Source organism: Neobacillus sp. MER 74 (assembly GCF_023714155.1).
The window spans coordinates 288357-346027 of record NZ_JAMAUV010000003.1; the positions used below are offsets into that span (position 1 = coordinate 288357).

53 protein-coding genes (2 of these 53 cut by a window edge) are annotated in these 57671 nt (G+C 41.2%); 7 read left to right on the top strand and 46 right to left on the bottom strand.

What is annotated here, in order from left to right:
* The 15 genes from hisD to M3610_RS08220 form a co-directional block, all read right to left on the bottom strand.
* On the bottom strand, positions 1-1098 hold the 5' portion of the coding sequence (gene hisD / locus M3610_RS08150; RefSeq protein ID WP_251458104.1) for a histidinol dehydrogenase. Its footprint begins 183 nt before the window's first position; only the first 1098 of its 1281 coding nucleotides appear in the window; the start codon lies at positions 1096-1098; its stop codon lies off the left edge, out of view.
* Between the two features lies 1 nt (position 1099).
* Complete coding sequence (hisG, locus tag M3610_RS08155) at positions 1100-1738, bottom strand: ATP phosphoribosyltransferase (protein ID WP_251458107.1); 639 nt, start codon at positions 1736-1738, stop codon at positions 1100-1102.
* A complete protein-coding gene (locus M3610_RS08160) occupies positions 1731-2903 on the bottom strand; it encodes an ATP phosphoribosyltransferase regulatory subunit (protein WP_098572311.1) in 1173 nt (390 codons plus the stop codon). The genes hisG and M3610_RS08160 overlap by 8 nt, the downstream gene beginning before the upstream one ends.
* Before the next feature lie 332 nt (positions 2904-3235).
* A complete protein-coding gene (locus M3610_RS08165; protein WP_251458110.1) occupies positions 3236-3769 on the bottom strand; it encodes an acyltransferase in 534 nt (177 codons plus the stop codon).
* 5 nt (positions 3770-3774) lie between these two features.
* On the bottom strand, positions 3775-4419 hold the full coding sequence (gene ppaX / locus M3610_RS08170) for a pyrophosphatase PpaX (RefSeq protein ID WP_251458113.1): 645 nt from the start codon (positions 4417-4419) through the stop codon (positions 3775-3777).
* Positions 4420-4444: 25 nt separating this feature from the next.
* Positions 4445-5263 carry a prolipoprotein diacylglyceryl transferase gene (gene lgt, locus M3610_RS08175; RefSeq protein WP_251458116.1) on the bottom strand — a complete coding sequence of 273 codons (819 nt, stop codon included), beginning with the start codon at positions 5261-5263 and terminating at the stop codon, positions 4445-4447.
* 20 nt (positions 5264-5283) lie between these two features.
* A complete protein-coding gene (gene hprK / locus M3610_RS08180; protein WP_098572306.1) occupies positions 5284-6219 on the bottom strand; it encodes an HPr(Ser) kinase/phosphatase in 936 nt (311 codons plus the stop codon).
* Positions 6220-6398: 179 nt separating this feature from the next.
* Positions 6399-6764, bottom strand: a complete 366-nt coding sequence (locus M3610_RS08185) for a phage holin family protein (protein ID WP_251458119.1) — start codon at positions 6762-6764, stop codon at positions 6399-6401.
* Between the two features lie 20 nt (positions 6765-6784).
* A complete protein-coding gene (locus M3610_RS08190; protein WP_251458121.1) occupies positions 6785-7891 on the bottom strand; it encodes a DUF4097 family beta strand repeat-containing protein in 1107 nt (368 codons plus the stop codon).
* A gap of 343 nt (positions 7892-8234) precedes the next feature.
* Entirely contained in the window at positions 8235-11108 is a 2874-nt protein-coding gene (gene uvrA / locus M3610_RS08195; protein WP_251458124.1) for an excinuclease ABC subunit UvrA, read from the bottom strand.
* Positions 11109-11115: 7 nt separating this feature from the next.
* On the bottom strand, positions 11116-13095 hold the full coding sequence (gene uvrB, locus M3610_RS08200) for an excinuclease ABC subunit UvrB (RefSeq protein ID WP_098572302.1): 1980 nt from the start codon (positions 13093-13095) through the stop codon (positions 11116-11118).
* A gap of 206 nt (positions 13096-13301) precedes the next feature.
* Entirely contained in the window at positions 13302-13541 is a 240-nt protein-coding gene (locus M3610_RS08205) for a DUF2198 family protein (protein WP_098572301.1), read from the bottom strand.
* Between the two features lie 102 nt (positions 13542-13643).
* The gene (gene panF, locus M3610_RS08210) at positions 13644-15095 is read right to left on the bottom strand and encodes a sodium/pantothenate symporter (protein ID WP_251458127.1); all 1452 of its coding nucleotides are present in this window, start codon (positions 15093-15095) and stop codon (positions 13644-13646) included.
* A complete protein-coding gene (locus M3610_RS08215; RefSeq protein WP_251458130.1) occupies positions 15092-15376 on the bottom strand; it encodes a YhdT family protein in 285 nt (94 codons plus the stop codon). Before M3610_RS08215 ends, panF begins: the two co-directional genes overlap by 4 nt.
* A gap of 156 nt (positions 15377-15532) precedes the next feature.
* Positions 15533-16459 (bottom strand): cation diffusion facilitator family transporter, encoded by a 927-nt coding sequence (locus M3610_RS08220; RefSeq protein WP_251458132.1) that lies wholly within the window; start codon positions 16457-16459, stop codon positions 15533-15535.
* A 386-nt stretch (positions 16460-16845) separates the two neighbouring features.
* Between M3610_RS08220 and M3610_RS08225 the strand changes: the two genes are divergently transcribed.
* The 3 genes from M3610_RS08225 (at position 16846) to M3610_RS08235 (ending at position 19107) form a co-directional block, all read left to right on the top strand.
* Positions 16846-17622 carry an amino acid ABC transporter substrate-binding protein gene (locus M3610_RS08225; protein ID WP_251458134.1) on the top strand — a complete coding sequence of 259 codons (777 nt, stop codon included), beginning with the start codon at positions 16846-16848 and terminating at the stop codon, positions 17620-17622.
* A 63-nt stretch (positions 17623-17685) separates the two neighbouring features.
* Positions 17686-18345 (top strand): amino acid ABC transporter permease, encoded by a 660-nt coding sequence (locus M3610_RS08230; RefSeq protein WP_026567764.1) that lies wholly within the window; start codon positions 17686-17688, stop codon positions 18343-18345.
* A 15-nt stretch (positions 18346-18360) separates the two neighbouring features.
* Positions 18361-19107: an amino acid ABC transporter ATP-binding protein gene (locus M3610_RS08235; RefSeq protein WP_285851002.1), complete on the top strand. Its 747-nt coding sequence runs from the start codon at positions 18361-18363 to the stop codon at positions 19105-19107.
* Between the two features lie 40 nt (positions 19108-19147).
* On the opposite strand, the gene cydS is transcribed toward M3610_RS08235, so the two are convergent.
* The 11 genes from cydS to M3610_RS08285 all read right to left on the bottom strand — a co-directional run bounded on the left by cydS (position 19148) and on the right by M3610_RS08285 (position 29034).
* The gene (gene cydS / locus M3610_RS28505) at positions 19148-19249 is read right to left on the bottom strand and encodes a cytochrome bd oxidase small subunit CydS family protein (RefSeq protein ID WP_396953636.1); all 102 of its coding nucleotides are present in this window, start codon (positions 19247-19249) and stop codon (positions 19148-19150) included.
* A 12-nt stretch (positions 19250-19261) separates the two neighbouring features.
* Positions 19262-20290: a cytochrome d ubiquinol oxidase subunit II gene (locus tag M3610_RS08240; RefSeq protein WP_098572294.1), complete on the bottom strand. Its 1029-nt coding sequence runs from the start codon at positions 20288-20290 to the stop codon at positions 19262-19264.
* Positions 20290-21633: a cytochrome ubiquinol oxidase subunit I gene (locus M3610_RS08245; RefSeq protein WP_251458137.1), complete on the bottom strand. Its 1344-nt coding sequence runs from the start codon at positions 21631-21633 to the stop codon at positions 20290-20292. Before M3610_RS08245 ends, M3610_RS08240 begins: the two co-directional genes overlap by 1 nt.
* A 227-nt stretch (positions 21634-21860) precedes the next feature.
* On the bottom strand, positions 21861-22700 hold the full coding sequence (locus M3610_RS08250; protein ID WP_251458140.1) for a cytochrome c oxidase assembly protein: 840 nt from the start codon (positions 22698-22700) through the stop codon (positions 21861-21863).
* 101 nt (positions 22701-22801) lie between these two features.
* On the bottom strand, positions 22802-23404 hold the full coding sequence (locus tag M3610_RS08255; protein WP_251458143.1) for an undecaprenyl-diphosphatase: 603 nt from the start codon (positions 23402-23404) through the stop codon (positions 22802-22804).
* Positions 23405-23441: 37 nt separating this feature from the next.
* On the bottom strand, positions 23442-24611 hold the full coding sequence (locus tag M3610_RS08260) for an MGDG synthase family glycosyltransferase (protein WP_251458146.1): 1170 nt from the start codon (positions 24609-24611) through the stop codon (positions 23442-23444).
* 176 nt (positions 24612-24787) lie between these two features.
* Positions 24788-25405 (bottom strand): DedA family protein, encoded by a 618-nt coding sequence (locus M3610_RS08265; protein WP_251458149.1) that lies wholly within the window; start codon positions 25403-25405, stop codon positions 24788-24790.
* 8 nt (positions 25406-25413) lie between these two features.
* The gene (locus tag M3610_RS08270) at positions 25414-26118 is read right to left on the bottom strand and encodes a polysaccharide deacetylase family protein (protein ID WP_251458152.1); all 705 of its coding nucleotides are present in this window, start codon (positions 26116-26118) and stop codon (positions 25414-25416) included.
* Positions 26115-27500, bottom strand: a complete 1386-nt coding sequence (locus tag M3610_RS08275) for a sensor histidine kinase (RefSeq protein ID WP_098572289.1) — start codon at positions 27498-27500, stop codon at positions 26115-26117. Before M3610_RS08275 ends, M3610_RS08270 begins: the two co-directional genes overlap by 4 nt.
* Positions 27501-27504: 4 nt before the next feature.
* The gene (locus tag M3610_RS08280; protein ID WP_251458155.1) at positions 27505-28203 is read right to left on the bottom strand and encodes a response regulator transcription factor; all 699 of its coding nucleotides are present in this window, start codon (positions 28201-28203) and stop codon (positions 27505-27507) included.
* Positions 28204-28443: 240 nt separating this feature from the next.
* Positions 28444-29034 carry a putative ABC transporter permease gene (locus tag M3610_RS08285; protein WP_251458158.1) on the bottom strand — a complete coding sequence of 197 codons (591 nt, stop codon included), beginning with the start codon at positions 29032-29034 and terminating at the stop codon, positions 28444-28446.
* Between the two features lie 271 nt (positions 29035-29305).
* Between M3610_RS08285 and M3610_RS08290 the strand changes: the two genes are divergently transcribed.
* The 3 genes from M3610_RS08290 to M3610_RS08300 all read left to right on the top strand — a co-directional run bounded on the left by M3610_RS08290 (position 29306) and on the right by M3610_RS08300 (position 31845).
* Positions 29306-29926 carry a TetR/AcrR family transcriptional regulator gene (locus M3610_RS08290; RefSeq protein ID WP_251458161.1) on the top strand — a complete coding sequence of 207 codons (621 nt, stop codon included), beginning with the start codon at positions 29306-29308 and terminating at the stop codon, positions 29924-29926.
* Between the two features lie 141 nt (positions 29927-30067).
* Positions 30068-30793 carry an ABC transporter ATP-binding protein gene (locus M3610_RS08295; RefSeq protein WP_098572285.1) on the top strand — a complete coding sequence of 242 codons (726 nt, stop codon included), beginning with the start codon at positions 30068-30070 and terminating at the stop codon, positions 30791-30793.
* Positions 30790-31845: an ABC transporter permease gene (locus tag M3610_RS08300; RefSeq protein WP_251458164.1), complete on the top strand. Its 1056-nt coding sequence runs from the start codon at positions 30790-30792 to the stop codon at positions 31843-31845. The genes M3610_RS08295 and M3610_RS08300 overlap by 4 nt, the downstream gene beginning before the upstream one ends.
* 49 nt (positions 31846-31894) lie before the next feature.
* Here M3610_RS08300 and M3610_RS08305 read toward each other — a convergent pair whose 3' ends face one another.
* From M3610_RS08305 to M3610_RS08385, 17 genes are all read right to left on the bottom strand, one after another.
* Positions 31895-32488, bottom strand: coding sequence for an NADPH-dependent FMN reductase (locus M3610_RS08305; protein WP_098572283.1), 594 nt, complete (start codon positions 32486-32488; stop codon positions 31895-31897).
* 282 nt (positions 32489-32770) lie between these two features.
* Positions 32771-33961 carry a PDZ domain-containing protein gene (locus M3610_RS08310; RefSeq protein WP_098572282.1) on the bottom strand — a complete coding sequence of 397 codons (1191 nt, stop codon included), beginning with the start codon at positions 33959-33961 and terminating at the stop codon, positions 32771-32773.
* Between the two features lie 230 nt (positions 33962-34191).
* A complete protein-coding gene (locus M3610_RS08315) occupies positions 34192-35649 on the bottom strand; it encodes a S41 family peptidase (protein ID WP_251458167.1) in 1458 nt (485 codons plus the stop codon).
* 155 nt (positions 35650-35804) lie between these two features.
* Positions 35805-37085 carry a murein hydrolase activator EnvC family protein gene (locus M3610_RS08320; protein ID WP_251458203.1) on the bottom strand — a complete coding sequence of 427 codons (1281 nt, stop codon included), beginning with the start codon at positions 37083-37085 and terminating at the stop codon, positions 35805-35807.
* A gap of 167 nt (positions 37086-37252) precedes the next feature.
* Positions 37253-38146 (bottom strand): permease-like cell division protein FtsX, encoded by an 894-nt coding sequence (gene ftsX / locus M3610_RS08325; RefSeq protein ID WP_098572279.1) that lies wholly within the window; start codon positions 38144-38146, stop codon positions 37253-37255.
* The gene (ftsE, locus tag M3610_RS08330) at positions 38136-38822 is read right to left on the bottom strand and encodes a cell division ATP-binding protein FtsE (RefSeq protein WP_251458206.1); all 687 of its coding nucleotides are present in this window, start codon (positions 38820-38822) and stop codon (positions 38136-38138) included. Before ftsE ends, ftsX begins: the two co-directional genes overlap by 11 nt.
* 254 nt (positions 38823-39076) lie before the next feature.
* On the bottom strand, positions 39077-39421 hold the full coding sequence (gene cccB / locus M3610_RS08335; protein WP_218936502.1) for a cytochrome c551: 345 nt from the start codon (positions 39419-39421) through the stop codon (positions 39077-39079).
* 51 nt (positions 39422-39472) lie between these two features.
* The gene (locus M3610_RS08340) at positions 39473-40339 is read right to left on the bottom strand and encodes a YitT family protein (protein WP_251458208.1); all 867 of its coding nucleotides are present in this window, start codon (positions 40337-40339) and stop codon (positions 39473-39475) included.
* A gap of 248 nt (positions 40340-40587) precedes the next feature.
* Positions 40588-41689 (bottom strand): peptide chain release factor 2 gene (gene prfB, locus M3610_RS08345; RefSeq protein ID WP_098572275.1). Its coding sequence is split into 2 segments (ribosomal slippage): positions 40588-41616 and positions 41618-41689, totalling 1101 coding nucleotides; the frame shifts between segments, so codons are not numbered across the junction.
* A gap of 117 nt (positions 41690-41806) precedes the next feature.
* Positions 41807-42040 (bottom strand): hypothetical protein, encoded by a 234-nt coding sequence (locus M3610_RS08350; protein WP_251458210.1) that lies wholly within the window; start codon positions 42038-42040, stop codon positions 41807-41809.
* A gap of 33 nt (positions 42041-42073) precedes the next feature.
* Entirely contained in the window at positions 42074-44026 is a 1953-nt protein-coding gene (locus tag M3610_RS08355) for a cytochrome c3 family protein (protein WP_251458212.1), read from the bottom strand.
* Between the two features lie 232 nt (positions 44027-44258).
* Positions 44259-45461: a cytochrome c3 family protein gene (locus M3610_RS08360; protein WP_251458214.1), complete on the bottom strand. Its 1203-nt coding sequence runs from the start codon at positions 45459-45461 to the stop codon at positions 44259-44261.
* 287 nt (positions 45462-45748) lie between these two features.
* Positions 45749-46915, bottom strand: coding sequence for a cytochrome c3 family protein (locus M3610_RS08365; protein WP_251458216.1), 1167 nt, complete (start codon positions 46913-46915; stop codon positions 45749-45751).
* 106 nt (positions 46916-47021) lie between these two features.
* Complete coding sequence (locus M3610_RS08370; protein ID WP_251458218.1) at positions 47022-47984, bottom strand: 6-bladed beta-propeller; 963 nt, start codon at positions 47982-47984, stop codon at positions 47022-47024.
* 15 nt (positions 47985-47999) lie between these two features.
* Positions 48000-48710, bottom strand: a complete 711-nt coding sequence (locus tag M3610_RS08375; protein ID WP_251458221.1) for a tetratricopeptide repeat protein — start codon at positions 48708-48710, stop codon at positions 48000-48002.
* A 112-nt stretch (positions 48711-48822) separates the two neighbouring features.
* Complete coding sequence (locus M3610_RS08380; RefSeq protein WP_251458224.1) at positions 48823-49977, bottom strand: cytochrome c3 family protein; 1155 nt, start codon at positions 49975-49977, stop codon at positions 48823-48825.
* Between the two features lie 29 nt (positions 49978-50006).
* Entirely contained in the window at positions 50007-51404 is a 1398-nt protein-coding gene (locus tag M3610_RS08385) for a cytochrome c3 family protein (RefSeq protein WP_251458227.1), read from the bottom strand.
* A 524-nt stretch (positions 51405-51928) separates the two neighbouring features.
* Here M3610_RS08385 and secA point away from each other — a divergent pair.
* The gene (gene secA, locus M3610_RS08390; protein ID WP_251458232.1) at positions 51929-54439 is read left to right on the top strand and encodes a preprotein translocase subunit SecA; all 2511 of its coding nucleotides are present in this window, start codon (positions 51929-51931) and stop codon (positions 54437-54439) included.
* A gap of 266 nt (positions 54440-54705) precedes the next feature.
* Here the strand turns inward: secA and hpf are convergent, their stop codons facing one another.
* The 3 genes from hpf to M3610_RS08405 form a co-directional block, all read right to left on the bottom strand.
* Complete coding sequence (gene hpf, locus M3610_RS08395; protein WP_098576383.1) at positions 54706-55254, bottom strand: ribosome hibernation-promoting factor, HPF/YfiA family; 549 nt, start codon at positions 55252-55254, stop codon at positions 54706-54708.
* 264 nt (positions 55255-55518) lie between these two features.
* Positions 55519-56238 carry a ComFC family protein gene (locus M3610_RS08400; RefSeq protein WP_251458235.1) on the bottom strand — a complete coding sequence of 240 codons (720 nt, stop codon included), beginning with the start codon at positions 56236-56238 and terminating at the stop codon, positions 55519-55521.
* Positions 56239-56252: 14 nt separating this feature from the next.
* Positions 56253-57671 carry the 3' portion of an ATP-dependent helicase ComFA gene (locus M3610_RS08405; protein WP_251458238.1) on the bottom strand. Its footprint extends 69 nt past the window's final position, so 1419 of the gene's 1488 nt are visible here — the last part of the coding sequence; its start codon lies off the right edge, out of view; the stop codon is at positions 56253-56255.

Genomic DNA, 57671 nt, shown 5'->3' on the forward strand with positions numbered 1-57671 from the left:
TCCGTTGGTTGGAAGAACATGATTAGGGCCAGCAAAGTAGTCACCAACCGGCTCTGAACTATAGCGGCCGATAAAAATGGCTCCAGCATGTCGGATCTTCCCAAGCAGTTCAATCGCATTTTCTGTGATAATTTCTAAATGTTCAGGCGCTAATTGATTGATGGTTTCGATCGCTTCTTCAATTGTATCCGTTATGTAAATAGCACCATAATCCGCAATTGAACGGGAGGCGATATCTTTCCGTGGCAGCAGCTCGAGCTGCTTTTCCACTTCCATGCTGACCGCTTCGGCCAGGACACTCGAAGGGGTGACCAAGACACTGCAGGCCCGCGGGTCATGTTCTGCCTGTGACAGCAGGTCCGCCGCTACCTCGTCTGCTCTTGCTGTTTCATCTGCCAAAATGGCAATTTCACTTGGACCGGCAATCATATCAATATCAACATCACCGAAAACCTCACGTTTAGCTAACGCCACGTAGATATTTCCGGGACCGGTAATTTTATCAACAGAGTTAATTGATTCGGTTCCATAGGCAAGTGCCGCTATTGCTTGAGCCCCGCCCACTTTATAGATTTCCTCAACGCCCGCTTCCTTGGCCGCAACTAGTACGGCAGCAGGTAATTGGCCTTGGTCGTCTGGCGGCGACACCATCACGATCCGCTTCACACCAGCGACCTTCGCTGGAAGGACGTTCATAAGAACGGAGGAAGGATACGCTGCTGTTCCGCCTGGCACATATACTCCTACGGAATCGAGCGGTGTGATTTTTTGCCCTAGAACGGTTCCATTTTCCTCCGTTGTCATCCATGATGGCCGCAGCTGCTTTTCATGAAACGAGCGAATATTTTCCGCCGCTTCTCGGACAATCGAGAGAAAACGCTCATCTACCTTTGTGTAGGCAGCCTCTATTTCTTTTTCAGTGACAGAAAAAGAAGTTAAGCGCACACGATCGAATTTCTCAGTATATTCCCTTAATGCTTCATCGCCGCGCGTGCGAATCGCTGATATAATTTCTTTGACTACATTTACTTGCTCGGAGGTACCTGACTCGATTGATCGCTTTAACGATACAAGGTCATTTACTTTTACTATTTTCATGTTAATTTTCCTCCAAAGAGACAACTTTACTAAGCCTTGTTACTAGTTCGTCAATCTTTGTATCCTTGATGCGGTAGCTGACGGGATTAACGATCAGTCGGGATGTGACATCCACAATCCTCTCATACTCAACAAGACCATTTTCCCTCATCGTTCGGCCGGTGGAAACAATATCCACAATCCTATCTGATAAACCAATGATCGGAGCAAGTTCGATGGAACCGTTTAATTTGATAATTTCCACTTGTTCTCCCTGTTCACGGAAATAGGCTTCAGCCACATTCGGATATTTTGTGGCAACCCTAGGCGCCACATCATTCATTTTTGTGTTTGGAAGGCCTGCAACCGCTAAATAGCAGGCACTAATCCGTAAGTCGAGGAGTTCATAAACATCACGCTCTTCCTCCAGCATGACATCCTTGCCGGCGATACCGATATCGGCGACCCCATGCTCGACATAGGTAGGAACATCGGTTGGTTTCGCCAAAATAAATCGCAGCCCCTCATTTTCAACCTCGATGATTAATTTCCGCGAATCATCAAATTCAGGTGGAAGCTGATACCCAGCTTTCCGAAGCAGTTCAACCGCTTCTTCAAAAATACGCCCTTTCGGCATTGCAATCGTTAGTATATTATTCATCGGCACGCCCTCCGAGTAAGTAGGTAGTATCCGCAAATTTCTTTGTAAAGGCATCAAGGTTTTTGACGCCATTAATATCTTGGAGCACGGTCCGTTTTCCTTCGTTATGCATCTGTTCAGCTAATTGAAAAGCTTCCTTTCGGCGCTCCTGACTGAAAAAGATGCAGGTTACTGTATTTTCGAAGTCGATGTTGCCCAGGGCCTCTAGCAGTCGGTCAAGATGTACCGCGAACCCGGTGGCACTTGCATTTTTCCCAAATTTCTCAATTAAGCTGTAGCGGCCGCCATTACCGATAGGAAAGCCAACATTCCCCGCATAAACTTCAAATAATATTCCAGAATAATAGCTCATATGGCTGACGATGGTAAAATCAAATTTCACTTGATCCTCGACACCGTAATCGTTCAGACAATCCCATAGTTCTTTTAACTGCAGAAGTGCAAGCTTGCCTTGTTCATTTTCAATTAAATCGAAGGCCTTGCCGATCACTTCGATTCCTCCCCTTAAGTCGAGGAATTGAAGAAGTCTTTGTTTATCAATTGATGATAAGGATAACGAGTTTACATGCTCGCGGTAACCGACATAATTTTTTTCATATAAAAATCTTCGTAACGAATTAGCCCGCTCATCCGTCCCAAGGATTTGTAAAAATAATTCCTGGGCAAAACCAATATGACCAATTGATACTTGGAACTGTGATAACCCTGCTTTTTTTAATGAAGAAATAAGTAAGGCAATCACTTCGCCATCGCACGAAACGGTTTCGTCATTTAGAAATTCCACGCCGATTTGTTCAAATTCAGCGGGGCGTCCGCCTTCACGCTGCTGAGCGCGGAACACGTTCGCGGAGTAGGCTAATCGAAGCGGCATATCGTCCTGCAATAGTTTTGATGCGGCTACGCGGGCGATAGGCGCTGTCATATCAGGTCGTAAAACCAGTGTATGCCCTTGTTTGTCGAGCAATCGGAACAACTGGGCATCTTGAATGGCCGATGCCGATCCAACTGTTTCATAGTATTCCAGTGTAGGTGTTTCAATAAATTGGCAGCCCCAAAGTTTGATGGTATCTTCCATTAAAGTTCGAACACGGTGTTTTTTTTCATACAACTCTGGCAGCGTATCTCTCATGCCTAGGGGCTTTTCAAACATAAACAAGCGACTCATCCTGCTCATCCTTTATTTTAGATTACGTTATTTTAAAATTTTCTAAATGCTTTAGTCTGCTAATGTGATAATGAATTAAAGTAGTTTTAGTTTACCCTTTGAAAAACTATTCGTCAATAAAAAATCTGAAACTTTTGGGAGGGATTCCGCCGACCTAGGATGGAGTTCCGCCAATCTGTGGTAGGATTCCGCCGAACCTCGATATATATCCGCCAACCTAGTATGGAATTCCGCCAAGTTTCTGAATTTTTCCGCGAAACGACATTTTAATAGTTAGTTTACTACAAAAAAAGCCTGGTTGCGAAAACCAGACTTTAAAAAATTTCACTATATTATTTTCTCCGTCCATAAATCGAATCCTCGGCCCAGCGCTCGGCCAACTCTTCCTTTGTATAAATGACCCGCATTGGATTGCCGCCAACAAACGCCCCAGGAGGGACATCTTTATGGACCAGGGTTCCAGCTGAGACAATGGCCCCATCTCCAATCGTAATCCCTGGAAGGATCGTGGAGTTCGCACCAATCATCACTTCACTGCCAATCACCACAGGACCAAGCCGGTATTCTTTAATTAAATATTCATGAGCTAGGATGGTCGTGTTGTATCCAATCACCGTATTTCGGCCGACACTGATTTTTTCAGGAAACATTACATCAAGCATAACCATTAATGCGAAGGATGTTTGTTCGCCCACCTCAAGCCCAAGGAACACCCGATACAGCCAATTTTTCATCCCTAAGAATGGCGTGTAGCGGGCTAATTGAATCACAATAAAATTCTTAACAACTTTCCAAAAAGGCACGGTCTTATAGACGTGCCATAAAGAGTTCGCTCCTTCAACCGGATAGCGGGTCGTATTCCTCATCTTTCTCACTCTCCGAGGATAGGTAATAGGTCAGCCATGTTCTCTAGAATATAATCGGGTTCATATTTGGCAATATACTCTCTGCCTTTAATCGACCAGGCACAGCCAGCGGTTGCGGTACCTGCATTTTTTCCTGCTAAAATATCATGGTAATTATCGCCAACCATCATTGTCTCTTCCGGGGTAGAATCCAGTTGTTCCAATGCCTTAAAAATAGGTTCAGGATCTGGTTTTGTCTTGCTGACATGATCGTAGGCAACAATGACTTCGAAATAGGATTCTAGGTTCATAAGATGAAGTCCCTTCATCGTCACATCATGACGTTTAGTCGTGACGATCCCCAGCTTGTAGCCCTTTTCTTTTAAGGTTTGCACCGTTTCCAAGACCCCAGCAAATTCCCGCACCAAGTTATCATGGTTGCTTATGTTAAAGGCCCGATATTCTAAAATCATCTCTTCCACGCGATCTGGATCGATGGTGCCAAACGCTTCGTGCAGTGTCGGTCCCATAAACGGCAATACATCCTCACGCTTGTACTTGTTTGGATAATATTTTTCCAATGTATGCAGGTAGGATGTAATAATTAATTCATTCGTATCAATTAAAGTCCCATCTAAATCAAAAAGAACGGTCGTAATTTTATTCGTCATTGGTTGCTTCCTTTCTCTCACACGGTTAACTATTTTCTTGATCTAAATATCGCTTATCGGTCAATTGTTTCGTGCGGCGATACATAAGAATGGCCAGCGCTCCCACCACTAATGCAATCGAAATTGTTTGTGCCATCCGGAGGCTGCCAAGCATTAAGCTATCAGTTCGTAAGCCCTCGATGAAAAAACGGCCAACTGAATACCAAATCACATATGTAAGGAATAATTCTCCGCGGCGGAAGTTCACACGGCGCAGGAATAATAATAGGAAAAAGCCAGCAAAGTCCCAGAGTGATTCATACAAGAATGTTGGGTGATAATACGTTCCATTAATATACATTTGATTAATAATAAATTCCGGTAAATTCAAGTTTTCAAGGAATGCTCTAGTTACTTCCCCGCCATGCGCCTCCTGGTTCATGAAATTTCCCCAACGGCCAATCGCTTGTCCAAGAATAATACTCGGTGCGGCAATGTCAGCAATTTTCCAAAAGGAAATCCCGCGTTTTTTGGCAAACACATATGTGGTCAGTACAGAACCAATCAAGGCACCATGGATAGCTATCCCGCCATTCCAAATTTGCGGGATATCCGCCGGATGGTTGACATAATACTTCCATTCAAAAATCACATAATAGATACGTGCAGATATGATGGCAATGGGGATAGCCCATAGCATTAAGTCAGCAAACGTGTCTTTCTCTAACCCTCTGCGATTACCCTCCCTGATGGCAAGGTACAAAGCAAGGGCCAAACCTGAGCCAATAATAATCCCATACCAATGCACTGAAATCGGTCCAAGTGAAAAGGCAATTGGATTTAGCGGTTGAATAGATTCGTTCATCTCTCTATCTCCTCTTCCCCTTAAATCTCGTCGTGATCGCCGTCTTCAATCACATCAGACAGACGCTCAGTAAATTGCTGCGCCGCATTCACACCCATTCTTTTTAGACGGAAATTCATCGCAGCCACTTCGATAATAACAGCAAGGTTTCGCCCTGGACGAACAGGGATTGTCAACTTTGGTATATCCGTGTCAATGATTCTCATTTTCTCTTCATCTAAACCAAGGCGGTCATATTGCTTTTTTGAATCCCATATTTCTAGATTCATAACGAGGGTAATCCGTTTATTACTGCGAACGGCACCAGCTCCGAATAGAGTCATCACATTGATAATCCCTAAACCGCGGATTTCTAGTAAATGCTCGATTAAATCGGGGGAAGATCCGACTAATGTATCCTGGTCTTCCTGGCGAATTTCGACGCAATCATCCGCGACCAGCCTGTGGCCGCGCTTAACCAATTCTAAGGCCGTTTCACTTTTACCGACACCGCTTTTTCCGGTAATTAATACCCCGATTCCGTAAACATCAACCAATACTCCATGGACAGCAGTAGTTGGTGCCAGCTTACTTTCCAGGTAATTTGTCAAGCGGCTGGAAAAACGGGTGGTCTTCATGCCCACACGTAAAACTGGAACAGATTCACGTTCGGACGCTTCAATCAGCTCTTTTGGTACCTCGATATCTCGGGTGACAATAATCGCTGGAGTGATATCGGTGCATAAACGTTCCATTCTTGAAGCACGTTCGGCGTCAGACAGCATTCCAAAAAAGGAAAGCTCAGTTTTACCTAAGAGCTGAATTCGTTCAGCTGGATAAAATTCAAAATATCCGGCTATTTCAATTCCTGGACGTGAAATATCACTCATGGTGATGGGACGGTTAATTCCCTCTTCGCCGCTAACTAATTCAAGTTTAAACTTCTCGACTATATCTTTGGTACGTACTTTTGGCAACGAAACATCCTCCTCAAACGGATTAAGTTTATTCTAAAAATTCCATTTCCACTTATTTTAGCATTTTTTATTAAATTACCATACTTTCATGTCTAAAAAATTAGCATACTGCTGCTTGGGTATTTCTACCATATAAATGGGGTGCCCACTTTTTAAAGCGGGCACCCTGGTATTAACTATTAATCCTTGGATTTCCTTGCTGGCTGGAGAAGTGTTTTTTGAATGATCAAGTTTACAAGTGACATCAGGATAGCAAAGAAGAAGGCCATCCCAAAACTGGAAATCTCAAAGGCTTCGCCCATCAAATAATCTGTCAGCTCCAGCGTAATCGCATTGATCACAAATAGAAACAGCCCCAATGATACAACTGTCACTGGCAGGGTGAGCAGAATCAGGATCGGTCGTACCAAAACATTTAAGATGGATAATAAAATGCTTGCCTGAAGAGCGGCCATAAATCCTGTTAATTGAAAGCTTTCGTGAAAATAACCTGCTAGTGCCATAAACAACACTGCATTAATCAAACACCCAATCAGCCATCTCATTTTTCGGCATCTCCTAGTAATTATTCTTGTGATTTGTGAATGGTGATGGAACCCGTTTTTGTGTCTGCATAGATTTTCATCATTTTATCAGGATGATTAATGGATTTAAAGCGAAGCGACTTTTGAATCATTTCACTCTTCTCTTCCAGTACTTGAACACCAACGAGCTCTACATTAAATCCGCCAATATTCGTCTTCAATTCCCCATTTACCGGCAGATTATCTGGGATGTAAAGGTCGATTCCACCCGTTGTCGCTTTTACTTGAATCAACTCGGTGCGACTGCCGCTGATATTGCAGCTGATATTCCCGTGAAAGGACTGCGTTCCCACCCTTTTAAAGTCACCATCGAGTTTGATTGCCCCGTTAATGGTCTCCGCTTCGAGGTCATCGAACAAACTGCCGATAATTTTAATTTTTCCGTTTGCCGTTTCCACCTCTGCTTTATTACCATGAACTCGGTCAAGGTTTATTTTTCCATTAGCAGTTTTGACCCTTAGGTCAGCAACATTGATATCTTCTCCGCTGACTGCTCCATTAAAAATTCTGATGCGCATACGGTCATACTGAGCTTTTGGTACAAAAATGGTTGAGTCTGCCTTCATCCATTTTTGCTGGGTCATAAAACTTAATTTTTGATTTTCCACTGAAAAAATCGTGTCTCTTAAAAAGTTCTGCCTTGCTTGGTCTGAGTTTTCAACCCGAAATACCTTCGCTTGACATTCAATCCTTACATCCGGTTGGTCCCAAGCCGCTAGTTTAACGGAGCCATTCGCCACGTCAATATCGACCTCTTTCAGATCGGCATCACCGTGGTGAAAAATATGGGAGATCTCTACTGATTGACCAAAGTTTAAATCAAAATCAAAATCTTTGATTTTTTTTAAGGCAGAATCGACAAAATCAAAAATCTTTACCTTGGTCGATTGGAATTTCGCCTGAAAAGGATCTTCCTTCTTGGCTTCCTCGAAATTTACAACGGTGGAAAGCTCATTCACGATGTCCTCCTGCTTCTGCTCCATCGTTTTTTGTGCTTTTTCTAATTCATCCAGCAAGGAGACAGCTTCTTCGACGGTCAATTTTCCTTCTTCAACCATTTTTAATATCCGCACTTTTTCCTCTTTCATATTTCCCCACCTCAGCATCAAAAAATTTGTGTCACTTTATGCTTATTCAGTAATGATTATTATTATCCTTTATCTATTATTTACGAAAAAGGAAGCAGATTAGTTTCGTAATTTTTTAATTAAGAACAAGCAAGATTTTTTTGATCCAGAGTGCCGAGGGGGGGGGGATTTCGCCGATTGGAGCTGGAATTTCGCCAACTTGAAGCGGCATTTCGCCGAACTTTCAATTTATTTCGCCGAAGTCGGAACGGTTTTCGCCGATTGGCACCATAATTTCGCCATGACAAATTTACAGACTTCCTTAACCGAAAAATGACATAAAAAAAAGAGCCTAAGGCTCTTTTTATGCTTTTATAGCACTCTTATCTTCTATTTGCTGTTTCATTCGAAGGCGGTCCCGCTCAAGAATCGGCTTTAAGTATTTTCCCGTGTACGATTCCCGAACTTCCGCCACTTTTTCAGGAGTTCCCGTGGCGACGATTGTTCCGCCCTTATCTCCGCCTTCTGGTCCTAGATCGACAAGGTAATCAGCGGCCTTTATGACATCGAGGTTATGCTCAATCACAAGGACCGTGTCGCCATTTTCAACTAAGCGCTGCAGCACAACGAGCAAACGAGAAATATCATCGACATGAAGACCCGTTGTCGGTTCATCGAGAATATAGAAGGATTTGCCTGACGATCGGCGGTGCAGTTCTGATGCTAATTTGACACGCTGGGCTTCCCCTCCGGATAGAGTTGTTGCCGGCTGACCAAGTTTAACGTAACCAAGGCCGACATCCAAGATGGTTTGCAGTTTACGGCTTATTTTCGGAATGTTCTCGAAAAATTCTACTGCCGCTTCCACGGTCATATCGAGAATGTCCGAAACATTCTTCCCTTTGTACTTTACTTCTAACGTTTCACGGTTATAACGTTTGCCATGGCAAATTTCGCAAGGTACATACACATCTGGCAAGAAGTGCATTTCAATTTTAATGATTCCATCGCCGCGGCAGGCCTCACAGCGGCCGCCCTTCACATTAAAACTGAAGCGTCCCTTTTTATAACCGCGGACCTTCGCCTCGTTTGTGTTCGCAAACACATCACGAACATCATCAAAAACACCCGTATATGTTGCTGGGTTCGAACGCGGTGTTCGGCCAATTGGCGATTGATCGATGTCAATGACTTTCTCTAAATAATCGATGCCTTTAATACTCTTATGTTCACCAGGCTTTGTTTTTGCATGATGAAGCTTTTGGGCCAATGATTTATGTAAGATCTCGTTAATAAGGGTACTCTTCCCAGAACCAGACACGCCTGTAATTGCAATAAACATCCCAAGTGGCAGCTTCACATTGACATTTTTTAAATTGTTTTCCGATGCACCCTTGATTTCAATAAAGCGGCCATCCGGCTTGCGTCGTTCTAAGGGAAGCGGGATAAACTTCTTCCCTGATAAGTATTGACCTGTTAATGAATGAGGATCTGCCATGACTTCGGCTGGTGTTCCAGCAGAAACGATTTCTCCGCCATGAACCCCGGCACCCGGACCGATATCAATCAGGTAATCGGCCGCAATCATCGTGTCTTCATCATGCTCAACCACAATCAAAGTGTTGCCGATATCGCGCATATTTTGCAGCGTTCCAATTAAGCGGTCATTATCCCGTTGATGAAGCCCAATCGACGGTTCATCCAAGATATATAAGACACCGGTTAAACGCGAACCGATTTGTGTGGCTAAGCGAATCCGCTGGGCCTCCCCGCCTGACAGTGTACCAGCAGTCCGGCTCAATGTTAAATAATCGAGACCGACATTAATTAAGAAGCCAAGCCGCTCACTGATTTCATTGAAGATCAGTTTGGCAATTTGCATTTCTTTATCAGAAAGCGTTAATTCTGCAAAAAATTGATTGGCCTCTTCAATGGAAAGGTCGGTAATTTGGGCAATATGGCGGCCATTAATAAGGACGGCCAAGGTTTCTTTTTTCAATCGATAACCCTTACAGGTTGGACATGGTTTTTGACCCATATATTTTTCCATTTGCTCCCGGATATAATCGGAGCTGGTTTCTTTATAACGACGCTCAACATTGCGGATAACACCTTCAAATTCAATATTCCCCTCGCGGACTTGTCCAAAATCATTTTCATAGCGGAAATAGATTTTTTCACGGCCGCCTCCATAGAGAACTTTTTCCAAAAGGTGCTCCGGGATATCCTTCACAGGGATATTCATATCTACACCGAAATGATCACATACTGCCTCAAGCAGCTGCGGGTAGTACTGAGAGCTGGTTGGTTCCCACGGCGCAATCGCATGCTCCTTCAGTGTCAAGTCGCAGTTGGGGATGACAAGTTCCACATCGACTTCGAGCTTAGAACCGAGTCCGTCACATTCAGGGCAGGCACCAAACGGACTATTGAACGAAAACATCCGCGGCTCTAGTTCTCCAATCGAAAAACCACAATGCGGACAGGCATGATTTTCACTGAACAACAGTTCTTCTTGCCCAATCACATCGACGATGACCTTTCCTTCGCCTAGTTTTAGTGCCGTTTCGAGGGAATCAGCAATCCGTGCTGAGACCCCTTCCTTGACAACAATCCGGTCAATAATAACTTCAATCGAATGCTTTTTATTTTTCTCTAACTCAATCTCATCGCCAAGGTCGAGCATTTCCCCGTCAACTCGGACGCGGACAAAGCCTTGTTTTTTAATGTCTTCGAGCACCTTCACATGCGTTCCCTTTCGGCCAGACACCACCGGGGCTAAGATTTGCATTTTGGTCCGTTCGGGGTATTCTAAAATCCGGTCAACCATCTGCTCAATCGTCTGTGAGGAGATTTCAATTCCATGGATTGGACACGTTGGATGCCCGACCCTTGCATATAATAACCGCAAATAATCATAGATTTCTGTCACCGTACCGACCGTCGAACGGGGGTTACGGCTTGTTGTTTTTTGATCGATGGAGATTGCCGGGGAGAGACCCTCAATCGCATCCACATCCGGTTTATCCATCTGGCCTAGAAATTGCCGTGCATAGGCAGAAAGGGATTCGACGTAGCGTCTTTGCCCCTCGGCATAAATCGTATCAAAGGCGAGCGAGGACTTCCCAGACCCGGAAAGTCCTGTTAAGACAACAAGCTTATCTCTCGGAATGGTGACATCAATATTTTTCAAATTGTGGGCTCTAGCGCCTTTCACAATCAGTTTTTCCATTGCCATTTATACGTCATCCTTCCGCTTTCAATTCCAAAATTAAATCACGAAGCTCAGCCGCCCGTTCGAAATTAAGCGCTTTGGCTTCGACCTTCATTTCTTTTTCCATTGTGGCAATTAATTTTTCTCTTTCTTTCTTGTTCATCTTACTAAATGATGCCGCTGGTTTGTAATCTTCCTGCTCCTCAGCTGCATGTGTAGCACGGATGACGTCACGAATATCTTTTTGAATCGTCATTGGGACAATTCCATGCTTTTGGTTGTACTCTTCTTGGATGGCACGGCGGCGCCTTGTTTCTGTGATCGCTAATTCCATGGAATTCGTGATCTTGTCAGCGTACATGATGACATGTCCCTGGGCATTCCGGGCGGCACGGCCAATCGTTTGAATTAACGAACGTTCCGAACGAAGGAAGCCTTCTTTGTCGGCATCAAGGATGGCTATCAGTGATACCTCTGGGATGTCCAACCCTTCCCTCAGTAAGTTTATCCCGATGAGAACATCATATTTACCGAGACGCAGCTCCCGAATAATTTCAATCCGCTCGAGCGTCTTTACCTCCGAATGCAGATATTGTACTTTAATGCCGATTTCCTTCAAGTAATCTGTTAGATCTTCGGACATTTTTTTCGTCAAGGTGGTCACAAGGACACGTTCATTTCTCCGTATCCGTTCGTGAATTTCGCCAATCAAGTCATCAATCTGCCCTTCAATTGGACGAACCTCAATCGTAGGGTCTAATAGTCCTGTCGGGCGGATAATTTGTGAAACCATTTCCGGTGTATGTTCCAACTCGTACGGCCCAGGTGTGGCCGAAACATAGATGATATTGTGAATATGCTTTTCAAACTCATCAAACATTAACGGCCGGTTATCAAGGGCCGATGGCAGACGAAAGCCGTGATCCACAAGCACCTGTTTCCGCGCTTTATCTCCATTAAACATACCTCTCACTTGCGGCAAAGTAACATGCGACTCGTCAATCACCATCAAAAAGTCCTTTGGAAAATAGTCAAGCAAGGTATAAGGAGTGGATCCTGCTTCTCTTAACGTTAAATGGCGTGAATAATTCTCAATCCCTGAGCAAAAGCCCATTTCCCGCATCATTTCCAGGTCATAGCGTGTCCTTTGTTCAAGACGCTGGGCTTCGAGCAATTTATTATCCTCGCGCAGTTCTTCGAGACGTACTTCAAGTTCTTTTTCAATATTTTCAATCGCAATTCTCAGCTTTTCTTCCCTTGTAACGAAGTGGGAGGCAGGGAAAATCGCGACATGTTCCCGTTCACCCATAATCTCGCCTGTGAGCGCATCGACTTCTCGAATTCGATCGATTTCATCACCAAAAAACTCGACACGAAGGCAATGCTCGTCACGAGAAGCAGGGAAAATCTCGACCACATCGCCACGGACACGGAAGGTTCCCCGCTTGAAGTCAATATCATTTCGGTCATATTGGATATCGACTAAACGACGTAACAGCTGATTGCGCTCTATTTCCATTCCTGTTCGAAGCGATAGCACCATTTCTCGATATTCTTCCGGAGAACCCAAACCATAAATACAAGAAACCGAGGCAATTACGATCACATCTTTCCGTTCGAAGAGGGAAGATGTCGCTGAGTGGCGCAATTTATCAATTTCATCATTGATACTGGCATCTTTTTCAATGAATGTATCCGTCTGTGGAACGTAAGCTTCTGGCTGAAAGTAGTCATAGTAACTGACAAAATATTCAACCGCATTGTTTGGAAAAAATTCTTTGAACTCACTGTAGAGCTGTCCAGCGAGGGTCTTGTTATGAGCGATAATAAGCGTTGGTTTATTTACCTCTTTAATCACATTTGAAATTGTAAATGTTTTTCCCGTACCTGTCGCACCAAGCAATGTCTGTTCTTTTTTATTATTCTTGAGCCCGTCAACTAATTGTCTGATCGCCTCCGGCTGATCCCCTTGAGGCGAGTATTTTGACACTAATTCAAATTGATCTTTCACGAATCTTCCCTCCCGTAAAATCAATCACTTTTCAGCATATGTACCTTGTTATGGACCGGGATGGATGCTTTCAAGTGTATCCTCTCAAATTCATATCTACATTTTACCACATTCCCCTAAAAACAAACCAATAATATGCGAACGAATATTCGATTTCATTAAAAAAAGCCTGTCATTTTACTGACAGACTTGGATTGTTTCAATGCTTAGGTCTTCTTCAATGCCCTTTGCCTCATTTTATCAGCCAGCCAAAAACCTGCAGTTAACGAAAAAGCATCCACCACGATAATCATAAACGTGTTGGTATAACCTTTATATACTGAAGTGGCAATGAGAGCCACAGTCAAGATGAGCCCAATCACTCGATTATAAGTGACACGTGTAAAAAGCAAGACGAGCAGCCCTGGAAGAATAAGCGCTGAGAAAATTCGAATAACGGTTTCCAATGAGTACACCTCATTCAATTGATACTATTCATTTATTCTAAAAATTAATTCACAAAATTGCAACAAAAAGAATAGCTGAAACTTCCATACCAACGTTCTTCGCTATTTTTCCATACTCACATGCATTTTCCCTTCTTTTGGCTGAGTAAATAGACTAGTTATTACAAATCCCAAAAGTGAAAGTAGGATCGGGAAGACAACGGTGTGAAAGCCAAATGGATTTGGATAAAGTTGATCCAATAAAATGTATGACCCCATCCCTAAAATCATCGAAGTGATGGCTCCGTACTTATTGCCCCTGCTCCAATATAAGCCTAAAACCACCGGCCAAATAAAGACCGACTCAAGCCCTCCAAAAGAAAACAGATTCAACCAAACAATCAAATCTGGCGGGCTTAAGGAGAACAATATGACAATAATTCCAATAATCGCCGTTACGCTAAAACTAACCTTTTTCACAAGATCATTCCCTGCGTCAGGCTTGATGTAATTTAAATAGACATCTTTCACTAAAGCAGAGCTAACCAAAATCAATAAGGCATCCACAGTCGACATAATCGCAGCCATTGGCGCAGCAAGAACAATACCTGCCGCATATGGCGGCAGTACTTTCATCGATAACATCGGCATAACCGTATCCCCAATTTTCACACCTGGGAGAACGGGTCTGGCGAACACGCCAATGAGATGCATACCAAGCATGATAAACCCGACCACAATGGTTCCAATAATAATGGCACTGTGCATCGCCTTTGAATTTTTATAGGACATCGCTCGGACGGCAATTTGCGGCAAGCCGACGACACCAATCCCTACTAAAATCCAAAAGGAAGAAACGAAGGTTGGTGTCAAACTCCGCTCAGCCCCAAAGGGACTGATTAAATTAGGATTTTCTGCTGCCAAGTCTGAGATAATCTTTGGGATTCCTCCACCAGCCTTAATCGTTGCGATTAAAAGGATTAATGTTCCACCAAACATAACCACACCTTGGATGGTATCTGTAATGGCAACCGCTCGAAAGCCGCCGACAATCACAAAGACGAGAACCGAAAAGGCAAAGATTAATAGAGCGGTCGTGTAGGGTAATCCTGTTAAACTTTCTACCAAACGTGCTCCGCCAATCCATTGCGCGGTCATCGATGAAAATAGAAAAATAATGATACTCGCTGCTGACATTAATACCACTGCTTTACTTTTGTACCTCTCTTTTAAAAAGTCAATCAGGGTGATGGCTTTGTATTGACGAGAAATAATGGCAAACTTCTTACCTAGGACCATTAATGTAAAATATCCAGTGGCTAATTGGGCCATGGCTAGGAGAACCCAGCCTAATCCTTGCGTATAAGCTACACCTGGACCACCGATGAAACTGCTGGCACTGCCATATGTCGCCACCATCGTCATTGCCAATATGAAACCGCCCATTTGACGTTCCCCTAGAAAGTACTCCTCTAAGAATGAATGAGATTTAATGACAAATTTATTTGACCACATGCCAACAGCAAAGATAATGAATAAGAAAATTAAAAGCGGCGTAATGACGGCCCAATTCATTTGATTCCCCCCTCTTCTTCATCAAAGGGAACATCCTTGAATAATACTTTTACCGTAAAAATAACAAGTATAACCATCATAACAAAACCTACGATACAACTATAAAAAAACCAAGCAGGCAACCCCCATATGTATGTGTAATTTTCTACTTTGGTTGAACCGAGACCATAGGCAAAGCCGTACCACCAAAGAAAATTAATTAAAACAAGGATTATTCCAATCACAGCTTCCCTGTGAGCAATTTTGAAACGCTTGTCTTGTGGATAACCACTTTTCTTCATTGTCTTCCTCCTAGCTGAAAACTCATCTGTCATATTCATGTTATTTTTAACTAATAAAGAAAAAATAACCAATCTAATCCTAAATGAAAATGAACAAACACGCAAAGAAAAAAACCTATCTGGTTTGCGGATAGGTTTTTGGGAAGGATGTATTATTTAATTACATGTCCCATGCGGGCTAGGGCAGCCGTTTGCTTCTTTTTCTATTTGGATGGTGCTGTGTTCGATGTGAAATTGGTCGTGAAGAATCTTTTGGGATTGGGAGAGGATATCATCATGAACACCGTTATCTAGTATGGAAATATGGCAGCTCAAGACGGGATACCCAGAGGTAATTGTCCAAATGTGCAAATCATGGACTTCCTTTACGAATGGGATCTTTTTAAGTTCCTCTTTCACATGACTAATATCAATCTGTGATGGCGCCCCCTCCATTAAGATATGAAACGAGTCCTTCATCACCCTGTACCCACTGAGGAGAATCAAGACAGCAACAATGACACTCGCGATTGGGTCGGCAATCCCCCAGCCGAAAAACATAATCAATAATGCTGCAACAATCGCTCCCACCGATCCCAGCATATCTCCTAGGACATGCAAGAAAGCACTTCTGACATTCAGGTTTTCGTCCTTGTCACCCTTCATTAATATCCAAGCAGCGATAATGTTTACAATCAGCCCCGTCACAGATATCATCAGCATTCCAGTACTTTGCACCTCTGGAGGATCGAAGAAGCGTTGGAACGCCTCAAAAAAGATATAGATGGAAATAACCACAAGTGTTAAGCCGTTCAGGGCTGCAGCAATAATTTCAAAGCGTTTATAGCCATACGTCTTTTCCTGCGATACCTGTTTCTCACCGAGCTTAATGGCAAAAAAGCTTAACCCCAGTGCGGCCGCGTCACTCAGCATATGCCCTGCATCTGACAAGAGCGCCAAACTGTTTGTTAACAGTCCTCCAATTACTTCCACGATCATAAAGGCTGCAATTAATAGGAAGGAACTCAACAATGCATGTTTATTACTCGTATGTGAATGTCCGTGCGAATGGCCATGTGAATGACCATGATGATGATGACCCATGTTAATCCCCCCCGAGCTCTCTGATTAGAGTGGCTCATTTATTTATCTTTTTCTAAATCGAAAATATTACGATTAACGCTAGTGTTTTCTATTCTTAATATTTTGATGTATGCCTCTAAAACGGCCGGTATAACCGCCCAAAGAGACCGTCCATCATTCAAAGGTTCGTTTGATTATATGATATTCAAATGGTGGTTTGATTGTCAATCATTTTCCACATTATTCATTTAAAAAGAAAGCGTTCGTTTCCTTAATTAAAATTTTTAATTTTCCCACTATTAACAGAGCTATTGTATTCAATAATGTTATAGCGTTATAATATGTTAGTGTAATAATACGGTAACGTGCTAAAGTAAATTATTAATAGATAAGGTGGTAGTATGAATATGAAACGTTTATCAACAATTGTTTTAGTCATAGCAGCATTATTCTCCATCCTTACGGGTTGTTCCTCTAAAACATCTGAAGCAAAGGACAACACGTTGGTCATTGGGATCGATGATAAATTTGCTCCAATGGGGTTCCGGGATAAAGATAACAAGATTGTTGGTTTTGACATTGATTATGCCAGTGCAGCAGCCAAAAAAATGGGGAAAAAGGTAAAGTTCCAACCGATTGATTGGAGTACAAAAGAAGCGGAACTTAGCAGTGGAAGAATTGACCTCATTTGGAACGGATACACTATTACAGATGAACGTAAAAAGAAAGTTCTTTTCACAAAGCCATACTTAAAAAATGCCCAAGTGGTTGTGACCAAGGCTGATTCAAAGCTAACTAAATTAAACGATTTAGCGGGTAAAGTAGTCGGCCTGCAAACACTGTCTTCCGCATCGGATGCTTTAGATGCTTCACCAATCAAAGCAAACATAAAGACCGTAACCGAGTTTTCAGATAATGTCCAAGCTTTAACCGATTTAAAGAGCGGCCGGTTGGATGCAGTCGTTATTGATGAAGTTGTCATTGATTATTATATGTCGAAAGAAAAAGAAGCCTTCAAGATTCTTAATGAATCATTAGCTCCTGAAGAATACGGAATTGGCGTTAAAAAAGGGAATGAAGACTTACTGAAAGACCTGCAAAAAGCACTCGACGAGATGAATGAGGATGGCACAGCTGCCCAAATTTCAGAAAAGTGGTTTGGCGAAAATAAAGTATTAAACTAATAACGAATATAGAGCGAACAGGATTTCCATAGGGAACCCTGTTTTGCTTTTGGAGGAAATCAAATGTCTGTTGATTATCTAATTTCCATACTAAAACCGATGCTCGAAGGGGCACAGATGACCATCCTCTTGTTTTTGATTGCCATTGTCGTGTCCATTCCGCTCGGGTTTGTTTTAACGCTAGCTGTCGGCAGCCGTTTTAAACCACTCTCCTTGCTTGCAGAAGGCTATATTTATGTGATGCGTGGAACACCGCTGCTACTTCAATTGTTATTTATCTGTTTTGGGCTGCCGATGATTCCAGTGGTTGGTGAATATTTAGTATTGGATCGCTTTGTTGCTGCCTGTATCGGTTTCATCTTGAACTATGCCGCTTATTTTGCTGAAATCTTCCGCGGTGGGCTGCTTGCGATTGATAAAGGCCAATATGAGGCATCACAAGTCCTTGGCTTAAATAAATGGCAGACCTTAACGCGGGTCATCCTGCCGCAAATGTTCCGGATTGCCCTTCCATCCGTTGCCAACGAATCGGTGACGTTAGTGAAAGATACCGCCCTCCTCTATGCGGTTGCTGTTCCTGAATTGCTGCATTTTGCGCAAACAGCGGTCAATCGTGACTTTACCATTGTTCCGTTCTTCGTCGCTGGAATTATTTATTTGATCATGACGCTTCTGTTAACCATGGTCTTTAAAGGGCTCGAAAAACGGTTCAAATTTGAATAAGAAGGAGCGGTGAAGATGCCTATTATTGAAATATCTAACCTAAAAAAATCATATGGAAACCTAGATGTTTTAAAAAATATTACATTTGATGTTCATAAAAATGATGTTGTTGCGGTAATCGGTCCATCTGGTTCAGGAAAAAGTACGATGCTCCGCAGTTTGGCCCATCTGGAAAAAATAGATGCTGGAAGCATTGTTGTTTCTGGAAAGCATTTAGTGAAAGATGGCATTTACGCAAATCCGCAAGAATTAAAAGAAATTAATGCAAGAATGGGGATGGTTTTTCAGCATTTCAACCTCTTCCCACACCTTACCGTGAAAGAGAATTTGGAACTTGCCCCTAAAATGCTGAAGAAAGAATCCGCTGCTGCTATTCAAAAAAGAAGCAGTGAACTCCTTGATAAAATTGGTCTTGCTGACCGGGCCAATGCCTATCCGGCAAAACTATCAGGCGGACAGAAACAACGTGTAGCCATCGCCCGGGCACTTATGTTAAATCCAGAAATTCTGCTCTTTGATGAGCCGACTTCTGCCTTAGACCCTGAATTGACGGGTGAGGTGTTGAAAGTCATGAAGGATTTGGCGGAGGAACACATGACGATGATTGTCGTCACTCACGAGATGGGCTTTGCGCAGGGAGTTGCAAATAGAGTTATCTTTATGGATAACGGGGAGATTGTTGAATCAGGTTCGCCTGCAGAGCTGTTTACGAACCCGAAGAATGAACGGACAAAGGCCTTTTTACAACGTAGTCTGAAATAATCCTTTACACCAAAAAACGGCTGATCGCTCAGCCGTTTTTTTATTTTTCTACCAAACCATCCTTTAGTGCCACCCAAAACGCCACGCCAATCGATGCAAACATGACCAGAAACGGGGCATAAAATAGCAAAAAATCATCCATCACATTCCCCCCTTACGCATGTTCATCATTCCGATTTCCTTGGACATATTCTTTGTTAAACAAAAACAATTTTAACAACAGGTACAATGACGGGAGGAGTAATCCCAGCCCTGCAATAAAGGCCACAATCAAGGCAATTGCCATTGATTGATTGGTAAAGCTGTCGTACAGGGTGATATACGGATATAGTAAATATGGGTAATGGGATGCACCGTAGGCAAGGAAGGCAAGGGCAAATTGCCCCACCAATAGCCAGAATGCCAGCCCATAGGAACGCCGCTTCCAAATTAAATAAACCGTTCCCGCAAAGAAAACAACCGACAACCCGAACAGCCACCAGAGGTCAAGTAAACGCTGATAATGTTCAGGATTATGGGTCTTCATTTCAAAAATAATCCCGGCAGCCGTAATAATAGCTGGTCCGGCCCAGCTAAGTGCATATTTCCGCAACAGATTCGTTGCTGCCTCGTCCTTTGCATGATGGGCATACCAAGTCAAAAACACAGCGGATATATATAACACTGCCGTTAGACTTAGTACGACAATACTCCATGATAATGGGCTCGTAAACAATGCCCAATTATCGAGGACCGGTGCCGAATTTTCAATTTTCACAAAGCCGCCTTCCGAAATGGACAAGACACTCGACAACGACGCAGGAATGAATAATCCCGTTAGCCCATATAAAATAGTGTACCGCTTATGTCTGAGCCCTCCGTAGGTCGTAAACGCATAATACGCCCCTCGAATCGCCAGTAGAATAATTGCGATACTTGCCGGTACAAGCAGGGTGGTCCCAAAGTAATAGGCTGTTTTTGGAAAAAAACCAACCATCCCGACGAAGAAAAACACTAAAAACACATTCGTGACTTCCCAGACAGGCGATAAATAGCGTTGAATGATCTTCGTTAAAATATGTTGTTTTCTGGTTAATGTACTGAATGCGTTAAAAAATCCTGCCCCAAAGTCAATCGATGCAATGATAATATATCCAAACAAAAACAGCCCCAGTGCTGAAATACCGATAATTTCGAGTGTCATTACGCATCACCTGCTTTCTCGGCGGCTCTGTCGGCCAATTCCTGTTCCACTGTATTCTTCCGGAACATCCGCCACAGGACAACTACACTGCCCACACCAAGGACAAGATAAAGGCCAGCAAATAACACCAGCATAAGATCAACTTGATTACTTGTTGTTGCGGCATGTTCTGTCCGTAATATTCCCCGTAAAATCCATGGCTGGCGTCCGACCTCATCGAGCCACCATCCAGCTTCAATTGCTAGAATGGAAAGAGGACCACCAAGCACAATCAGCCAGCGAAACCACTGAGATAAAACAAATCGCCATTGACGCCATCTACCTATGACATACAAGAATGAGAGCAGGGTCATCCACATACCGATGGTTACCATCGTATCAAATAAATAATGAATATAGAGCGGCGGCACTTCATCCTTCGGAAAATGATCAAGCCCGACTACTTCTGCATTTGGGACTTCATGGGCCAAGATGCTGAGTGCAAAAGGAATTTTCAGTGCATATTTCACTTCCCCATCATCTAGCACACCATAAAGAACGAGCGGCACACCTTTTCCCGTTTCAAAATGCCACTCAGCCGCAGCTAGTTTTTCCGGCTGGTATTCAGCTAAATACTTCCCGGAGAAATCTCCTAAAAGAGCGGTGGCTACTGAAAAGACGAATCCAAGTTTCATGGTTAGAAACAAGGCTTTTTTATGGTACGTAGAATTGGAACCTCTCAGTAACCGGAAGGCACCAATCGCAGCGAGGACAAAGGCGGCAGTCATATACGCGGTGACAACCACATGGGCAACTTTTGTTGGCATGGCCGGGTTAAACATTGCCAAAATGGGACTCACATCCACGAGCTGACCATTCACTACATCGAAGCCCCGAGGCGCATTCATGAATGCATTCACAATCGTAATAAAGACAGCTGAAAATGAGGCCCCTAATGCCACGGGAATGAGCAGGAGCAAATGTTTTTTCTGGTTTTCGAAACGATCCCATGTGTATATGTATATACCTAAAAAAATAGCTTCAAAAAAGAAAGCAAAGGTCTCCAAAAATAGCGGCAGCGCAATGACATTTCCAGCTAACTGCATAAAGTTGGGCCATAGAAGTGATAGCTGTAACCCGATTGCAGTCCCGGTTACAACACCAACAGCTACGGTAATCACATATCCCCTTGTCCATCTTCGTGCTAATAAAATATAGTGTTCGTCCTGTTTCTTGATCCCGACCCATTGAGCAATCATAATCATCATCGGAATGCCAACGCCGATGGTTGCGTAGATAATATGAAAGGACAAGGTTAATTCTGTCAGTACACGGCTAAAAAATACGGCCTCTTCATTTCCCATTCACTTACCACCTCTCTTATCCTGAAAACAGCCGTCCAATAATCGATATTCCCATAATGGAGGCCACAATAAAGGCCAGCCAAATGAGATTCCGTTCTTGTTTTTTATAAATAACAATCCCCCCCTGCCATCCTGTAAATTCTCCCCATACATACCATTCCCAAAATTATCGCAGAATATATTGAACAACTTTGGAAAGTATCCTCAATAAATAGAGGCTATGGAGTTCAGTCCACACCCCCCGCTACAGCCCCGCTTTTCGTTTTTCTGCCAAGACGAACGGTCAGGACTACTCCAAATTTATGCATTCCTAACATCAGGATTCCCGCAAACATTTGATCAAGTCTTGTGTTAAATGTTGAAGGCAGAATATCAAGGGAGCTTAATTGGCTTAGTTGGGAAGGTGAGATACAGAGATTTGCGGTGAGTTCAGATAGAAGAGGATTATTCATTCCACCTATGAAAGCAGTGATAATAAATAGCAAACAGGCAGGCATAATGACTAGACCGCTAAGAAAAAGATACCGTTTATTCTGCTCATGTGAATGCTCCTTCTTCGGGTCAGGGACGGTGATTGGCTGCCACATCCGAAAAGATAGGAGCAGCAGTACAAATAAATATCCATTATGAACAATAGAGGTTTGGGCTAGAGATGTTAACACGATTGGGAAATGGTACATTAGGAACATCGCCCCAAACGTATACAAGGCGGCTTTTGACGGCAATACGTACTTGCTGACTCGTTTTGTTAGGGAATGTTCTCGAAGGGACTGGATTAAAGCATCCGGGATACCTAATACAAATAAAGGGGAGATAATAAAATATAAAATACTCATTTGAAGCATGTGCAGGCTAAACGACAGATGACTAATTGTTTCAAATGGACTGCCAAAGGTTAAGTACATGATGCCTAAACTGAGGAAATATAGCAGGGGCTGCTTTTGATAAAATTTGATATTTGTATTAGATGCTGTTACATATACATAAATGGCGGTTAGGCAAATGAGGCAGGCTAATAATGGCATATTCCACAACAATTGACCTTCCAGCCACATTGCATAGAACATGGAATCCCCTCCCTACACTATTTAAAGCGAACAGATAACTTTAGATTTTATGATTTTTTTACTGTTATATGACAAAAAGAAGAACCATGTGGCTCTTCTTTCTAACGTTTTCTTGCAAGGGGTGTCTTTTTTAAAAAATTACTTTCCATTTTCTCATAGAACTCAATTAACCAAAGGATAACCTTGTTTAATTCCTTGAATCGAATGAGTAAGAAATGGACGGCAAATGCCACACCTGCCCCGATCAACATTCCCGCTGCCACATCTAGTGGATAATGTACTCCTGTCCAAACACGGGACAAAGCAATTCCTGCAGCTAAAATTAACCACATCCAGCCGTCCCGTTTTTTCCAAATCCAAATGGCTGTTGCAATTACGAATGCTGCTGTCGCGTGGTCACTTGGAAACGAGGCGTTTTTCGCATGCGGAATCAGCCAGTTTACATGATGGGCGACAAAAGGACGATTCCGGTAAAAGAAGTGGCCGATTTCTCCGTTTATACTTAATGCAACACAAGCAGCCAAAATGGCTTCAACGACCATTTTCCGATTATGTGATTTACGATAAAACCAATAAAAAATGATTCCTGCGAAAAATAAATACTCTGCTTTTTCTGCTAAAAAAATCATCAATGGATTTAAAAATCGCTCACTGATGGCTAGGTGATTGATGATTTGAAAAATACTATAGTCTAAATTAGACAACTTAACTTAACCTCCTCATTCATGTTTTCCCGCTATCTTAAATTCGTAACGGTGAAGAATAATTAACGAATCCCAAGTGCCTGACACTCTTTTTTTGGTCTAGGATGTGAGCAAACAACTCCACGATTTTTTCTGGCTTGTCCAGCTTTATTCCTTGCTGGTAAGAATCGACCGCATGCTCCCAGTGATTCATTCTATTCTGATCCTTTAATACACTTAGAAATTGCTTTTCCAATGAAGATTGATGGTCAAGCTCAAATACGAGCTTCTTACGTTTTAAATATTGAAGATTTATTTCCTCTTGTCCAGGAAGTGCGGAATGAACAAAGATCGGCAGTCTTTTTCGGATTGCTTCACTTATGGTGACTCCTCCTGGTTTTGAGACAATCGCATCAACTTCTTCATAAAGTAAATTCATTTCTGAGCGGGAAGAAAGATAGGTTAGTGGTTTAATATGATCTAAATCCCACGAAAGGATTTCATCATAAAGCTTCTTGTTTTTCCCACACAGAACCAAGAACTCTAAGTTTGAGGAGCTTTTTAATTCCTCAGCTAACTTTAAAAGCCCGCCTAACCCGCTATTCCCGCCAGATAATAAGATTTTGGGACGACCATCCTTGGGTTGTTTTCGCTTAACGGTTTTCGAAATTTCTTCATGGACAGGAATCCCCGTAACAATCATCTGTTGATCTGGAATTTGATATCTTGTGCTGAGTCTTTCTTTGACCTCTTGACTAGGGAGGAAATGGAGGTCGATTCCCTCTTTTCCCCAAACACTATTAATAAAGAAATCGGTATAGACATTAATAATCGGTATGTCGCATTTCCCCTTCATTTTTAACTTACTTAGAAGATAGGACGGGAACCCATGCGTACAAACAAGTAAATCAGGTTTTTCCTCTGCTATTAATTGCTCCATTTTCTTCAGAAAGAGAGGTTGATACCATTTAAAGGCCTGTTTTTTTGTTGGCGGTACGTAAAAAAAGCTCTTGTAGGCGATATTATAGGTGTCCGGTGCGTATCGAATCCAATTTAAATAGCCCTTTGTGATCACTTTTTCTAACGATTTATTTGTATAACTCAATAAGTCAATTTTTTTCAAACTAATGTCATCTGTATGATGTTTAAAAAGGTCCATTAAAGCCTCAGCCACTTGATGATGGCCCGACTGCATTTGTAAGAGTGGTAAAAACAAAATCTTCTTCACTTATTCCATCTCCTGTTCTACTAGAAATCATCCTTAAAAAATAATAATTTCTAAATGACCCTTCCACTGTATCACTCATTTCTAGAAAAACTGGCTTTTTAATGGATTTTTAATCTTCCCTTCAGCTTTTTTTTAGTTTGGTTGAAAAAAGGCAAAAAGCCCGAAAAGATGTCTTTTCAGGTTTTATTTGTGTGTCTATTTAGGTAATTCCTTCTCTTCCCCTTGATATACTTAAAGATCATATATAACGAAAAAAGAAAGAAAAATGCAATTCCTACATATGGAACATAGTCTGGATTTATATGAAATACTTTCCCCGCAAAATAACCCCCAACAATAAAAGGAATGGTCCAGAGGAAAGTACCTATCATGGAAAAAAACAAAAACCTCCGAAATGGAATGTTGTTGATCCCAGCAAAATATGGGCTTATTTGCCTGATACCTGGCAGATAAAAACCGATCAGGATGGTTTTACGAACATTTGTCGTGTATTTACCACTTACCATTTCCCAACGGTCAGCAGTAATCCCTGCATACTTGCCGTACTTTTTAATAAACGGGAACCCTACAAATTTTCCGACTGAATAAGCGGCCAGCATTCCAGTAAATGCCCCAAGAATGGAACACAGCATGGCCAGCCCCAATGAGAGCTGATGATGAAAACTCAGCACACCGATTAAAAAGAGCAGCGATTCTTCCGGAGCAGGAATACCGACAATCCCAAAGAATAAAAAAAGAAAAATAACAAAGTAACCATATATATTAATATAATTTATTATTGTCTCTACATTCATAGCAGCCTCTAAAAGGAAACTTCTTCTAATGCAATAAATTTTGTTCCCTTTTTAACATTTTCCTGTAAGTAAATTTCCAAACACTTTAGCATATAATAGGGCGCTAGCTTATCTGCCCCCCATGTTTCCCCACAATCATGAAGCAGCAACACGGAACCTGCTTCCGTCGCTTGGAGCAGTTGATTAAGCAGACCGTTTTTGCCTTTCGCTGCCTTCCAATCACCAAAGATATGCGACCACATAATCACTTTAAATCGCTTACTCAAAAATAAGCTAAAAAGATTAAAGCTTCCCCACGGTGGCCGATAGAAGATTACTTTTTTATTGGTGAATCGATAGATGGCCTGTTCTGTCATTTGTAATTGCCTCTTGAAATGAAAGGGCGTGAGAATCCAGCTAGAAATATGGTTATAATGATGAATGCCAATCGTATGCCCCTCCTGACACATCCGCTTGATTATGTCAGGGTAGGCTTTCACTTTGCTGCCCACCACAAAAAAGGAGGCCTTTACCCCATACTTTTTCAATAAATCAAGCAATTGTGGTGTATATTCAGGATTGGGACCATCATCAAACGTTATGGCGATTGCCGGGGCATGTACCCTTTTAACGATTCTCCGTCCGCTCATTCGAATGAAGATGGTTGGTACTATTGCATAGATAAGGAACAAAATGAATAAAAGCATAAAACTCATAATTAATATTTTTATCACTCAAAAACATTTCCTTTCCATCTTTCCTTAGGCAGGAACAACTCCACTTCTGTCCCCACTCCCTCCGTACTTTTTACGATAATTTCGCCTTGGTGCTGCTTCATGATATTTTTTGCAATCGACAACCCTAGACCTGTCCCGCCTGTCTCCCGGCTTCGGGCCTTGTCCACCCGGTAAAAACGTTCAAAGACATTTTCTATTTCACACTCAGGGATGCCAATTCCGTAATCTTTAACCGTAATGATTGTCCATTGTTCCTTTTCCTTTAAATACACATCGATTCTATCTTTACTATATTTGATAGCATTATCGATTAAGATAATAATTGCTTGTTTTAATTTGACTTCATCGGCTACAACTGAGATGTCAGGTTCTTGATGATGGAGGATGATTTCTCTTTTATAGGCGCTTTTAAGCTGCTTAAAAATAAGCTCACACAAGGCTACTACGTTAATTGATTTTGCTTCTAAATGATTTCCTGATTCTGTATCAGCTAAATCCAAAAACCGCTCGGTCATCTTTTGAATTCTTGTAGCTTCCAAATGAATCGATTCAATCGCATCATGGGCAACCTCTTCATTTTGTAATCCACGTCTAAGAAGGAGGTCAGCATAGCTTTTGATTACCGTGAGCGGGGTTTTTAATTCATGGGAGGCGTCAGAGATAAATTGCCTCTGTTTTTCGAGATTCGCCTCTAATCGGCCAATCATCCGATTAAACGTTACCGCCAATTTTTGCAATTCATCCTTTGTCTCATGTTGGATGATGATTTTCTTCGGAATCCCACTTTTTTCAATATCCTCCATGGTATTAATCATATTAGAAATCGGCCTCATAATTAGATTTGACAGCCATCTGCCCCCGAGCAGTGATAATACCGCTCCTAAAATCGTACAAAACGCAAGAATGGAAAGTAATAAATCTTTTCCCGTTTCTAATCCGGCTAGTTTCTCTCCAAACTCCAGTGTTCCTACAACTTGTCCATGTGATTGAATCGGCACCCTGACAATCGCAAATTGTTCTTCTTGATGATTAAGTCGAATGGTCCGCCTTTGAGTACCCTTTTCGCTAGTGAATTTCGGTTTTATTATCGCAGCCAATTGCGGATCGTTTGTTACTTGATTCATTATTTTCGCATCCGGCTGAACAATCCTTATAAACGATTGATTCGTTAGATAAGGGGTTAATTTTTCCTTAATAACAGACTGGGAATCTTCCTTGTTTATTTCATTTATCAAGTAATCAGCCTTTTGAAACAGTTCACCATCTTCCATATTGACAGTAATCTTCATAAATGAAAAAAAGACCACCGCATTCACAGCAAGTAACACACAGATAATCCAAGCTGTGGTAATTAGATTAATTTTTGTGGTAATCTTCATTTCTTTAATTCTCCCTTACGGTATAACCGATTCCCCTTACCGTTTGAATAATCGTCGGGTCTGAAAAACCCTCTTCAATCTTCTTGCGTAAATGTCTGATAAATACATCAATAACATTTGTTTCCCCTTCATATTCATATCCCCAAACATCAAGAAGGATGCTTTCCCGTGTGACAATTTTATTTTTATTGGATAGTAAATACACGAGTAGATCGAATTCCTTGGGAGTTAACGTGATCGAAGTCTCCCCTCTTATCACCTCTCGTGTATCAAGATTAACGGTTAAATCTCCTACCGCTAATAAGGAGTCATCCGCTTGTGCGGCCTTGACAGCAATGGAATTTTGACGAAGACATGAGCGAATTCTTGCTAATAATTCCTCAATTTCAAATGGCTTTGTAATATAATCGTTGGCCCCTTGATCGAGTCCGGTAACTTTATCCAATGTCGTATTACGTGCTGTTAATAAAATTACTGGGATTAGGTTATTCTCTTTTCTTAGTTTTCTTAACAGCTCAATGCCATTCATCTCAGGCAGCATAACATCTAATAAAATTAAATCAAATTTTTCGTTCAAGGCTGCCTGCAAACCTGATTTCCCGTCATACGCCACCATTACTTCATATCCCTCATAGTCGAGTTCAATCCTTAATATCTTGGCGATCTGTTTTTCATCCTCTACAATTAAAATCCGCTGTTTCATTGTCATCCCTCCTTTTTCATTCATTAGCCTTGGCCGAAAATTTACATATTTGTATAACGAACTATCTCTTTCTAAGATCCAACTCATTCAATTTAGCACTTTTTTTGCTTAGTTTTCTTGTTTTCATTGAATTTTAATCTTTCGTCAATTTCTAGGTTCATGAAAGATTCCTAGTTAACGTCAAAAACTCCTTCATTTTTGATGGAAGGAGTTTTAAAAGATTTTGGTGTCAGGCACCTATTAAATTTGATTATTTGCTTTTTCTGTCAATAGTTCTTGCAGCGAATGTTTGCGAATCGCTAAGACTAGATCGGCTAGGAAATACAATCCTATTGCTGACCAGACCCATGCCCAATATGGCTCCACAGCCCCGTATGTTGAGACAATTACCGGATGGATCCATTTAATACATAGCAGCGACAGCAGCATCCAGGCTATTGAAAAGGGGACGCAAATATGACCATGAAGCTGCAGGGGGGTGTCGGTGTAATCCCACCATTTCCGGTTAAAAAGCTTTTGCAGAAGCGCTCCTGTTAAATATTCCACCAAAGTTGGGATGAAGAAACAAAGAAATAGGACTACTCCCCCACTTGTTTCTGGTGAAATTAAATAGACCAAGAGCACAGGGGTAATGCCGTACATCGGTTTAAATGGTCCAAAGAGAAAATTCGGCTTAAAAAATTCCCGTTTCGTTATAAAGTTATAGCTGTTTTCAAGGAGCCAGCCTAAAAACGAATAAACGGTGAAATAAAAAATAAGCGCGGCTGCTTCATCTAGATTAAAAAGAGTAGGATTTTGAAACTCAATTCCATTCAGCAAGTTAATAATCATGGCTGAACCACCTTTCATGGATAAGAATTTCCCACTTTAGGTTTAACAGCCATGCTTCCAAATATACTAAAAAATCCCTATTTTGTGCTTTTCAAACTTGGGAAAATACGCATTACATAAAATTAAACACAATGTTGATTAATGTTCATTGTGTATATTATAATTCGTTTATTAAGAAAGGCAATCAACAATAAAAAGCTATCTGTCTATTACTTAACACAAACGAATAAAACGTTTATTTTTTCTAAAAAAAATTTTTGGAGGAATAGGAATGTTGGAAAAACCAACGGATAAACGAATTGTACGTACAAAGCGATTGATTCGTGATGCTCTTACAGAGTTAATGGAAGAAAAAGGATTTGAAGGGATTACCGTCCGAGATTTAACACAAAAAGCAGAGATTAATCGTGGAACATTTTATCTACATTACCATGATAAATATGATTTATTGGAGCAAAGCGAAGCGGAGATCTTAACCGAAATTCAAAAAATCGCGCAAAAAATAAATCCCCTCGATTTCATGAACTTTAATCGGGCAGACGAGCCTTTTCCTTTCATTATTACCCTTTTTGAACTTTTCCAAGAGAATTCAAGGTTCATGAAAGTAATATTAGGCCCTAATGGAGATGCATCATTTCAAGGAAAATTAAAAGATTTCATTAAACAAACCTTTTATCAAAATATCATGTCAAAAATAAATACCGATCATTTGCTTGTACCGGTGGATTATCTTTTCGCTTATGTCAGTTCCGCCCACCTCGGTGTGATTCAGCATTGGTTAGAAAGCGGGATGAAAAAATCTCCACGAGAAATAGCGATGATCCTATCGCGTATCACATTTTTAGGACCGAGGAACGCTCTTGGTCTTAAACCAAATTTGACTGATGATTAACGTGCAATCTTTTTTCGAAAATAAATATACACTTTGTTGCCCTGTGACTGATAATCAACACATTGTTGTTTTTTGTTTATTGCTTATATCCACATGCGTTGTAAAATGAAATCATAATAGCCATCCTAGGAGGCATGATTGATGAATTCAACCATTAATGTAGAAAGCGTCAGTAAAAGTTTTGGAAAAAAGACCGTCTTAAATGAGGTCAACTTAACGATCGAAAAAGGGCAGTTATTCGGTTTGATTGGACCTTCTGGTGCCGGAAAGACCACCCTTGTCAAAATGATTGTTGGCATGGAAAAGGCGGATAAAGGTTCCATTCATGTGCTAAATAAAAAAATGCCGAACCTTTCCTTACTCCAAGACATTGGCTATATGGCCCAAGCAGATGCCTTGTATGGTGAATTAACGGGAGAGGAGAATCTAAAGTTTTTCGCTTCCCTATTTGGGTTGAATAAAGAAGCGCAGAAAAAACGGCTACAGTATGTCGCCAATTTAGTTAACCTCACCAATGACTTAAACAAAAGGGTAGCAGCTTATTCTGGAGGGATGAAACGTCGTTTATCTTTGGCAATCGCACTAATTCAAGACCCAAAAATCTTAATCCTAGATGAGCCGACTGTCGGCATTGACCCCGAATTGAAATTGTCGATTTGGAAAGAATTCCTGCGCTTGAAAAATGATGAGCAAAAAACAATCATCGTCACTACCCATGTTATGGATGAAGCAGTGAAATGCGATTATGTCGCCATGGTTCGCGATGGACGGATTTTAACAAGCGGTACACCTAATGAATTAAAAGCGTTATACGATACCGATGATTTCGATGAGGTATTCCTGAAGGCTGGGGTGAAACAATCATGAGAGTGTTCGCGTTAATTAAACGAATCTTCCGGCAGATGTTTCGGGATAAACGCACCTTAGCATTGTTGTTTGTGGCACCACTGCTCATTCTGACCTTGATGTACTTTTTATTTAACGGCAACACCGTCGATCCTAAATTAGGTGTCACGGGTGTGGAAGATAATCTTGTCAGCGCATTGAAAAAGGCAGACATTCAAGTGAAACAGTATGAGAAAGTCAATTCTCAAACGGTGGTAAATGACGACCTTGATGGATTATTAGAACAAGAGAATGGACATTTGAAATTAACCTTGCAAAATAACGACCCATCAAAAGCGAAAGGCTTGCAGATGAAAGTCAGCCAAGCGGTCGCGGCCCAAAGTCAAGCTAAGTTAATTCAGCAAAATCCGGCAGCGGCAGGTTTGGCCCAGCCAAGCGTCGATATTGATTATGTATATGGAGATGCTGACACCGTCTTTTTTGATGTATTAAGTCCGATATTAGTTGGCTTCTTTGTTTTCTTTTTTGTCTTTATTATTTCTGGTATTGGTTTATTGCGTGAGCGGACAACGGGGACCTTGGAAAGGTTGATGTCCACGCCGATACGGAGATGGGAAATCGTTACCGCGTACTTGGTAGGCTACGGTATTTTTGCAGTCATCCAAACCATGATTGTGGTATTCTATTCTATTAATGTATTAGATATCGTTCTGGTCGGGTCGATTGGGAATGTGCTTCTCATCAATTTAATTCTCGCATTGGTCGCTCTCTCCCTTGGAATCCTTTTATCAACCTTTGCTGCTTCTGAGTTTCAGATGATTCAATTTATCCCAATCGCCGTGATTCCACAAATATTTTTCGCAGGAATCTTTCCGCTGGAAGGGATGGCCGATTGGTTACAGGCAGTTGCGAAGGTTATGCCGATGTACTATGCAGGGGACGCCCTAAAAGGTGTGATGTATAAAGGGTTAGGTTTTAGTGAGATAAGTGGTGACCTCTTGGCGTTACTCATCTTCGCAGCAATATTCATTGTGTTGAATATCTTCTCATTGAAAAAATACAGAAAACTATAATAAAAATAAGGGGAGAGATGTTCAGTAATCATCTCTCCCCTGTTCATTTTTAGCGGATTGTTTTTAATGCGCCGCTCCATTGGTTAACTTCATCAAGCATAGCATTTACATTTGTAAGGTGTAATTCAGCTGGTTTGAAAACACTGCCGTTTTCAAAGTCTGTGAATAATGACAAGGTTGGATGTGTACGAACATCCGCTACTTTTTGTTCTGCAAGAATGCCACGTAAATGTTCAGCAGCACGTGCTCCACCGGTTGAACCATAGCTAACAATACCTGCTGCCTTGTTATACCAAGCCTCACGTGCAAAGTCGATGGCGTTCTTTAATGCACCTGTAATACTGTGATTGTATTCTTGAACAATGAATACGAAGCCATCTAATTCCGCAAGTTTTGTATTCCATTGTGCGATTCCTGGTTCTGAACCGTCTGTTGTACCTAAGAATGGTAAATTAAAGTCTGCGATATCCACGATTTCATAGTTTGCATCGCCGCGTTTGTCAGCAATTCCTTTCACCCATTCCCCAACTTGCGGGCTGACCCGTCCTTGACGTGTGCTTCCTAAAATAATCCCAATGTTTAATTTTGTCATTGTTTTTTCCTCCTTTGTTGAATCACCAAATAGTCTACCTAAAAAACCCATCTTCAACACCACCTATAAAAAATTTTTTATATGAAAAATACGTAGTGTTCTGGAATAAACAAAACGCTTGTTTATAGGATTTTTCCCACAAACATCCTTACCAAGATATTATTAATTAAAGTATTAGTAAACCAAGTATTATTAATTAATATATCTTTAATTCAAAGTAATAATATAATATTTATGGTTTCTTGTCAATCGAATTAACTTTAGATTTTACAAAGATAATTCTAAAACTCATAAAAAAACCACTTAGCACAGATGGCTAAGTGGTTTTTGGTGTCAGGCACCAACATCATATTTACGATCGTCCTGTACAAAGAGGATGCCTAGTTCGTGGTGGTCGCCTTCGTATAGGGCGCGTTGGACGAAACGGATTTCTCCGTTTGTGTCGAGGACCTCTAGTTTACAATGGGCTCGGTTTTTTTGCAGTGCTTCGTAAAACACCTTTTCATCACGTACCAAGACGCCATTGGCTTTCGTAACCACTTCACCCACCTGTAAATCCATTTTACTTGCGGGTGACTCGGGAATAACCCCGATAATCATCAGGCCCTGATTCTTTTTGGAGAAATAAAACGGGAGATTATCATCCTTCATGCCAGCGAGTAAAATAATAAACTCACGGCCGAGAACAGCCAGAGCAGCGGTTACAATCGAACTGAGCGGGAACCAATAGCCTAGAACAGAAAGAATTGTCACAAACACTCCAAGGAGAATTACCCGGCGGCCATGAAGCTCAATCGCAATCTTAGGAAGCATTCCTTTGACCTGTTGATGAAACCCAATCGCAAATGGAACAAAAATCAGCGAGTACTCTTTGGCACCCAAATGGAAAACGGGCCACCAGTCAAAGGGAAGCTGCAGCGCATTACCTGGAATAAGTAAGAAGATTGGCAGCATCCAGAGACGCTTTCCTTCATGTAAACCTACATTTTGACCGCGTTTGCTTTTAGCAAGTTTAGGGGATGTCCCAAAACTTCCATTTTTAAGGATGAGCATCCCTTCTGCGATTAGCATCAACCCAAGCAAAACAACAATAGAAGGATAGATCTTGTCACTTAATGCCGCAAACGACTTCGAGAAAAGCGGGATCGACCAATGATTTTCCGCGATCAATATGATGGAGAAAAAGGCTGCCCCCATCGTGTAGGCAGGCGAAACCCAGCGGACATTTGTTGTGAGTGACCACAAAAATGTAAATCCAGCAATTAGCAGAATCGTTGCGAATGGAACCGTGATTCCTGCCGCAATAACAATTACTGAAATCACAAGACCTATTAAAATGCCTGGCGGAAATAACTGTCGAAGTTCGAAATAGGCATCATGTGCCCGAATATGGAAATTTTTCCGCTCACGTTTCACCCTCCTTACGCCTAAAATCGCTGCAAGGAAAACGAGATAGTATAAAACAGGATGAAGAAATAACTTGCCTGTCCCTTTCAGAAGTTCTACAAGCCATATTTGCACCAATTCCTGTCACCTGCCTCTATTAAAAATTTCTAGTAATCTATTATGGAAAAGTCTCCTAAAGAGTATTTTACCAAATTAACGCCATAAAACATATTGCTAGTTTTTAGAAAATGGTAATAATATTGTATCAAGAAAAAAGCGCTGAAGCTGGATTCAGAGAACTAATTCCATTTATCACAATTAATTATATAATTTGATATAAAAGAAAAACAGAGGCCTTAGCCCCTGCTTTACTCTTTCGTTATTAATCGCAATGCGGTTTGTAACTGCAGATCGTTTTTCTCTTTTTTCATTTCCGCAATGGCTGCTTCTTCAAGTTTGGATGCGGTCTCTGGACCAATTTTTCCAGTTGGCTCCAGGTTTGCTTGGAGCTGGAATCCTTTAACGGCCATCGTCGTTTCTTTACTAAAATAACCATCCGTCCGGCCTGGGGCGAATCCTAAGCCTGCTAACACTTCTTGGGCATTCTTCACTTGCTCATTGTTCATATCCTCTTCCAATGTCTCTTCCACTTGAATCGGATGGGTGGAGAAAATCGCAGGTTGTTTAATAGCTACATCCGGTTCGATCCCTTTCTTATGAATCCAGTTTCCATCTGGAGTCAGCCATTTAAATAACGTCAGCTTGATGTTACTTCCATCCCCCATCGGCACAGCCTGCTGAACGGTGCCTTTTCCGAAGGTAGTTTCTCCAACAAGTTGGTAACCAACCGCTTCTTGTAGGGAACCGGCAAGAATTTCGGATGCGGAGGCACTGCCTTTGTTAACAAGGACAACCACGGGATACTTCTTCTTCTCCGTAAGATTGGAGAAGTATCGTTTTTTATCGCCATTTCGCTGCTCAATTTGGACATATGGCTTATTCTCCGGGACAAATTCCTTTAATATCTCGCCAACACTATCAAGGAGGCCGCCGGGGTTTCCTCGTACATCAATAACCAAGCCTTTAATATGATCGTTTTCTAAGGCGGTTAATTCCTTTTCAAAATCAGCAGCTGTATCCTCTGAAAAAGAAGTTAGTTCGATATAGCCAATTTTTTGGCCATCATGTTCCTTAATAGATGCATGGACCGTTTCAAGAGGAATTTCATCACGTGTAACATCAATGGACAATGGATCTTTCAACCCTTTTCTCGCAATTAATAATTGAACCTTCGTCCCTTTTTTCCCGCGAATCTTGAGGGTTGCCTTATTCAAGTCCAGCCCTTCCACACTTTTTCCATCGACCTTTAAAATTTGATCATTTGGCTTAATGCCTGCTTTTTCAGCAGGAGAACCTTTGAACGGAGAGACGATCACAATTTTCCCATCGACCATGCCGACTTCAGCCCCGATTCCTTCGAATGAGGATTCCAACGTTTGAGTGAATTGTTGGGCAGTCTCCTTGTCCATATAGACAGAGTACGGATCTTTAAGGACAGATAACATCCCTTGAATCGCACCTTCTACCAACTTTTCCTGATCTACTTTTTCAACATACCTGCTTGAAATAAGATCATAGGCATTCTCCACTTTTTCTAGGTCTCCAACCTTTTCCGCCGAACTAACCCCATTATCATTCGGGGTTTTCACTAGGTCGAGTTGATTACTGCCATCTTTATGATTTAATAACTGCATGCCTGCGTATGTGCCCCCCGCCCCTGTCAGGAGCGAACCCGTCATCAATAAGGCAATCCATCTACGATTCATTTCAGGTCCTCCTCAAGTTAAAAATGCCTGTCCTATCTATTTTTCTAAAAAGGCACCAAATTCCTGCCCGATTATTTACATATATGTAAAGAGTGGACGAGATATGATGATTGAAAGGTATAAAAAAAAGAAGAAGCCCGAGGCTTCTCCAATTATTATGGTAATGGAACAATGCCGACAGGATTGATGGCATAACGTTTATCCTGTGTCCATGGTCCTTTATGAAGTTCAAAATGCAAATGCTGCCCTCTTGAGGCACCAGTATTCCCCATCAGACCAATCTTTTGGCCCTTTTTCACACTTGCCCCGCTGCCAACATAACGCTGGGTCATATGAGCATAAACAGTTGTATACACTTGTCCATTAATCGAGTGTGAAACAAAAATACAATTTCCATACGTGCTAGAATAATAGGATCTAATCACCACGCCATTGGCCGCTGCAACGATTGGCACCTTCGTTCCATTGGCAATATCGACACCATAGTGATTCCCATCCCCACGGCCGCCAAAACCAGAACTACGATATCCAGAAGCGGGCTGGGTCCAAACTCCGCTCGTAACATTAGGTGTGCTGTCAGATTTAGGACCACTATCATTTCCACTGTTTGAGTTTGTCGTTCTGCTTCTTTTCGCTTCTTCTGCTGCTCTAGCTTGAGCTTCTTTTTCCATTTGAATGGCCTTTTGAATCGCGGCCTCTTGAGCAGCAAGAAGTTGCTCCTCTTCTTTCAATTCCATCATGCCTTCATGGACTTCTTCTTCCTGGTCTTTAAGGCTTGCTAACATTTTATCTTTTTCTTTCTTTTGTACATTTAATTGCTGATTCATAGTTTTTAATTCTGCTAACATCTGCTCGAGGCTAGCTAGATCTTTTTCTACTTTCGCCTGTTTCTGTGCGAGTTCCTGTTTATCGGCCACATGCTGCTTAATAATTTCTTGGTCAGCCTGCACGATCGTGGCAACTGCATTGGCCCTGTCAATGAAATCGCTAAAGCTGTTGGATCCCATTAACACATCTAAATAATTGACCATCCCGCCATTTTCCTGATAACTGCGGGCCCTGTCCTTCAAAAGGACATTTCGCTTATTAATTCGCTCTTTAATCACCTTTGTTTCCGCTTGAAGTTTCGAAACCTCCGCTTTTGTATCTGTTATCTTTTTGGATTTATCGGCGATTTTAGTGGTTGTTTCTTCAATCGCAAAGTCAAGGCGTTTCATTTCACTCTTTACGTCAGCCTGCTGATCTTTTAAGGTGTTGATCTTATCATTCGCTTGATTGATACCTGATTGTAAATTAGAACGTTTCTCGTGTATTTTATTTTGTTCACCTTTTAGACTAGAGATTGATGCAGCTTCTGTTTTAACAGAAACTCCGCCAAATATTGTTCCTAGTCCGACCGCTAGTGCAGCGGTGATGGTGATTACTGATTTTTTCATTTCCGATTTCTCCTCCTACCTCTCTATGTACAGGTAAATTCATGTTTACCTGATTATGACGAATGCTGCTGCACGGCACATTTTGAAGGACTCATGCGTCTATCCTAGTTATAGGTCGGATAACAGTAAATCAGGAAGGATACGGGTACCATCCTTCCTGAACTGGATTATACTTTTAAGAATTTACGAACAGACATTAAACTTCCCCAAATTCCTATCAGAGCACCCATAAGAATAAGAATGCCGGAAACTTGATACATGAATGGATCAAATGGGAGTACTTTAATGAAAGTTCCTTCAAGCCGCGGACCAATATAATCATAAGCACGATAGTAGGCAATGGAAATTAGGATAATTGGTAAAATTGATCCGATTACACCCAGCCATAGTCCTTCTAAGAAGAACGGCCAACGGATGAACGTATTTGTTGCGCCTACTAACCTCATAATCTTAATTTCTCTACGTCTTGCAATAATTGTAATTTTAATTGTATTCGAGATTAAGAAAATAGCCGTGAAGAATAAGCCGATAATTAATACAATTCCGACGTTGCGGCTTGCTTTAATAAACTTGAATAATTTCTCCACCTTGCCCTGACCATATTTGACTTTGGCAACATAAGTAGAGTTTTGGATTTGTTTTGCTACTTGCATCGTATCTGTCGGTTTTTTCGTCTTTACAATATAGACATCGTTTAAAGGATTATCCTGTTCAAAAAGTTTAAAGGACTTTCCTTCCTCCCCAAGACTATTTACTAAATTGTCTAGTTCCTGCTGTTTCGAGGAGAAGGTGACACTTTTTACTTCAGGTATACTTTCAATCTCAGTTTTAAGTTTTTGCTGATCTTGAGCGTTTGCAGCGACATCAATATGAACGCGAATTGACACGTCATCTTCTATCGTTTCTGCTACTCTATTAAGATTCATCATAATAACAAAAAAGACACCAACTAAAATCAGGGTAACAGTAACAGCACTTACCGATGCAAAAGTCATCCAGCCATTTCTGCTGATATTCTTTAAGCTATCTCGTGAGTGACGGCCAATGGTTCTAATTTTCATAACCGTATTCACCTCTTTCATCATCACGCACGATTTTACCGTCTTCAATGGCAATTACTCGTTGCTGTAATGTATTAACAATCTCTCGGTTATGGGTTGCCATAACGATCGTCGTTCCTCTTGAATTAATCTCTTCAAATATTTTCATAATTTCCCATGATGTTTCAGGGTCAAGGTTTCCGGTAGGCTCATCCGCAATCACGACTTTCGGGGAATTGACAATCGAACGAGCTATCGAAACACGCTGCTGTTCTCCGCCTGAAAGCTCGGACGGCAGCATTTTTATTTTATGCTTTAAGTTAACAAGATCAAGAACTTCCATCACTCGTTTTTTGATTACTTTCGGCTGGGCTTCGATTACCTCTAAGGCAAAGGCAACATTTTCATAAACAGTTAATCTCGGAAGCAGCTTAAAATCCTGAAAAACAACGCCAAGATTCCGTCTGAAAATCGGGACCTTTTTCATTTTTAATTTGGCCAAGTTCACACCATTCATAGTGATGGTCCCAGAAGTCGGAACTTCCTCACGATACATCATTTTAATAAATGTCGATTTTCCGGCACCACTTGGTCCAACAACATAGACAAATTCGCCCTGGTTGATCCGAACGTCTATCCCATTTATGGCCGAAACTCCATTTGGGTACTTTTTATAAACATCTTGTAGTTCTATCATTTTTTATCACCTTTATTTAAAGACATCTCGAATTTTATTCGACAATTATCTTTTTTATTTGCAAAATGGACTCGGATAACAAAAAAATATGTGCATAATTTCGCATATTTCTATTATAACATCATAAATTGTTAAAAAAAGCGGTAAAAATATTACAGTTTCTTTTCAAAGAATTACAAAACCCGACAAATTTCTCATTTAGGGTAAAATAAAAAACGTCCTGTTTTTTCAAAACAGAACGCTTCCCGAGTCTATTATTTTTTCGCTGCAAGCCATTCAGCAACTTTGTTTGCATCATCGCCAGTTATTACTTTTGCAGGCATTTGCCCTTTACCATTCTTAATAATATTCAATATTTCGTCCTTAGAATACTTTGAGCCAACCTTGGTAAGATTTGGTCCCATACCACCTGTTAGATCGCCGCCATGACAGCTGGAGCATTTCTGATCAAAAATCTTCGCTGCTTCATCACTGCTTGCTGTTTCCGTTCCAGTGTCTTTATCTGTGTCTTTACTTGTGTCTTTATCTCCGCCTCCACAGGCAGCCAGACCCATTACTAATGCAGTTCCCATCAAAAATGTAAGCAATTTCTTTTTCACGTTGTTACCCCCTTCAGAAAATATTACCATCATTGCCCTATTATACCAATCCTATGGCCGTTTGAAACCCTCACCAAGCACTTCAGCAGCATCCATAACAACGACAAATGCAGATGGATCAAGTGCTCTGACCAATTGTTTCAATTTTGTGAACTCTGATTGATCAACCACGCACATTAGAACTGGTCGTTCATGGTCAGTAAAACCACCATATGCTGATAGTTTTGTCACACCACGGTCAATTTTATTCAAGATTCCCTCACGAACTTCTTCTTGTTTACCCGTAATAATCATTGTCATTTTTGATCGGCCGAAACCGACCTGAATTAGATCGATGGTTTTGCTTGTTACATAAAGAGCAATCAATGCATACAATCCTTTTTCAATATCAAATACAATCGCAGCAACAAGCACAATTAAACCATCGATTATGACGACGCATCGTCCTAGAGAAAAACCTGTATATTTATGAATAATTTGCGCTGCCAGGTCCGTTCCGCCTGTCGATGCTCTTCCTCTAAAAACAATGCCCAGTCCAAGTCCTACACCAATTCCCCCAAACAAAGCCCCAAGGAGGGCATCATTTGTCCAAGGATCTAAATTCCTTGTAAAAAAAACGACTAATGGTAAAAAAATCGTTCCCGCAAGGGTTTTCACACCAAACTGCTTTCCCAATAAAACTACACCAGCTATAAATAAGGGGATATTAAAAGCCCACTGAACATAGGCCGGTTCCCACCCGAGCACAGCTTTTAGAATCGTACTAATACCGCTTACTCCACCTGAGGCTACTTGGTTGGGAAGTAAGAAAACATTAAAGGTTAATGCAATGATTGCGGCACCAATTAATACAAATAGATAATCGATAGCTATTCTCGTTTTAGGATAGGTAAGTGTTAAATTGCTTAAGATATTCATAAAGCTATTCTCCTCAAAATTTATATACTTTCTATTAACCGAAAGTGAGTATAGCATGGGTAAATATTGGTGTAAATGGCAGTAAGTTGACGTGGTAAAGGATTAAATTTTTCTCTTAGCATTTGCCAGTTAATTGGTTTTTATTAGGCTCTTAGAGAGGTTAGCGATGGTATCGTATAGAAGGCAAATGATTTCAATAAAAAAGCCTCTGCCGAATTAGTCGGCAAAGGCTCTAAACTACGTCCAATTTATGAAATTCTTGATCTGAGATACGCATTAATAAACTGGTCCAAATCCCCGTCCATAACTGCCTGAACGTTCCCGCTTTCTGTGCTGGTTCTGTGATCTTTCACCATCGAATAGGGATGGAAAACGTAAGAACGAATTTGACTTCCCCAGCCGATTTCTTTTTGTTCGCCTCGTATTTCCAAAAGCTCTTGCTCTTGTTTCTCAATTTCCAATTGATACAGCTTGGCTTTTAGCATTTTCAGCGCTGCCTCGCGGTTTTTAATTTGTGAACGTTCCGCTTGACATGTAACCACTACACCTGTTGGCAAGTGGGTAATCCGGATGGCCGAATCGGTCGTGTTAATATGCTGTCCGCCCGCACCTGTCGCTCGATAGGTATCGATTTTTAAATCTTCTGTCCGGACTTCTATTTGAATGTCATCATTGAGTTCAGGCATGACTTCACAGGAAACGAAAGACGTATGACGACGGCCTGAGGAATCGAATGGAGAAATCCTTACCAGACGGTGGACCCCTTTTTCCGCTTTTAAATAGCCGTATGCATTATGCCCCTTAATCGCGAGCGTAACACTCTTAATCCCCGCTTCATCTCCGGGTAAGTAATCTAGGGTCTCAACCTTAAAGCCTTTTTTCTCCGCCCAGCGAGTATACATCCGCAGCAGCATCGAGCCCCAGTCCTGTGATTCCGTACCGCCCGCACCCGGGTGAAGTTCCAGTATGGCATTATTTTTGTCATACTCCTCACTAAGAAGAAGCTGTAGTTCAAATTGACTCAAACGCGCTGTTAACTGCCCGAGTTCCTCTTCCAACTCTCCACGCAATTCTTCATCATTTTCTTCTTTGACAAGTTCATAGGTCAATTCCAAATTTTCAAAGCTGCTATTTAGATCATAAAATTCATTGACCTGATCCTTTAATCCATTTGCCTCACTAATGACGGTCTGTGCAGCCTGCTGATCGTTCCAAAAATCAGGTTGAAGCATCTCATCATCTAATTCAGCAATTCTTGCTTCTTTATTCTCAAGGTCAAAGAGACCCCCTAAAGTCCGCTAATTTCTTAGCTGATTTTTCAAGTTCATTACGAATTTCTGCTAATTCCATTGTCTTCACCTCTATAAAAATTACCTATATCGCATTTTATTCCGAAATCAATGTTCAGTTCCTTAACTATTATAGCGTGATATGCGTCTAAATTTCAAAGTTTGGTCGTTAAAAAGTTTATGCCTTGAAAGACTGCTGGGTTTTCGTATTGGTTGAAAAATCAAAAGTAAAGGCTGTGGTAAACTTGTCTGTTGATTTCCGTTCCAGGCACTTCGCTTTCCGCGGGCGTGCCGCGGAGCCTCCTCGTCGCTTTGCTCCTGCGGGGTCTCCCCTGCCCCGTACTCCCGCAGGAGTCTTCGTGCCTTCCACTGCAATCAACAAAGTGTCAAAATCAACAATAACCTCTAACACAGCAAAAAAACGAGCGGAGTGTCCGCTCGTTTTTTATGGAGTTATCCTTTTAGGTGCATGTGCTGTTTCCATAAAGGATTGACTATCACTGTGACATTCAGCGCAAGTTTTTTGGCTTTCTCGATCATGACCGTCATTGGCTGGATTAATTGGATCACCCGTTTCTTTATCGTATATGGCTTTGCCTTGTTTACCATAAAGATCTGTTTTACCATTGTGACAAGATAGACAAAATTTACGTTGAGCATCTGCATCCCAATCAGTTGTGGATTTACTAAACCAATTATCATCAAGCTGATCACTTTCAGGCTTTTGGCCACTTAGTTTGGTATTTCCTAGCTCTGGTCTTAACATCTTAATATTGGCTGCTCCATGTGTCTCGTGGCACTCGGCACATGGAAACTGCCCATTTAACGAGATACCACTCTCCGTTTGCGCCTGAAAATTATGCCCCGATTGGCTTTTAAGGGTTCCATCACTATAATACTTTTCAATATTTGTCTTTTTTCCATTCCCATGGCAGCTAAAGCATAAGGAGTAGTCACTTAGAGCACCAGTAGCGGTACCTGCTTTTTTATAATTATAATAAGAATCCGTCCCTGCCTTAGGGTGCAGGCTGTTTGGATTTTGTTTCGTCCCTGGATTATGTGGATCATGACAACTAGAACAACTTACAGTAGAACCTGTATAGTGTTTACTATGACTGTTATTGTCTTCTATCTTTGGTGAGCCCGTTCCATCATGACAAGCCATACACATATCGTTTTCAGTAGAACCCTTTCCCCCCTTTAGAAGGAACTCATCTTTTCCATTATGGGTACTATGGCAAAAGGAACATGCACTGGTTACCACCGAAAACGGTCCGTGTATAGAATCATTATCAATTGTTTCATCTGCTGCCCGGTCGACCTGAAATTCGGTATTTTTATAATCACCAACAGTAGTGAATTTAAGGAATCGAGGAATAATCACCTTCTCTGTTTCAGTTGAGAATTTCGGATTAAGATATACATCATATGTAGTACCGGGATTAAAGTTTAGATTAGGTGTAAATGTATAAACATAGGATTTGAGATTATCTGTTATTACAGTTGTAGCAATTAAATCCTCGTCTCCTTTAATATCTCCAAAAGATGTTAACAATGGTTGTGTTTTAGTTAATGGTTCCGTACTCCTTACATCTACTAATATCACATAATTCAAGGGTACTCGAGTCATATCCTCTACAGGAAGAAAACTGCTGGGTACACTCTTCCCAGGTTCATATTGATCGGCCGCATCTTTTGGAATAAGATACATTTTGTACATATATGGCCTTGCGCCTTCCTCTTCAATGGCTGCCTGGGATGTATTTGTTTTTTCGGTGGATGCAGAACTCTCATCAGTTGTTGGCTTTGCTTCCTCAGTAGATGTAACTGGGGTTTCAGATACATGATTTGTCGTTTCAGGAGTATCTTCTGTTGTCACTGTTACAGGAGTATCTTCCGTTGTCACTGTTACAGGAGTATCTTCCGTTGTCACTGTTACAGGAGTATCTTCCGTTGTCACTGCTCCTTCGGACTTAACAGTAATGGTATGCTCTGCCTTAGCGCTTACCCCATCCTCATCTGTGACGACGAATGTAACGGCATGTACTCCCTCACTAAAATCTTTTGAGTATAAGAAGTCTGCAGCGGTCCCGTTCGGAATCATCGATAGTTTTCCTTCACCCGTAATATCAATAGGCTGCTGTGAATCCTCCGGCTGTTCAAAAACCTTGACAGTGAGTTTATCCGCAGATGTTAGATCATCCGAAATAGTTCCAGTAAATTCAACTAGTGGAGCATTTAACAAAGTACCCTCATTTGGAGTTAATATCTGGATTTCAGGAACAGCTGAAGCTGATACAACAATGTTATCAGGAGAACTAAAAAGGAGGGAACTAAGAACAACGCTCCAAATAACAAGGTATGCGATAAGCTTTCGTTTGTAGTTCTTCCTTTTCATACTATTCATCCTTTACTTTTCGTAAATTAGATATAAACCTTATATCTATTATATCAACTGAATTAACATTAATTTTCATAGGTAAATTAAATATTTTTGACAATTTCTTCACGCGGGTGCAATAATAAAACAAGGTAACAATAGTGATATTGCCACCTTGTTTACTTTTAAATCTTTACTGTAAAACCTAGTGAAGTCTAACAAATAGTGGGGCTATTTGTTAGCTTTTTTATTATTTAATTAAGTTTTTACCTGAGTAATCTCCACCAGGTACTAAGTAGTTTTTATAATCTGTAGTATTTGGATAGTTTGTTGTTCCAGGTGTATTGGCGATTTGGTGTGTAGATTGGTGACAAGCCCAACATACAGACATGTTTGTGAATCTCTTTAAGGATGAGCCTTTTGGACTTACTTCTTTCATGTAAGCCTTCGCTGTTGCTTCAGTCCAGCCTTTTCCACCATCTGCAACTGGTTTTTGTAAATCTTCAATTGTTTTACCTGCTGTGTCTCGTAATGTTGTAATGTCAGTACCGTGAGCAAAGTGACAAGCTGTACAGCTGCGGCCTTGCTTCGTACTGTTTGTTGTATGTGTGAATAGCTCGTGACCTTGAGTGGTTTTCATTTCTCTCGGCCCATTTTCTCTATTCTTTAAGTAGTCATCATGACAGCTTGCACAGAATTCTGAGTAATTTAATTTGTAGTCATAAACCTGTGCTTGTGTTAATCCGTCAGCTGGTTTATTATAAATACCATTTGATTTGTAAATTTTTAACCCAGACATAGTACTGCTATTGTTGATGTCTGCATATGCAGGATCTTCTACTAAATTAAGCTTAATTGCTTTTTGTCCCACTGGAATTTTATTTAATTTAGTAATAGTTTCAGTATATCCAACGATGGTAACATTATAGTTGTTACCATATTGCTTTCCTGCGACAGTTTCATTTAATAAACGGTCGTTCGCAGATCCATGTGGATTATGACAGCTTGAGCATTCAAAAGTAGCAGTAGATGTATTAGCTAATGCACCAGGAGCTGCTTTTACTTCTAAATCTGAATCAACATTATGCATTGAGGCATTCATTTCGTGAGAGTCAATTACACCTGCTTCACTAGCAACTTTAACGTTATAGAAGCCCATTGTACCATCATGACATGACATACAAAGTTCTTTTTCGCCGCTCTTCATTAACAGCATTTCATCTTCCCCGTTGTGGGTACTGTGACAGTTTGCACAAGAATTAGTGTTGTTTTGGAAATTACCATGTGTTTTGTGTGTGTTGGTATTTCCGGCGTTATCAACGTCCCCAACATGAATCCCAGGGGCTGGGTTTGTTGAAGTGGGGGTGAATTCTGCTGCAGTTGCAAACGCACCAAACATGCTCACTAATACAAGCACTAAAAATGCAGACAAACTAAATTTCAACTTACTCATTCTAAAAAACCTCCCATAAAACTTCTGTCTGTTTTTCTCTCTTTTTCTCTTTTTTTATAGGTTAATAATGATAAGTTTTTTCTTTTTTCTATATCACCCCCTTAAAAAGACTCATAATTTTGAGTTTCATAGTCAATATAAAAAAGCATATATTATCAGAAAACAAACCATCTAGGAGGTAAAATAGGTAGTTTTCTGTCATGTTCGATTTACAAAACAAGGTAACAATTTTATATTGCTACCTTGTTTAAGTATGTTTCTATAAAAGAAATTTGTTGATCAACACCTTATTTAATTTTTGCTTTACCTTTAAGAGCCCCAGTTCCATCAAGGTATTGCGGATCAATTTGTCCTTTTGCAATGTTAGATCCGTGGCAAGCAAAACATACAGCGTTGTTTGTAAATTTCTTTAATGAAGATCCTTTCACACTTACATCTTTCATATACGATTCTGCTTTTTCTTGAGACCAGCCTTTTCCGCCGTCTGCAACTGCCTTCGTATAATCTGCAACTTTATTTCCGACTGCATCCATCATAACGGTAGCATCAGTACCGTGTGCATAGTGACAAGCCGCACAACTTCTACCTTGGCTCGCGCTATTAGTTGTATGTGTGTAGGTGTCGTGAGTATGTGTTGCAGTGATTGGTGAACCTGTACTTGGTTTTCCAGGCATAGGATTAGAGCTGCTACCTACATTTCTCTTCGCAAAATAATCATCGTGACATGCTCCACAGAATTGAGAATAGTAGATTTTATCATTCACACCATTGTAACCAGCTAATCCCTTAGGGCCATTGGACTTTGTAATTTTCAGGCCGCCGGTACCTGTTAAAGCGTTTAGTTCCGCGTATTCTGGATCGTCTTGTAAATCAAGAGCAATCGTTTTTGTTCCTATTGGAGCAGATGTTTGTACACCATTAACTATAGATGTAGCAAATGCTTTACCTGCAACCGTTTCATTTAATAGTCTGTCATTTGCTGAACCGTGTGGGTTGTGACAGCTGGAACATTCTAACTCCGCAGTTGAATTATTTAGATATTTACCAGGAGCACTTCCGACTTTGATAGATGAATCAACATTGTGCATGGATGAGCTTAAGTGTGAATCATCAAAAGTACCTGCACCGCTTCCTTTCGTTACATCATAGAAGCCCATTGTGCCATCATGGCAAGACATACAAAGATCATATTCTCCTTCCTTCATTAACAACATTTCATCTTCCCCGTTGTGTGTACTGTGACAGTTTGCACAAGAGTTTGTGTTGTTTTGGAAGTTACCATGTGTTTTGTGTGTACTTAGGTTACCATTGTTATCAATTTGACCAACATGGATTCCAGGTGCTGGGTTCGTTGGGGTTGGAGGAACTCCATCCTCTGCAAAGGCCACAGCACTGAATATGCCCAATAAAATAAGCATAAATACAGTTGATAAACCCAATCTAATCTTACTCATTTTTAAAACCTCCCAAATTTCTCTCTTTTTCTCTAATTTAATATAGAACTATAAAGGCTAAACTGAGATTTTTCTTTTGTTTTCACCTCCTTTATCGAAAAGGGAATTAATAGAATACGGAGACCCTTTGATTTACTGTATCTGTTACAAATAAAGTATCTCGATCGTCAATATACAAACCATTCGGGAGATACAGCTTATCATTTTCGGTTCCCATTCCACCTAATTCAAATAAATGTTTTCCCTCTTTATCGAAGGCTGAGATATTGTGGGCAAGGTTGTTTACGACATATACATTTCCTTTTGAGTCCACAGCTACTCCTCTTGGATTTAGGAAAGTCGGATCCCCTTTGCCGTCTTCCGAACCGTTAATAATTTTGATAAACTTACCTTCTTTATCGAAAATTTGAACTCTATTATTCCCGGAATCTGTTACATATATTTGTTGATCACTATCAACTGCGACAGCATTTGGTGCGATGAATTTTCCTTCTTCCGCACCAGCTCCGCCTATTTCCATTACTTTCTTTCCATCTAAATTAAAAACAAATAATTTATTCGCCTTAATATCGGTGACATAAAGCTTACTATCGATTATTCGAAGTCCGCCCGGTGATTTAAGGACTTTCTTTTGATCATCAAAGTATTTAATGAACTTACCTTTTGAATTAAAAATAGAAATATTGCCATTGTACAAGTCTGCAACGTAAATGTTGCCATCTTTATCTCCAGCGATCCCATAAGGAAATTTAAATTCGCCTTTATTAGTTCCTTCTTTACCAAAATTGAATACAGAAGTACCAGACTGATCAAATACTTGTACCTGTTTGTTATTTGTATCACTCACATAAACGAATTCCCCAATTTTCACAACATCCATTGGTTTGTTAAGTGGTTTGTTAAACTCTCCATATAATGAATTTGTGTACACAGGCGGTCCGCTCGGATCAACCTTGGCAACAATCGGTTTTATTGTCGACTCTAAATTCAAGAAATAGACTGCTGCAAAAAAGGCAACGGAAAGTGCGACAATGCTACTCATCAATATATAAACGGTTCTCTTTTTCAAAGTGGTCAGCTCCTTCTATTTGTTGTCTTTTCCCTTTGCAGCAATTCTCTCCAAGCCTTCAGACGCAGGTTTATAAAGCGGGTCATAGTTTAAAGCCTCTTTGAAAAATTTCTCTGCTTCTTTTTTGTTACCTTGATCTTCTTCCACTCTGCCAATTTCGGTAATGATATCTGTGTTGGTTGGCATTAACTTAAGGGCTTCTTTAAGTGATTTAGCAGCCTCGTTGTACATTTTTAAATTACGATATACCATACCTGATAACAAATGCGCTTTAAAATTACGTGGTCCTAACTCGACTGCTTTTTGTGCCTGCTTTAATGCATCGTTGTATCTTTCTTCATCAATATAGACAAGACCGAGATTGAAATAAGCTCCAAAGTATTTGCTGTCAAGGTCAGTTGCGACTTTCATCTGCTTAATCGCATTATCGTTATCACCTTTTAGAAAGTAGGTATAACCTAAATTGACTCGGTGCTCTGGATTATTCGGTTCAGAATCTACTAATGTTTTATAATAGTCTAGCTGTTCATCCATCCTTTCTTGACTTGCATCAGACCAGATATATTTGTCACTTATATAGTAGCCGCCACCCAAACTTACTAATAAAGTCGCGATAAGAAGCAGTGCAGCCTGTAACTTTGTAAAATACTTTTTCTTCTCTTTCTTCCACTTCGTTCTTTCATTCTTTTCCGGTTCTGGATTGATCGGCAGCTCTCTAGCTTCCATTAGTATCCACCTCGAATTTCATTTGTTTTTTCGAATAAACTCTGATCGACTTGTTCGAAATGTTAAGAACCCTATTAATCTCCAATCAAAGGTAGAGATAAATCGTACACAACTACTTATGACACTTTTCACAGCTGACTTTTGCGTGGCAGGTATAGCATTTCGCCGATGGCTTAGACACTCCTTCTAACGAAATCGGATGGTTAACCTTCCAACTTGTCTTTTGACTATGTTTACTTGGATGACAGGAGGAGCAGGTAACTTGGTTTCCACCTGTTTCATTCGACCTTTTCACTTCATGGCATGCTTGACATGATTCTTGGTTTTTGTTAGCAGTTGCACCATGGCTATCAAAGAAATTACGGTTATGGCTTGCTGGTCGTTTGCTATGGCAATCCTTACAAAAAGTATTCTCTTTGGCATAGTTATAATGATTCTTTTGTTTTACTTGATTATTATTAAGGAAACGATCAATAACTGATACATCTTCATAACCTTTTAGGGGTTCCTTTGACATATCACTATGACACTGATTACACTTCATTAGATTCTCTGCAGCTTGTTTCCCATGTGTTTTGGTTTTAAAATCCTCTGCTTTATGGCTTTTTGGAACCATCCCGGTTTTATGACACGCTGAACATTCAATGGTTACTTTACGTGCCTTATGACAATCAATACAGGTGTCCATATCCGGGCGGGTGAATTTTAAATCCGCCATCGCTGAGGTACCGGTTTTCGTGTCCCATTTTTCATAATCCGTTTGGAATGTCATTTTCCGGTCTGCGATTTTGCCATGGGCCACACCGTTATGACATTGAATGCATTCAATATCTTTGTTTTGATGTTTATCATGGGGAATGATGATATCCCCAGATGCTGTGACTTCACGTTTAGATACATCATGACAGGACTCACACGCGCTATCGGGTATTTCCTTTGGCATTCTAATAGGAGCTGTGTAGGTTTGTGTCGCTTTTTTATACACCTGCATAAGTCCATTTGCTTTCGCCTTTGCATATTCTTCCGTACCTGAGCCTATGTGACACTTAACGCAATCCACTTCACTATGTGTGGACGCCTTCCACGTATAATACTCCGGCTTCATCTCATGGCATGAGGAGCAGAAACTCGAGCTCGAGGTAGTTTCTACTCCTATTAGTCCCAGTGAGAAAAAGACGACGATAAATAGCAGTGCTACTGTTAAATATTTATATACTTTGTAGCGAGTCCGTGGAGGGGAGGTCTTGTTCATGTGTTCTTCTTCCATTATTTTCCCTCCTCTTGAACATTTTCTTCTTATTTCTTATCATCTTTAAAGCCAGTTCTATGGCAGTATTGGCAGTAAACATCCGTTGGTGCTTTTGCATTGGTTGTGTCTGCTTTTGGCTTTTCACGATCATGACAAACGAAACATTCCGCTTTCATCTCTTTTGTTTTTGCTTTGTTAGCATGAGAAGTCAACCACTGATCGCTATCGCCGTGACTTTCAGGACGATCGGAGTGACAGGCACTACAGAATTTGTTCGTACGTGCTTGTTCTTTTGCAAGTGAAACGTTCGGTGTGTACTTCACCTTTTGATTTCCCATTTTAAGAAGGGAGACGATATCTTCTTTTGGAATTTCCCTTACCCATTTTGAATCTTGGTGACAATTCATACACTTATCTAGCTGTTGAATAGCAGTGCCGCCGTGATTATTGCCCCAATCTACATTTTTATGTGTTTTAGGAATTTCGGTTTGTTTGTGACAAGTTTCACATTCCATCGAAATCTTAACATCTTTCTTTTGCTTTCCGATTGCTTGTAAAATAATATCTTGTGTCTTTGCATTAGATGCTGCTGCTACTGCTTCCGTTGTTTCGGCTTCTGAAGTTGCTTCTGTTGCAGTTTCTTTTGTTGCATCTTTATCGTTTTCTTCGAGCTTTTTCTCCACTTCTTCCGGATTAACTGGAACGTTATACGCTGGATCTTTCCAAGGCTTTTCGCCATTATTTACTTTGTCATGGCAGTCAATACAAGTACCCATGTTAGGTCTCAAGTATTTCTTTTCCATTAATTTTTCAGCACTTTCCTTTGTCCATTCGCCGCGAACCTCTTCAACGTTGATTCCGCGAGTTGCCATTTTCGCGTGGACTACACCGGCATGACAAGTAATACAAGGGATATCTTCTTCGATATGACCTTTGTGATTTACTTTTAAGTCTCCGGACGCTGTGACTAGGCGGTTTTTCGAGTGACATTGCAAGCAGTTTTCGTTTGAAACGGCTTCTTCTTCGGTTTGAACAATTTGTTCAGGTACACCAGTAACATGGTAGTATACTTCTTTCATCGATTTCATTTTGTGCGTAATCATGTTGGTGAAACCTGGCTTGATATGACACTGTACACAAGAAATCTGATTGTGAGCACTTGCTGTAAACGTTGAATATTCAGGCGCCATTTCATGACAGCTTGCACAGAATGTCGGTGAGTTGGTCATGGTTAGAACTCCATACCCTCCACCAAAAACAACGATACAACCCACTAGTGAAACAAACAGTAATTTCCACCTGTTAACTGGATTCTTCCAGTCAATCCCTCGAAACTTTTGCCATAATCCGCGAATCAGGCCCGCTTTTTTTCTATCTTCTCTACTTTCGGGATCTATATCTTTATTCTTTTTCCCCCAAATGGCCACTAGACTCACCCTTCCCATTTTGGATTCTATCTCTCTCTTTATTTTCCATAGTAACCTCTCTAAAGGTAGTATCTAACATTGTAAGAGTATATTCCAATGTACAATTTGTGAATAATTCCCCACACAAAACAAATGGGGATTTTCCACTAAAAACAACGCACAAATGTTGTTATTCCAACAATATTTAATACTACGTAAATATTGTTTACTTTGCATATAGTCGAATGTTTATTCATTATCCGTACTTTTTATACAGTTTTCATGCTTTTTTACTAGTTGAATCTCTAGTTGAGGTACATTCTCAAAATCACGTCATCAATCTGTCATATTTGACGAAAATTCGAACATATCGAAGTAGTCCGAGCTGAAGTGTTTGACTTGGAAGGAAATATAATAGATGATTGTACGAATTCTTGCTTGCCGCTATCATTGTTGTCACTGTATTGTGGAAATGGTAAGATATAAAAGGAAAATAGCGAATATTCTTGAATGGATTTTTTAAAATAGTGATTAGTCTCGATAAAAAGGAGCGTTCATCAGATATGGGGATTTTAGATAAAGTGTTTGATTTGAACAAGCGTGAGCTAAAGCGGCTAGACAAGCTTGCGGTGAAAATTGACGCACTGGCTGCGGAAACAGAAAGGTTGACCGATGACCAACTGCGCAAGAAAACGGAAGAGTTCAAATCTCGCTATCAAAACGGAGAATCATTAGATGATCTCTTGGTTGAAGCGTTTGCCGTTGTCCGTGAAGGTGCCAAGCGTGTCCTTGGTTTATATCCGTACCATGTTCAGTTAATGGGGGGGATTTCTCTTCATGAGGGGAACATTTCCGAGATGAAAACAGGGGAAGGTAAAACGTTAACTGCGACCATGCCAGTTTATTTGAACGCACTTTCTGGTCGAGGGGTTCACGTTGTTACTGTCAATGAATACTTAGCAAGCCGTGATGCTGCCGAAATGGGCGAATTATATCAATTCCTCGGTCTAACGGTTGGCTTAAATTTAAATAGTATGGATAAGGAAGAAAAACAAGCCGCATATGCCGCTGATATTACGTATGGTACAAATAACGAATTTGGTTTCGATTATTTGCGTGATAACATGGTCCTCTATAAGGAGCAAAAAGTACAGCGCCCACTTTTCTTCGGAGTCATTGACGAAGTTGACTCGATTTTAATTGATGAAGCGCGTACACCATTAATTATCTCAGGGTCGGCACAAAAATCGGCTGTCCTCTATATTCAAGCGAATGGCTTTGTTAAGATGCTTTCTAAAGAAACAGATTATACGTACGATGAAAAAACAAAAGGCGTTATGTTGACAGAGGAAGGAATTAGTAAAGCTGAAAAAGCCTTCGGCATTGATAACCTTTTCGACATGGCCCACGTCACCTTAAACCATCATATTAACCAAGCCTTAAAAGCAAATGTCAGTATGCATCTTGACGTTGACTATGTGGTCCAAGACGGCGAAATTGTCATCGTTGATCAGTTCACCGGCCGTTTAATGAAAGGGCGCCGATACAGCGAGGGCTTGCACCAGGCAATTGAGGCTAAAGAAGGACTCGAAGTTCAAAACGAAAGCATGACCATGGCTACGATTACATTCCAGAACTACTTCCGGATGTATGAAAAATTAGCAGGGATGACCGGTACCGCAAAAACGGAAGAAGAAGAATTCCGTAACATTTATAACATGAATGTTATTGTTATTCCTACGAACCGACCGATTGCCCGTGATGACCGTCCTGATTTAATTTACTCTTCTATGAACGGTAAATTCCGTGCCGTTGTCGAGGATATTGCAGTGCGTCACCAGCAGGGACAGCCTGTACTTGTAGGTACAGTGGCGATTGAAACGTCGGAGCTCATCTCCAATTATTTAGTGAAAAAAGGGATTCGCCATAATGTGTTGAACGCGAAAAACCATGAACGTGAAGCGGAGATCATTGCTGAAGCTGGCCACAAAGGGGCCGTCACCATCGCAACGAACATGGCTGGGCGTGGTACGGACATTAAGCTCGGTGAAGGGGTATTAGAATTAGGAGGACTTGCCGTTATCGGAACGGAGCGACATGAAAGCCGACGGATCGATAATCAGCTGCGTGGACGTTCTGGCCGTCAAGGGGACCCGGGTATTACTCAGTTCTACTTATCCATGGAAGATGAACTGATGCGCCGCTTTGGATCAGATAATATGAAAGCAATGATGGAACGACTTGGCATGGATGATACACAGCCGATTCAGAGTAAGATGGTATCAAGAGCCGTTGAATCCGCGCAAAAACGTGTAGAGGGCAACAACTTTGATGCTCGTAAACAACTCTTGCAATATGATGATGTACTACGTCAGCAGCGTGAAATTATCTACAACCAGCGGGATGAAGTACTAGAGTCTGAAAATCTCCGTGATATCGTTCAAAAGATGATTTTAAACTCCATTGAGCGAAATGTTGATGCACATGCATCACGCCATGAGGATGAAGAAGAATGGAATCTCGAAGCCATCATCGATTTTGTGAATGCCTCTCTTCTCCATGAAGGTGACATCACAGTGGATGACTTGAAAGGAAAAGACCCGGAACAAATCCGTGATACGATTTTTGCAAAAGTGAAGGAACGTTATGATGAAAAAGAAGAGATTCTCTTACCTGAGCAAATGCGCGAATTTGAAAAGGTTATTACACTGCGTGCGGTTGATTCCAAGTGGATTGATCATATTGATGCAATGGATCAGCTTCGTCAAGGGATTCATTTACGAGCCTATGGGCAAATTGATCCGCTTCGAGAATATCAGCATGAAGGATTTGCGATGTTTGAAGCGATGGTTCAATCGATTGAGGATGAAGCGGCCATGTACATCATGAAGGCTGAGATCCGCAACAATCTTGAGCGCCAAGAGGTAGCAAAAGGGCAAGCAGTGAATCCAAAAGAAGACGGTGAAGCCGTTAAGAAAAAGCCAAAAGTAAAGCAAATTGATGTAGGCCGTAATGATCCATGTGTTTGTGGCAGCGGCAAGAAATACAAAAACTGCTGCGGGGCAGGAAAATAAGATTTTGTTTTGATGGGCCGGCGATTTATCGCTGGCTTTTTTGTTTTTGATTATAGGATTTGTAGATAAGTGGTGGAGATTTGTTGATATGTTCTGAAAATTGTGGATATCGTTCACAGAATTGTGAGTAAATTTCAATTGTCCTAGGTTATCCACATGGGGATAACTCTAGAAGGGACGTTTAACAAAAAACAAGTATGCATTTAGTATATATACATAAAAAAACGCCGCTCCGTGTAAGAGCAACGTTCTTCTTTAATCTATGTTTAATGTGCCTCGATTAAACCATAACGGCCGTCACGGCGCTTATAAACAACATTTGTACGATGTGTGTCTGCATTTGTGAACACATAGAAGCTATGGCCTAGCATGTTCATTTGCAGAATGGCTTCTTCACTGTCCATTGGTTTTAGGTCGAAGCGCTTTGTACGAACTAATTCTAATTCATCCTCATCTAAATCATGTACTTCCGTGTTTTCAGTTGTTGCAAATGTAATTGGAAAATCGCCCTTTTCGCGGAATTTGCGGTTTACCTTTGTCTTGTGCTTGCGAATTTGGCGTTCTAATTTGTCAGTTATCAAGTCAATCCCAGCATACATGTCAACATTTGTTTCTTCAGCACGAAGAACAAGTTGCGGCAGCGGAATTGTCACCTCTACTTTAGAAGTTTTATCTTGATTGAATCTTAGATTCACATTTACCTTTGCATCAGGTGCTTCTGTAAAATAGCGCTCCAATTTTGCGATTTTCTTTTCTACATACTCTCTAATTGCTGGAGTTACCTCAATGTTTTCACCACGAACGTTATAATTCATTTGTGGATTCCTCCTTTAGTTACGGCTATGTATTAACATTTCTATTTTACCCTATGATTATCCTGCTAAATCAGAACAAAAATTTTGTCGATTTATTGACAAAAACAAAGGGAAGATAGTGACAAGATTTTGCACGACATTTGAAATCAATTGGTGATTATCATTAAAATGGAAGGTTATTTAATATTATTGTAATCTTAATGGATAACTATCTAGTACGAAGCTTGCAACGAGTAAAAGGAACATTCCGATCGCTTTGAAAGATTACGACCGAGCAAGTGTCAGCGATTGAATGCTGACTGCACCTGCCTCCTTCAATAGTTTAGCAGCATGCCTTAGTGTGGAGCCTGTTGTATAGATATCGTCAATTAGGACAACTTTTTTTCCTGTTGCATAAACATCAGGAAGAACCTGAAACACTTGCGAAAGATGGATTCGTTCTGACCGAGATTTTTTCGATTGCTTTTCAGAGTGTAAGCGACTAAGCATGGATGTTGGGGAAAAGCCTGCTCCTGTTATTAGAGCCGTTGCCTGATTAAAGCCCCTTTCATATTGACGTTCCTCACTTAATGGGATAGGCACCAGTAGGTCTGGTGATAATTCGCCTATCTTCCTTTTGAAAAGTTCCGAAAATATCTTTGCTAATGCATAATCACCGCGAAATTTAAACGTTGCTATTACATCTTTTAAAAAATCATTATACAGGAAAAAGGAATGATTTTTCTCCAGGCTCCCTTGCCATTTTGGATCTTCCTCCCAACGAAAGCAATCATGACACACATCCCCATTGCGAAATTGATCATTTACTTGCGAAAACGGCCGGCTGCATATTCGGCATTGATCGCCGAGAATTTGTTCTAATCTCCCTTCACAAACAGGGCAAATGTGATGTCCCTTATCAATAGAGAAAATTGCTCGCCAGCTGATGCTTGGAATAATTACATCATGGCAAATTAGACAGCAGTTTTGATCGAATAGGGCCATTTTTAAACCTCCTTTTACTTGTCGAGTAATTCCCTTTTGATTCCTTCCCGGTTCATTGAGACGATTTGCTTTTTGGCCCTTATCATCTCTTCGGTTTTTCCATAATGAAAATAGGTCACTACCCCCTCTGGATAATCCTTGCTCCTCCCCGCCCTTCCAGCAATTTGGACAAGGGCACTTTCTGAAAAAACAGCATCTTCCGCACCTACCACTGCGACATCAATGTTGGGGAAGGTTACCCCCCGTTCAAGAATGGTCGTCGTCAAAAGCAACGGGATTTCTTTGGCGCGCATTCTTAGCACCTTTTCTTTACGGTCAGGGTCTTCGGCATGGACCGCTTCTACGGATGCATCCAATTGGCGTAAGATAAGGAGAGCTTTTTCCATTAAAGGGATATGAGGAAAAAACACTAGGGCTTGCTTGTTGGCATAAATCCGCTCAGCTATCCAGAGGAGGACGTTGGCCGGGAGCTTATTTTTTTGCAGCTGCTTTTGCCAATTGCCGCACCATTCAAACTTAGGGACCGGGAGCGGATGACGATGGAAACGTGCTGGGATTGTGGTAAATGCGCGTTTTCCAGTGCGGCATTCCCTTTGCCATTTTTGATTGGGTGTAGCAGTCAGGTAAATCATGGCGGAGGACGGTTTTCGGGCCTGGATGGCGGCATACTGAAGCGATTCCTCGACAGTATACGGAAAAGCATCGACCTCATCCAATATAATGGCATCAAAGGCCTGGTAAAAGCGGAGCAGCTGGTGAGTGGTTGCAATGGTAAGGGGAGCATAGACATGGCGGTCCTTACTTCCACCGTAAAGGGATGCAATCTTTATTTCAGGAAAGGCAGATTTCAGTCTGGGTGTGAGTTCTAAGACGACATCAGTCCGAGGCGTGGCAATGCAGATTCTCTTTTTAGCAGCTAGTGCCGCTTCAATCCCAGCGAAAAGAACCTCGGTTTTCCCTGCTCCGCATACAGCCCAGACTAAGTGTTCTTGATTGTGCAAAATAGCGGTGGTGACATGGTCCGATGCAACCTGTTGCCCCTTAGAGAGCGTCCCCTGCCAATGCTTGATGGTTGCGGGAAGGTTGGTGTCAGGCACCGGCCCACTCCAACCGAGAAGAGCGGTGCACGCACTGATCCTTCCCATCATAATGCAATGGCGGCAATAGAGACAGGTTTCTCCACATCTTGAGCATGGGTAGGCAGCAAACCAGTGCGCCTCCTTGTTGCCGCAACGGGCACAAACTGGCTTTTTCCCTTCATAGTAAATTCCACTCCGGTAGGTGATACAGCCATTTTCATAATGGCTTTGGATTTCTTCGAATGGAAATGGGATATCCTCAGGGAGGAGCTGTTTGCCGGTGAGAAGCTGCTGAAGGTCTGGATTGTAGGAGAACGTTGGATGGAGTGGCGGCTGAGGGATGCTGGATAGTTT

Bases quoted from the DNA above. Each gene is read 5' to 3' on its own strand.
- hisG (WP_251458107.1), bottom strand. From the start codon at position 1,738: ATGAATAATATACTAACGATTGCAATGCCGAAAGGGCGTATTTTTGAA.
- M3610_RS08160 (WP_098572311.1), bottom strand. From the start codon at position 2,903: ATGAGTCGCTTGTTTATGTTTGAAAAGCCCCTAGGCATGAGAGATACG.
- M3610_RS08165 (WP_251458110.1), bottom strand. From the start codon at position 3,769: ATGAGGAATACGACCCGCTATCCGGTTGAAGGAGCGAACTCTTTATGG.
- ppaX (WP_251458113.1), bottom strand. From the start codon at position 4,419: ATGACGAATAAAATTACGACCGTTCTTTTTGATTTAGATGGGACTTTA.
- lgt (WP_251458116.1), bottom strand. From the start codon at position 5,263: ATGAACGAATCTATTCAACCGCTAAATCCAATTGCCTTTTCACTTGGA.
- M3610_RS08185 (WP_251458119.1), bottom strand. From the start codon at position 6,764: ATGAGATGGCTGATTGGGTGTTTGATTAATGCAGTGTTGTTTATGGCA.
- M3610_RS08190 (WP_251458121.1), bottom strand. From the start codon at position 7,891: ATGAAAGAGGAAAAAGTGCGGATATTAAAAATGGTTGAAGAAGGAAAA.
- uvrA (WP_251458124.1), bottom strand. From the start codon at position 11,108: ATGGCAATGGAAAAACTGATTGTGAAAGGCGCTAGAGCCCACAATTTG.
- panF (WP_251458127.1), bottom strand. From the start codon at position 15,095: ATGAATTGGGCCGTCATTACGCCGCTTTTAATTTTCTTATTCATTATC.
- M3610_RS08215 (WP_251458130.1), bottom strand. From the start codon at position 15,376: ATGAAGAAAAGTGGTTATCCACAAGACAAGCGTTTCAAAATTGCTCAC.
- M3610_RS08220 (WP_251458132.1), bottom strand. From the start codon at position 16,459: ATGGGTCATCATCATCATGGTCATTCACATGGCCATTCGCACGGACAT.
- M3610_RS08225 (WP_251458134.1), top strand. From the start codon at position 16,846: ATGAAACGTTTATCAACAATTGTTTTAGTCATAGCAGCATTATTCTCC.
- M3610_RS08230 (WP_026567764.1), top strand. From the start codon at position 17,686: ATGTCTGTTGATTATCTAATTTCCATACTAAAACCGATGCTCGAAGGG.
- M3610_RS08235 (WP_285851002.1), top strand. From the start codon at position 18,361: ATGCCTATTATTGAAATATCTAACCTAAAAAAATCATATGGAAACCTA.
- cydS (WP_396953636.1), bottom strand. From the start codon at position 19,249: ATGGATGATTTTTTGCTATTTTATGCCCCGTTTCTGGTCATGTTTGCA.
- M3610_RS08240 (WP_098572294.1), bottom strand. From the start codon at position 20,290: ATGACACTCGAAATTATCGGTATTTCAGCACTGGGGCTGTTTTTGTTT.
- M3610_RS08245 (WP_251458137.1), bottom strand. From the start codon at position 21,633: ATGGGAAATGAAGAGGCCGTATTTTTTAGCCGTGTACTGACAGAATTA.
- M3610_RS08250 (WP_251458140.1), bottom strand. From the start codon at position 22,700: ATGTTCTATGCAATGTGGCTGGAAGGTCAATTGTTGTGGAATATGCCA.
- M3610_RS08265 (WP_251458149.1), bottom strand. From the start codon at position 25,405: ATGAATGTAGAGACAATAATAAATTATATTAATATATATGGTTACTTT.
- M3610_RS08275 (WP_098572289.1), bottom strand. From the start codon at position 27,500: ATGAAGATTACCACAAAAATTAATCTAATTACCACAGCTTGGATTATC.
- M3610_RS08280 (WP_251458155.1), bottom strand. From the start codon at position 28,203: ATGAAACAGCGGATTTTAATTGTAGAGGATGAAAAACAGATCGCCAAG.
- M3610_RS08285 (WP_251458158.1), bottom strand. From the start codon at position 29,034: ATGATTATTAACTTGCTGAATGGAATTGAGTTTCAAAATCCTACTCTT.
- M3610_RS08290 (WP_251458161.1), top strand. From the start codon at position 29,306: ATGTTGGAAAAACCAACGGATAAACGAATTGTACGTACAAAGCGATTG.
- M3610_RS08295 (WP_098572285.1), top strand. From the start codon at position 30,068: ATGAATTCAACCATTAATGTAGAAAGCGTCAGTAAAAGTTTTGGAAAA.
- M3610_RS08300 (WP_251458164.1), top strand. From the start codon at position 30,790: ATGAGAGTGTTCGCGTTAATTAAACGAATCTTCCGGCAGATGTTTCGG.
- M3610_RS08305 (WP_098572283.1), bottom strand. From the start codon at position 32,488: ATGGGTTTTTTAGGTAGACTATTTGGTGATTCAACAAAGGAGGAAAAA.
- M3610_RS08315 (WP_251458167.1), bottom strand. From the start codon at position 35,649: ATGAATCGTAGATGGATTGCCTTATTGATGACGGGTTCGCTCCTGACA.
- M3610_RS08320 (WP_251458203.1), bottom strand. From the start codon at position 37,085: ATGAAAAAATCAGTAATCACCATCACCGCTGCACTAGCGGTCGGACTA.
- ftsX (WP_098572279.1), bottom strand. From the start codon at position 38,146: ATGAAAATTAGAACCATTGGCCGTCACTCACGAGATAGCTTAAAGAAT.
- ftsE (WP_251458206.1), bottom strand. From the start codon at position 38,822: ATGATAGAACTACAAGATGTTTATAAAAAGTACCCAAATGGAGTTTCG.
- M3610_RS08340 (WP_251458208.1), bottom strand. From the start codon at position 40,339: ATGAATATCTTAAGCAATTTAACACTTACCTATCCTAAAACGAGAATA.
- M3610_RS08355 (WP_251458212.1), bottom strand. From the start codon at position 44,026: ATGAAAAGGAAGAACTACAAACGAAAGCTTATCGCATACCTTGTTATT.
- M3610_RS08360 (WP_251458214.1), bottom strand. From the start codon at position 45,461: ATGAGTAAGTTGAAATTTAGTTTGTCTGCATTTTTAGTGCTTGTATTA.
- M3610_RS08365 (WP_251458216.1), bottom strand. From the start codon at position 46,915: ATGAGTAAGATTAGATTGGGTTTATCAACTGTATTTATGCTTATTTTA.
- M3610_RS08375 (WP_251458221.1), bottom strand. From the start codon at position 48,710: ATGGAAGCTAGAGAGCTGCCGATCAATCCAGAACCGGAAAAGAATGAA.
- M3610_RS08380 (WP_251458224.1), bottom strand. From the start codon at position 49,977: ATGGAAGAAGAACACATGAACAAGACCTCCCCTCCACGGACTCGCTAC.
- M3610_RS08385 (WP_251458227.1), bottom strand. From the start codon at position 51,404: ATGGGAAGGGTGAGTCTAGTGGCCATTTGGGGGAAAAAGAATAAAGAT.
- secA (WP_251458232.1), top strand. From the start codon at position 51,929: ATGGGGATTTTAGATAAAGTGTTTGATTTGAACAAGCGTGAGCTAAAG.
- hpf (WP_098576383.1), bottom strand. From the start codon at position 55,254: ATGAATTATAACGTTCGTGGTGAAAACATTGAGGTAACTCCAGCAATT.
- M3610_RS08400 (WP_251458235.1), bottom strand. From the start codon at position 56,238: ATGGCCCTATTCGATCAAAACTGCTGTCTAATTTGCCATGATGTAATT.